Here is a 55475-nt window from a genome sequence, read left to right as displayed (position 1 = left end):
CGCGGTCGCGGGCGGCGCCGGCGCCGCGGCGATGACCGCGCTGAAGACCAAGGTGATCAGCGGCGATTCTCCGTCGGCCGCGCAGATCAAGGGCCCGCTGATCCAGGACTGGGCCGACCAGGGCGTGCTCGTCAACATCGATTCGGCCGCCGGCGACTGGAAACAGAACCTGCCGCCGGAAATCGACAAGATCATCAAGTACAAGGGCCATACCGTCGCCGCGCCGTTCTCGGTGCACCGCGTCAACTGGCTGTACATCAACAAGGCCGCGCTCGACAAGGTCGGCGCGAAGGTGCCGACCACCTGGCCTGAATTCTTCGCGGTGGCCGACAAGCTGAAGGCCGCAGGCATCCAGCCGGTCGCGATGGGCGGCCAGCCGTGGCAGGACCTGACGCTGTGGGAAGACGTCGTGCTGTCGCAGGGCCCGGCGTTCTACAAGAAGGCGCTGGTCGACCTCGACCAGGCGACGCTGACGTCGCCGCAGATGCTGTCGGTGTTCGACACGGTGCGCAAGATCCAGGGCTACTTCGACAACGGCCGTAACGGCCGCGACTGGAACCTGGCGACCGCGATGGTCATCAACGGCAAGGCCGGCATGCAGTTCATGGGCGACTGGGCGAAGGGCGAGTTCGAGAACGCCGGCAAGAAGGCGGGCAAGGACTACGTCTGCGCGCCGGTGCCGGGCACCGCGAATTCGTACACGTTCAACGTCGACTCGTTCGTGTTCTTCCAGCAGAAGGGCGAGAAGAACGCGACGCCGGGCCAGCTCGCGCTCGCGAAGACGATCATGACGCCGGACTTCCAGGAGCAGTTCAGCCTGCTGAAGGGCTCGGTGCCCGTGCGTCTCGGCGTGAAGATGGACAAGTTCGACGATTGCGCGAAGAAGTCGTATGCCGACGAGCAGACCGCGATCAAGTCGGGCGGCTTCGTGCCGTCGCTCGCGCACGGCATGGCGCAAGGCGACGCGACCGCCGGCGCGATCACGGACGTCGTGACGAAGTTCATGAACTCGCAGCAGGATTCGAAGAGCGCGGTCGCCGCGCTCGCGAAGGCCGCGAAGGTCAAGTAACGCGCGCCAGGCGCCCGGCCGGACACGCTTCATCGGCCGGGCGTTTTTGCATGTGCAGCAAACGGGCTCGCCCGCGGGCCCGTGCCGTACCCGGCGCCGGCCCGGCCTGCGTCGCCCTCGTTCCAGGAGTCGAATCAAGTGGCTGCCCCTCTTAGCGGAAACGGATCCGGCGCTGCCGCCGCACGGCGTACGTCGCCGATGTCGGCCTTCGCCGATCGCTGGATCCCGAAGCTCGTGCTCGCGCCGAGCGTCGCGATCGCCGTGGTGTTCATCTACGGCTTCATCCTGATTACCGGCTATCTGTCGCTGACCCGCTCGCGGCTGTTGCCCAACTACGAATTCGACGGCTTCGGCCGTTACACGGACCTGTTCCAGAACGACGTGTGGTGGACCTCCGCCGCGAACCTCGGCTGGTTCGGGATCCCGTTCATCGCGATCTGCGTCGGGCTCGGCCTGTTCCTCGCGATCCTGCTCGACCAGCGGATCCGCAACGAAGGCGCGCTGCGCGCGATCTTCCTGTACCCGATGGCGCTGTCGTTCATCGTGACCGGCACCGCATGGCAGTGGATCCTGAACCCGGGCCTCGGCCTCGAGAAGGTGATGCACGACTGGGGCTGGACCAGCTTCTCGTTCGGCTGGCTCGACGATCCGGACAAGGCGATCTTCTGCGTGGTGATCGCGGCCGTGTGGCAGTCGACCGGCTTCGTGATGGCGCTGTTCCTCGCGGGGCTGCGCGGCGTCGACGGCGAGATCTTCAAGGCCGCGCAGGTCGACGGCGCGACGCTGCCGACCATCTACCGCAAGATCGTGATCCCGAGCATGCGCCCGGTGTTCTTCTCGGTGCTGCTGATCCTCTGCCACATCACGATCAAGACCTTCGACCTCGTCGTCGCGCTGACGGCGGGCGGCCCGGGCACGTCGTCGTCGCTGCCGGCCATGTTCATGTACACGTTTTCGTTCAACCGCGGCCAGCTCGGGCTCGGCGCGGCGTCCTCGGTGATGATGCTCGCGACCGTCGTCGCGGTGCTGGTGCCGCTGATGTATATGGAATCGAGGAGCACCCGCAATGCAGCCTAAGATGACGATCAGCCGGGCAGTGATCTATGCGGCACTGATCCTGTTCGCGCTGTATTTCCTGTTCCCGATCTACGTGATGCTGTCGACGTCGTTCAAGGACCTCGACCAGCTGCGCACCGGCAACCTGCTGACGCCGCCCACCACGTGGACCGTCGACCCGTGGGTGAAGGCATGGAGCGGCGCCTGTACCGGCGTGCGCTGCGACGGCATGAAGCCATTCTTCCTGAACTCGCTGCAGATGGTGATTCCTGCCGTGCTGATCTCTTCGCTGATCGGCGCGTTCAACGGCTACGTGCTCACGCACTGGCGCTTTCGCGGCGCCGACGCGCTGTTCACGATGATGCTGGTCGGCTGCTTCATCCCGTTCCAGGTGATCCTGCTGCCGATGGCGCGCCTGCAGGGGATGCTCGGCCTCGCGAACACGATTCCGGGCCTCGTGTTCGTGCACGTCGTGTACGGGATCGCGTTCACGACGATGTTCTTCCGCAACTTCTACGTGAGCGTGCCGGCCGAACTCGTGAAGGCTGCCCGCATCGACGGCGCCGGCTTCTTCACGATCTTCACGAAGATCCTGCTGCCGGTGTCGCTGCCGATCTTCATGGTGTGCCTGATCTGGCAATTCACGCAGATCTGGAACGACTTCCTGTTCGGGATCGTGTTCTCCGGCGTCGATTCGATGCCGATCACGGTCGCGCTGAACAACCTCGTCAACACGTCGACGGGCGTGAAGGAATACAACGTCGACATGGCCGGCGCGATCATCGCCGCGCTGCCGACGCTGCTCGTCTACATCGTCGCCGGCCGCTACTTCGTGCGCGGGCTGACGGCGGGCGCGGTGAAGGGGTAGGCGCGGCGTTATCCGATACGACGAACCGGCCGCGCACCACGCGCGGCGCATCGAAACGAACCCGACGCGGCGCCCGAGTGCGCCGCGCGAGACGAGACAGAGGATTCACAGCATGGCAAGCCTTTCCATCCGTGACGTGTACAAGACCTACCCGAACGGGGTGCCGGTCCTGAAGGGTGTCGACATCGAGATCGAGGACGGACAGTTCCTGATCCTGGTCGGCGGCTCGGGCTGCGGGAAATCGACGCTGCTCAACATGATCGCCGGGCTCGAGACCGTCACGAGCGGCGAGATCTGCATCGACGGCAAGGTCGTCAACGACCTGTCGCCGAAGGATCGCGACATCGCGATGGTGTTCCAGTCGTACGCGCTGTATCCGTCGATGACGGTGCGCGAGAACATCTCGTTCGGCCTGAACATCCGCAAGGTGCCGAAGAACGAGCAGCAGCAGATCGTCGACCGCGTGTCGGCGATGCTGCAGATCCAGCACCTGCTCGACCGCAAGCCGGGCCAACTGTCGGGCGGCCAGCGCCAGCGCGTCGCGATGGGCCGCGCGCTCGCGCGCGATCCGTCGCTGTTCCTGTTCGACGAACCGCTGTCGAACCTCGACGCGAAGCTGCGCATCGAGATGCGCGCGGAAATCAAGCTGCTGCACCAGCGTCTCGGCACGACGATCGTCTACGTGACGCACGACCAGATCGAGGCGATGACGCTCGGCGACCGGATCGCGGTGATGAAGGACGGCGTGGTCCAGCAGTTCGGTGCGCCGCAGGAGATCTACGATTCGCCGTCGAACCTGTTCGTTGCGGGGTTCATCGGCGCGCCGCCGATGAACTTCATCAACGGCAAGCTGGTCGAGCAGGGCAGCGGGATCGCGCTCGAGATCGACACGGGCCTCGCGCGCAGCGCGCTGATCCTGCCGTTCGACGCGGCGAAACTGAAGTCGCACGTCGGCCGCGAGGTGATCCTCGGCCTGCGTCCGGAGCGCATCACCGACGCGCGCAACGCACATCACGGCGAGACGTCGAAGCTGCAGCCGATCGACGTGCGCGTCGACGTGACGGAGCCGACCGGCCCGGACACGCACGTGTTCGCGCAGGTGAACGGCAAGCGGATCGTGAGCCGCGTGCATCCGGCCGCGAACCCGCAGCCGGGGCAGACGCAGTCGCTGCTGTTCGACGTGTCGAAGGCCGTGCTGTTCGATCCGGCGTCGGAAGAGCGGATCGCGTGACGCGACGCTTGCGCTGAACGAAAGGCAAAGGGGCCGTTTCGATGAACGGCCCCTTTTTCGTTTCCGCGATGCGGATGATTCGTCCGCGGATGCGTCGGTCAGGTCAATGCGGCAACCGCACGTCGAACTTGAACGTCGCGAGCCGCGCGACGAGGATGAAGCCGGTCGCGAGCAGCACGCTGTACACCGAGTCGACCTGCAGCCACACGAGCAGCAGGTAGAACCAGCAGCCGACGAACGCGCAGGTCGCGTACGGCCGCGAATCGCGCAGGATCAGCGGGATATCGTTGCACAGCACGTCGCGGACGATCCCGCCGACCACGCCGGTGATCACGCCCATCATCACCGCGATGAAGCGCGGCATCTCGGCGTCGAGCGCGATCGACGTGCCCGAGATGCTGAAGATGCCGAGCCCGATCGCGTCGGCGATCAGCAGCAGCCGTTCGGCCGACAGCCGCGACAGCATGCGCATCACGAACGGCGCGAACAGCGCGAGCACGAAGATCGCGATCACGTAGTCGTCGTGCACGACCCAGTAGAACGGCCGGCGCTCGAGCAGGATGTCGCGCAGCGTGCCGCCGCCGAAGGCGGTCGCGAGCGCGACGACGAACGTGCCGACCGAGTCGAGGCGGTTCTTGCGCGCCTCGATGAACCCCGAAATCGCGAAAGCCAGCGTAGCGATCGCCTCCAGTATCGCGATCGCGAGCGTCAGCCTAGGATGCGGCACGCGGCCCCCGGTCGGCCGGCGCCGCGTGCGGCTGCAGCAGCACCAGCACCGCGCCCGCGCCGCCGTCGTGGCCGCGCGCCTCGCAGAATGCGATCACTTCTTCCTTCTGCACGAGCCACGCGCGCACCTTGCCTTTCAGCACCGGCTCCTTGCCGATCGAGCCGAGCCCCTTGCCGTGGATCACGCGCAGGCAGCGCAGCCCTTTCTTGCCGGCTTCGCGGATGAATTCGGCGAGCGCATCGCGCGCTTCGTCGCGCCGCATCCCGTGCAGATCGATCTGCGCCTGCACGATCCATGCGCCGCTTCTCAGCTTGCGCACGACGTCGCGGCTGATGCCGGGGCGGTGGTAATACAGCGAGTCGTCGCTGTCGAGCAGCGTCTCGGGATCGAATTCGTCGGACAGCGTTGCGTTCAGCACGGCTTCCTCGTCGCGCTGCGTCTGTTTCGGCACCGGGTCGGGCGGCATGCGGCCCGACGACGCGCGCGGCGGCGCGTTCAGCGGCCGGATCGTGCCGATTTCGTTGCGGAACAGGTTCGCGTCGGCTTCCGCCTTGCGCTCGGCCTGCACGGTTTCGATGCGCGCGCGCTCGCGCCGATCGGCTTCGCCTTGCAGCGACTTGCGCAATGCGCCGAGGCCCGCGAGGCCCTGGCCGCGCAACGCGGCCGCATCGGGCGCGGGCGGCGGCGCGGCGGGCGCCGCGGTCACGGGACGGGCAGCGATCTTCCGCTTCGCGGGATCGCTCGGATGGGGCTGGTTCTTCGCCATGATTCGGTAACGGGGCAGGCGCGTTCGGGCGCGCGGGCAGAAAAAAGCCGCTGCGCGGCGGCAGCGGCTTTCCGGTCGAGCCCGCTTCGCGGCAGCGGACGCCATTGTAGCGCCCGCCGCGGCAAGGCTCCCGGCTTACTTCTTGTCGTGCAGGCTTTCGAGGTAGCGCTGCGCGTCGAGCGCGGCCATGCAGCCCGTGCCCGCACTGGTGATCGCCTGGCGGTACACGTTGTCCTGCACGTCGCCCGCGGCGAACACGCCCGGCACGCTCGTCGACGTCGCGTTGCCTTGCAGGCCGCTCTTCGTCAGGATGTAGCCGTCCTTCATCTCCAGCTGGCCCTGGAACAGGTCGGTGTTCGGCTTGTGGCCGATCGCGACGAACACGCCCTGCACGTGCAGGTCTTCCGTCGCGCCGGTCTTCACGTTCTTGATACGCAGGCCCGTGACGCCCGATTCCTCGCCCGTCACTTCGTCGAGCACGTGATCCCACTTGATGTCGACGACGCCTTCCTTTTGCTTCTCCAGCAGGCGGTCGATCAGGATCGGCTCCGCGCGGAACTTGTCGCGGCGGTGGATCACCGTGACCTTCTTCGCGATGCCGGTCAGGTAGAGCGCTTCCTCGACGGCCGTGTTGCCGCCGCCGATCACCGCGACTTCCTGGTTGCGATAGAAGAAGCCGTCGCAGGTCGCGCAGGCCGACACGCCCTTGCCCATGAACGCTTCCTCGGAGGCCAGGCCGAGATACTGCGCGGACGCGCCGGTCGCGATGATCAGCGAATCGCACGTGTATTCGCCCGAGTCGCCGATCAGCCGGATCGGCTTTTCGTGCAGCTTCGCGGTGTGGATGTGGTCGAAGACGATTTCGGTGTTGAAGCGCTCCGCGTGCTCCTGGAAGCGCGCCATCAGTTCCGGGCCTTGCACGCCCTTCGCGTCCGCCGGCCAGTTTTCGACATCGGTCGTGGTCATCAGCTGGCCGCCCTGCGCGATGCCGGTGATCAGCACCGGGGACAGGTTGGCGCGTGCCGCGTAGACGGCAGCCGTGTAGCCGGCGGGGCCGGAACCGAGAATCAGGACTTTGGCGTGTTTGGGCGTGGACATGTGCGAATCCGTAAAAGGCGGCTGCGGCGGGCGGGATAAGGCTCGCCGGACGGTCCGGGTTGACCGGGATGCCGTCATAGATGGGTATCAGACGCGCATTATAAAGGCCCCGTTGCTGCGCTGCCGAACGAGAGTTTCAATCGTGGCGATAGCGTTTCGCGGCGTGCCGTCCGTACCGGGGCAACGGGCCGGGCGGCAGCCTGCCATGCGGCGGCGCGTTGTCGCAAGGGCGGGCATCCGGCCCGGTGACGGCCGGCCGCGCCGGTTCGGCATGCCGTCCCCGTTATGTAACCGTCATTTACACTTGGCGGCCCAGTGCAGCGTTTACAATAAGCGCGATCGAACGACAGGCGGGCGCACGGCCCGTCCTCTTTATACGGATTCATGGCAAAAGCTCCTTATTCCGCCCAGGCACAGGCGTTGCCGCACCGGATGTCGAAGCTCCTCACGGAGATCCGCTGGATTCTCCAGGTCGCGCTCTGCGCCTTTCTGGTGATGGCCCTGCTGAGCTACAGCCGGCGCGATCCGAGCTGGACGCACGCCGCCCAGGTCGATCACATCTCGAACTGGACCGGCCGCGTCGGCGCATGGACGGCCGACATCATCCTGCTGCTGTTCGGCCTGTCGGCCTACTGGCTGATCGTGCCGCTCGGGCGGCGCATCGCCGTCAACTACCGCCGCATCACGCGCCACGACGCGATTCCCGACGAACCGGAGCGGCCGATCGGCTGGCTCACCGAGATCTTCGCGTTCGTGCTGGTCGTGCTCGCGTGCGACGGCATCGAGGCGCTGCGCATGTGGTCGCTGAAGGTGCAGTTGCCGCGCGCGCCGGGCGGCGTCGTCGGCGAGGCCGTCGCGGGCGCGATGTCGCATGCGTTCGGCTTCACGGGCGGCACGCTGCTGCTGCTGATCGCGCTCGCGATCGGCCTGTCGCTGTATTTCCGCTTCTCGTGGCTGTCGGTCGCCGAGCGCGTCGGCGGCGCGATCCTGTCCGCCGTCAACGTCGCGAAGCTGCGCCGCGAGGCCGAGCGCGACCGCAAGCTCGGCGAGGCCGCGGCGGTGCGCCGCGAAGGCAAGGTCGAAGAGGAGCGCGTGCGCATCGAGGATCACGAGCCGGTGACGATCGTGCCGCCGGTCGTCACGCCGGCGAAGTCCGAGCGCGTCGAGCGCGAGCGCCAGGTGCCGCTCTTTACCGACCTGCCGGGCGATTCGACGCTGCCGCCGGTGTCGCTGCTCGACCCGGCGCCGAAGACGCAGGAAGCGATTTCCGCCGATACGCTCGAATTCACGTCGCGCCTGATCGAGAAGAAGCTCAAGGACTTCGGCGTCGAGGCGAGCGTCGTCGCCGCGTATCCGGGCCCGGTCGTCACGCGCTACGAGATCGAGCCGGCCACCGGCGTGAAGGGCAGCCAGATCGTCAACCTCGCGAAGGATCTCGCGCGTTCGCTGTCGCTCGTGTCGATCCGCGTGGTCGAGACGATTCCCGGCAAGAACTACATGGCGCTCGAACTGCCGAACCAGCGCCGGCAGACGGTGCACCTGTCCGAGATCATCGGCTCCGAGGTGTATGCGGCCGCGTCGTCGGCGCTGACGCTGAGCCTCGGCAAGGACATCGGCGGCAAGCCGGTGTGCGCGGATCTCGCGAAGATGCCGCACCTGCTGGTGGCCGGTACGACCGGTTCGGGCAAGTCGGTCGGGATCAACGCGATGATCCTGTCGCTGCTGTACAAGGCCACCGCCGACCAGGTGCGCCTGATCCTGATCGATCCGAAGATGCTCGAAATGAGCGTCTACGAAGGCATTCCGCACCTGCTGTGCCCGGTCGTCACCGACATGCGCCAGGCCGGCCATGCGCTGAACTGGACGGTCGCGGAGATGGAGCGCCGCTACAAGCTGATGAGCAAGCTCGGCGTGCGCAACCTCGCCGGCTACAACAACAAGATCGACGAGGCGGCGAAGCGCGAGGAGAAGATCCCGAACCCGTTCAGCCTGACGCCGGAAGATCCCGAGCCGCTCGGCCGCCTGCCGAACATCGTCGTCGTGATCGACGAGCTGGCCGACCTGATGATGGTCGTCGGCAAGAAGGTCGAGGAACTGATCGCGCGGATCGCGCAGAAGGCGCGGGCGGCCGGCATCCACCTGATCCTCGCGACGCAGCGGCCGTCCGTCGACGTGATCACCGGCCTGATCAAGGCGAACGTGCCGACGCGGATCGCGTTCCAGGTCTCGTCGAAGATCGACTCGCGCACGATTCTCGACCAGATGGGCGCCGAATCGCTGCTCGGGATGGGCGACATGCTGTACCTGCCGCCCGGCTCGGGGCTGCCCGTGCGCGTGCACGGCGCGTTCGTTGCCGACGACGAAGTGCACCGCGTCGTCGAGAAGCTCAAGGAGCAGGGCGAGCCGAACTACGTCGAGGGTCTGCTCGAAGGCGGCACCGCCGACGGCGACGAGGGCTCGGCCGGCGCGGGAACCGGCGAAGGCGGCGGCGAGTCTGATCCGCTGTACGACCAGGCGGTCGAGATCGTCATCAAGAACCGCCGCGCGTCGATCTCGCTCGTGCAGCGCCATCTGCGAATCGGCTACAACCGCGCGGCGCGGCTGCTCGAGCAGATGGAGCAGTCGGGGCTCGTGTCGGCGATGTCGTCGAGCGGCAACCGCGAAATTCTTGTGCCGGCGCGCGACGCGGAATGAGTCCGCGGCGCCCGCAGCGCCGGCCACCCACGGAGAAAACCGCAATATGCAGCAACATTCGTTCGCAATGTCCCTTCGTTCGACGCGGCGCTGGCTCGGCGCGGCGCTCGCCGGCGCATCGCTGATGCTCGCGGCGACGCACGCGTTCGCGGGTGGCACCGAGCAACTGAAGGCCTTCGTGTCCCAGGTGCGTTCGGCGAAGGGCGATTTCACGCAGCAGATCGTCAAGGCGCCGGCCAAGGGCGCGAGCGCCGTGCAGGCCGCACCGAAGCCCACCGACAATTCGAGCGGCACGTTCGTGTTCGCGCGGCCGGGCAAGTTCATCTGGACGTACCAGAAGCCGTACCAGCAGGTGCTGCAAGCCGACGGCGACAAGCTCTACGTGTACGACCGCGACCTGAACCAGGTTACCGAGCGCAAGCTGAACGGCGCGCTGGGCGCGAGCCCCGCGGCGATCCTGTTCGGCAGCAACGATCTCGACAAGAACTACACGCTGCGCGATGCCGGCGAGAAGGGCGGCATCGAATGGCTCGAGATGCTGCCGAAGGCGCAGGACACGCAGTTCCAGCGGATCGGCATCGGTTTCCGCAACGGCACGCTTGCTGCGATGGAGCTGCACGACGTGTTCGGCAACGTGACGCTGCTGACCTTCACGAACATCCAGACGAACCCGTCGCTGAAGGGCGATACGTTCAAGTTCGTCGTGCCGAAGGGCGCGGACGTGATCAACGGCTGACCTTCGCTGCGCCGTTTTCCCGACACGGGCCTGCCGGCGACGGCAGGCCCGTGTTGTTTGGGGACGCGTGTAACGGACGCGTGTAACGGACGCGTGTAACGGACGCGTGTAACGGACGCGGGTACCAGGCCCGGCGGCGCGCTCGCGCGGCTGTCATAATGTCAGGTCCGGCGGCCGGTTCGGCCGCGACCGTTTGATGTGGAGCGAGGGTTCATGTCCGACCTGTTTCAAGTCGAGCCGCGCCGCCCGCTCGCCGAGGCGCTGAGGCCGAAGACGCTCGCCGAGGTGATCGGCCAGACGCATTTGCTGGGCGAAGGCAAGCCGCTGCGGCTCGCGTTCGAATCGGGCAAGCCGCATTCGATGATCCTGTGGGGGCCGCCCGGCGTTGGCAAGACGACGCTCGCGCGGCTCACCGCGCTCGCGTTCGACTGCGAGTTCATCGCGCTGTCCGCCGTGCTCGGCGGCGTGAAGGACATCCGCGAGTCGATGGAGCAGGCGAAGGACACGCTGAACCGTACCGGCCGCCACACGATCCTGTTCGTCGACGAGATCCACCGTTTCAACAAGGGGCAGCAGGATGCGCTGCTGCCGTTCGTCGAATCGGGCCTCGTGACCTTCATCGGCGCGACGACCGAAAACCCGAGTTTCGAGGTCAATTCGGCATTGCTGTCGCGGGCGCAGGTGTACGTGCTGAAGTCGCTGAACGATGACGAGATGCGCCAGTTGCTGAAGCGTGCGCAGGAAATCGCGCTCGACGGCCTCGCGTTCGACGACAAGGCGATCGATACGCTGGTCGGCTACGCGGACGGCGACGCGCGCCGCTTCCTGAACCTGCTCGAACAGGCGCAGACGGCGGCGACGTCGGCCGGGGTCGCGACGATCGATGCCGATTTCGTCAGCAACGCGATGACGCTGAACGCGCGGCGCTTCGACAAGGGCGGCGACAATTTCTACGACCAGATTTCGGCGCTGCACAAGTCGGTGCGCGGGTCGAGCCCGGACGGCGCGCTGTACTGGTTCTGCCGGATGATCGACGGCGGCGCGGATCCGAAGTATCTCGCGCGGCGCATCGTGCGGATGGCGTGGGAAGACATCGGCCTGGCCGACCCGCGCGCGTTGCAGGTGGCGAACGACGCGGCCGAAACCTACGAGCGGCTCGGCTCGCCGGAAGGCGAACTCGCGCTCGGGCAGGCGGTGATCTATCTCGCGTGCGCGGCGAAGAGCAACGCCGGCTACAACGCGTTCAACCAGGCGATGGCGTTCGTGAAGCAGGACAAGTCGCGCGAGGTGCCCGTGCACCTGCGCAACGCGCCGACCAGGCTGATGAAGGAGCTCGGCTACGGCCACGCTTATCGTTACGCGCACGACGAGCCGAACGCGTACGCGGCCGGCGAGACGTACCTGCCGGACGGGATGCGCGAGCCGCGCTGGTATCAGCCGGTGCCGCGCGGGCTCGAGTCGAAGATCGCCGAGAAGCTCGCCTGGCTGCGCGAGCTTGATCGCGAGGCCGGCAAGAAGGATTGACGGCGCCGCGCGCGCCGGTTCGATCCGCGCCGCCGCGCAGGCGTCAGCGCTTGCGGGCCGGCTGCTGTTTCTTCCAGTATTCGAACGGCTCTTCGTGGCATTCGATGTCGAGTTCGGCGACCCGCGCATGCAGGCGTTCCTGCGCGTCGGCGATCGCGAGGTTGTAGATCGCCGGTGCGACTTCCTGAATGAAGAAATGCAGCAGCGCGCCGGCCTGGATGTTGCCGATCGGCTCGTCCATGTTTTCTGTGAAATAACGTTGCAGCGACGCGATCGCGCGGTCGCGGACATCCTTGTCGAGTTCGATGGTCATCGGATTCCTTGGGAGCTGTGACGCGGAGCCGGCGCTCCGCCCGATTCGGTTGCCGCCGGCCGGCGCGGGCGTGGTGCGATCCGTCATGGCCACGCGCGCGGCAATTCGCCGGCCGCCGAGGCGGCGGGCCGCGAATGCGATACTGCCATGGCTGCCCATTTGCGGCATTGTCCATCCGGCCGACGCCGTGGCGGCCGCGCGGTGCGTTAGAATTCCCGTCTTACACAACGATTTTCCAAGTCCTCCCATGCTCGACATCCAGTTGCTGCGCAAAGACCTCGACGGCGTCGCCAAGCGCCTCGCCGATCGCGGCTACACCCTCGACGTCGCCGCGTTCTCCGCACTCGAAGCGGAACGCCGCGCGATCCAGACCCACACCGAAGAGCTCCAGGCGCGCCGCAACAGCCTGTCGAAGCAGATCGGCGCGATGAAGGGCAAGGGCGAGGACACGTCGGCCGTGATGGCCGAGGTCAGCGGGATCGGCGACGACATGAAGGCGTCGGAAGCCAAGCTCGGCGAGATCCAGGCGCGCCTGTCCGACCTGATGCTGGGCATGCCGAACGTCGCGCACGACAGCGTGCCGGTCGGCAAGGACGAAGCCGACAACGTCGAGGCGCGCCGCTGGGGCACGCCGCGGCAGTTCGACTTCGCGGTGAAGGATCACGTCGACGTCGGCACCCCGCTCGGCCTCGATTTCGAGACGGGCGCGAAGCTCGCCGGGGCGCGCTTCACGATGCTGCGCGGCCCGATCGCGCGCCTGCACCGCGCGCTCGCGCAGTTCATGATCGACACGCACACGCAGCAGCACGGCTATACCGAAACGTATACGCCGTACATCGTGAACCCGGAGATCCTGTACGGCACGGGCCAGTTGCCGAAATTCGCGGACGACATGTTCCGCGTCGAGAAGGGCGGTGCGGAAAACACGGTCACGCAATACCTGATCTCCACGTCCGAGATTTCGCTGACGAACACCGTGCGCGAGTCGATCGTCGACGCGTCGGCGCTGCCGATCAAGCTCACCGCGCATTCGCCGTGCTTCCGCTCGGAAGCCGGTTCGTACGGCCGCGACACGCGCGGGATGATCCGTCAGCACCAGTTCGACAAGGTCGAGATGGTGCAGGTCGTCGCGCCGGAAACGTCGTACGCGGCGCTCGACGAGATGGTCGGCCACGCGGAAGCGATCCTGCAGAAGCTCGGCCTGCCGTACCGCGTGATCACGCTGTGCACGGGTGACATGGGCTTCTCGGCCGCGAAGACGTTCGACCTCGAGGTATGGCTGCCCGCGCAGAACACCTATCGCGAGATCTCGAGCTGCTCGAACACCGAGGCGTTCCAGGCGCGCCGGATGCAGGCGCGGTTCCGCAACGCGCAGGGCAAGCCGGAGCTCGTGCATACGCTGAACGGTTCGGGCCTGGCGGTCGGCCGCACGCTCGTCGCGGTGCTGGAGAACTACCAGAACGCGGACGGCTCGGTCACGGTGCCGGAAGTGCTGCGTCCGTACATGGGCGGCATGGAGCGGATCGACGCGCCGGTGCAGGCGTCGTAACGCCGGTCTTTCGCGCCCTCGCAAAAAATTTGCAGAAAGGGCTTGTCAGCCGCGAATCGATCGTCTTATAATCTTTTTCTCGCGGAAACGACCAGCCGCGAAATGCAGTAAGGAAGGAGAGGTGGCAGAGTGGTCGAATGTACCTGACTCGAAATCAGGCGTACGGTTTCCCCGTACCGTGGGTTCGAATCCCACCCTCTCCGCCAAAATACGAAGCCCCTTGATCCGAAAGGATCAAGGGGTTTTTCGTTTTGGGTCGTCGGTGCAGTGCGTCGATTGCGGATGCGGTGACGACAGGCGGCTACGGGCGCATCGCGTCGTGCCGGACGATAGCGGCGCGATCGTGCCGCCTCTTCAATGCGGGCTCGCTGCATGACGAATACGGCCGCCCCGTGCCGCACTGACTGTCGGAAGTCCTGAAGGTTGTGCATGGCCGATTGCCGTCGTCACCGGGCCATGTTCGCGTTGCCGGAAATCGGGTGACGGCGTCGCTGCCGCACCGTGCGCCTGCGAAACCGGATGCCGGCGCGCCGACCGTCTCAAGCAGCGCTCGCCGGCTTCTACACAGTGCTGCCGACCCATCAGCCCGCCGCCGGATACTGCGCCAGCACCCTGTCGCGGATCGCCGGCTTGATATTCGATTGCGCCATGTCGCCGCGATAGTGCGCGACGACCCGCGGGTTCATCACGCGATACCAGAGCGGCGGCACGTACGCGAACAGGATCATCGTCGCGTAGCCGGCCGGCAATTGCGGCGCATCGTCGAAGTGGCGCAGCGCCTGGTACGAGCGCGTCGGATTCGCGTGATGGTCGGCGTGCCGCTGCAACTGGTACAGGAACAGATTCGTGACGACGTGATTGCTGTTCCACGAATGCTGCGGCGTGCAGCGTTCGTAGCGCCCGTTCGGCAGCTTGCGGCGGCCGAGCCCGTAGTGCTCGACGTAGTTCACCACTTCGAGCAGCGACGCGCCGTAGACGGCCTGGATCACGAGGAACGGGATCACGACCTTGCCGGCCATCGCGATCGCGATGCCCCACACGACGGCGGTCATCGCCCATGCATGCAGTACTTCGTTGCGCCAGGTCCACGGCGAATGCCCGAGCCGTTCGAGGCGAGCCTGTTCGAGCCGCCACGCCGAGCGGATGCTGCCGGTCACCGTACGCGGCAGGAACGCCCAGAACGACTCGCCGTAGCGCGCGCTCGCCGGATCCTCGGCCGTCGCGACGCGCACGTGATGGCCGCGATTGTGCTCGACGTAGAAGTGGCCGTACGCGACCGGCGCGAGCGTGATCTTCGCGAGCCAGCGTTCGAAGCGGTCGGTCTTGTGCCCGAGCTCGTGCGCGGTGTTGATCGAGATGCCCGTTGCGGCGCCGAGCGACAGCGCGAAGCCGACGTAGTCGTACCACGCGAGCGCGTGCGTGCCGACGATCCACACGCACATGAAGAACGCAACGTATTCGACGAACGTCGCGAGATAGACGATGTATCGGTAATAGCGCTCGCGTTCGAGGTGCGGCACGACCGCTTCGGGCGGATTGTCGCGATCGTCGCCGATCAGCGTGTCGAGGATCGGGATCACGCCGAACGCGAACAGCGGGCCGAACCACCAGAACACGTGAAGGCCCGTCGCCAGCGCGAGCTGCGCGGCGAGGATCGGCAGCGTGATCGTCAGCGCGCCGAGCAGCCACAGGTAACGCTTGCCATCCGACCAGCCCGAGGCCGATCCGTCGGTCATTGTCATTGTCTCCCTCCAGTCGGCCGGCCCGCAGGCGACCGCATGCAAGATTGTTCGAATCCTCGTGGTCCGCGACGCGCGCGGCAGCGCCGGATCGTTGCCCGGTTCTGCCTGTTATACGACTGGTGCGCGCACTTGCCAAACCCCCGCGCTAGGCGTGGCGCTCCAAACGACGAGGTGCGCGGGCCGGAGGGCGGGAGGGGCCGCTACGCGCCGATTGAAACGTGCTGACGACGGCGCCTCGATCCGCGCGGCGGCGCCTTCGTCAGACGATTGGCTCGGCGTGCGGCGCGCACAGGCCGGTGTGACGGGGCTGCAACGAATGTTGCATCGCAATAACGAGGCCGCCGAAGCAGGGGCGCCGCGCGCTTTTCTTTGGCTTATATTACGTAGCATTACGACCATGGCGACACGTTCCAACACAGTGCCAAACCGGTCGGCCGCGCATCGCAAGGAGAACGACGCAAAGCGCCGGATCACGCGATCGCGCCCACCGTCCCGTCGTCGCGCGCGTCGATGCCCCGATGCTGCACCTGCACACCGGGCGCCGCGAGTCGTCGCTGATGACATCTGCCGCCTTTCGATCCGCGCTGCCATTTGAAAATTACGATTTGACTCATGCCCCGCTTTCGGTTGAAGCTACTAGCTTGCTGTCCGAAGGGGGCTGTGCCTGCATGAGTTCGATCTTGACCGTTCGTCGTATCGCTGCCGATCAGGGCGGCGTGTATCGCGAACTCCGCGCCGCATCGCTGCGTGAGCCCTATGCGCCCGGCGAAGCGCCGGAGGCCGAATTGCTGACCGTCGAAACGGACGCGGCGTCGGCGATCGCCGCGCAGCGCGCCGTGTCCGACGAGTCGACGACTTTCCTGCTGTACACCGAAGGCCACCCGGCGGGCATGATCGGCGCGTATTTCGACAACACGCCCGATCGGCGCGCGTTCGTCAGCGAACTGTGGGTCGCGCATGCGGTGCGTCATCTGCGCGGCGGCGTGCTGCTGCTGGAGACGGCCACCGCATGGCTCGCCGAGCGCGGCGCCACCGACGTCTACGCGTGGATCGCCGATGCGAACCGCAACGCGATCCGCTTCTACGAGCGTGCCGGTTTCGGCAACACCGGTGAACATGCGCCGATCGCGCGGATGCCCGGCGCGATGAAATCGCTGTTCGTGTCGCAGGTGAAGCACTGACCCGACCTCGAAATAGCCCGCCGCGCGGCGCGACGAAAGCCCGATCGCCCGCTGGCCTGCCCGCCTGCCGATTGCGCGTCCGCCCGGGCCGCCGCAATCCCGAGTCCCAAAAATAATGGCCGCTCGCGTGGACGCCTGTAAAATACGCAAAAAATTTTTGCAGAGTGTCCATGTCGCTTAAAAAATCGCCATTCTTCGAGCTGCGCAGCGGATCGGTCGATACGTTGCTGTTCACCGTGAAGACGACCGATCTCGACGCGTTGCGTACCGAACTGGTCAAGCGCTTCGAAGCGACTCCCGAGTTTTTCGCCGACGATGTCGTCGCGATCGACGTCCGCCGCCTGGCTGACGGCGAGCGCGTCGCGCTCGCGGACATCCGCCAGATGCTGAACGACGTGCGGATGCGTCCGGTGGGCGTCGTCGCACTGGCAACGCAGGGCTGGGCGGGGGAAGCCGGCCTGCCGTTGCTGGAGGCGCGCGATCGCCGCGCGCCGGCCGCGAAACCGGCCGACGAAGCGGAACCGGCGGCCGTGCCAGCCGTCGAGCCCGCCGCCGCTGCGGCAGCCGCAGCGGCGCCCGAACAGCCGTCGGAACCCGCGCCGACACTCGTGCAGGCCGGCGGCCAGACGCTGGTGATCGACCGGCCGTTGCGTTCGGGGCAGCAGATTTACGCGAAAGGAGACCTCGTGGTGCTCGCGCCGGTCAGTCACGGCGCGGAAATCATCGCGGAAGGCAATATCCACATCTACGCGCCGTTGCGCGGCCGCGCGCTCGCGGGCGTGCACGGCAATCACGACGCGCGCATTTTCTGCACGTGTCTCGAACCGGAACTGATTTCGATCGCGGGTATCTATCGAACGACCGAGAACCCGCTGCCCGCCGACGTACTGGGCAAATCGGTACAGATCCGGCTCGAAGAGGAAAAACTGATGATCGAACCGCTGCGCCTGACGTGATTCACGCGGTGCGCTCCGGATCGATCGGCTCTCATTGACGAACACAGGGTATTGGGTAAATGGCAAAAATCATCGTGGTGACCTCGGGCAAGGGCGGCGTGGGCAAGACGACGACGAGCGCGAGCTTCGCGTCGGGTCTCGCGCTGCGCGGCCACAAGACGGCCGTGATCGACTTCGACGTCGGCCTGCGCAACCTCGATCTCATCATGGGCTGCGAGCGTCGCGTCGTGTATGACCTCGTGAACGTGATCCAGGGCGAAGCGAACCTGAACCAGGCGCTGATCAAGGACAAGAAGTGCGAGAACCTGTTCATCCTGCCGGCGTCGCAGACGCGCGACAAGGATGCGCTGACGCGCGACGGCGTCGAGAAGGTGCTGAACGACCTCGTCGCGATGGACTTCGAATACATCGTCTGCGATTCGCCGGCCGGTATCGAGGCCGGTGCGCTGCACGCGATGTACTTCGCGGATGAAGCGCTGATCGTCACGAACCCGGAAGTGTCGTCGGTGCGCGACTCGGACCGCATTCTCGGCATTCTGTCGTCGAAGACGAAGCGCGCGACCGAAGGCAAGGAGCCGATCAAGGAACACCTGCTGATCACGCGTTACAGCCCGAAGCGCGTGAGCGAAGGCGAGATGCTGTCGCTCGAGGACATCAGCGAGATCCTGCGCATCAAGCTGATCGGCGTGGTGCCCGAATCGGAAGCCGTGCTGCATGCGTCGAACCAGGGTCTGCCGGCCGTGCATATCGACGGCACCGACGTCGCGGAAGCGTACAAGGACGTCGTCGCCCGCTTTCTCGGCGAGGACAAGCCGCTGCGCTTCACCGATTACCAGAAGCCGGGCCTGCTGCAGCGCCTCTTCGGCAGCAAGTAACGGAGGCCGCCCATGTCCATCCTTTCGTTTCTCCTCGGCGAGAAGAAGAAGTCCGCATCGGTCGCGAAGGAGCGCCTGCAGCTCATCATCGCGCACGAGCGGGTCGGCGGCCGGCCGCCGGCCGATTACCTGCCGGCGCTGCAGAAAGAGCTCGTCGCGGTCATCTCGAAGTACGTCCATATTTCGGACGATGACATCCGCGTGAGCCTCGAGCGCCAGGACGACCTCGAAGTCCTCGAAGTGAAGATCGAGATCCCGCAAGCCTGACGCTCAGCGTGTGTCCTTCCGCACGGCGGCGCCCGCCGCCGTGCGCGTCTTACGCCCTGTTGCACTTTCGGGCACGCCGTAACACGACGCCTGTCGGCCGTCATCGCCCCTCCCGCATTGAACGAATACGCTCACGTGTGTTGTTCAACCAGGAGGTTGTGATGGCTGTCTCTACCGTTTCACGTCGTATCGTTTCGCTCGCGCTGTTCGCCGCGGGCCTGTCAGCCGTCGTCGCACCGTTCGCCGTGCACGCGGACGAGATTCTCGTCGGCACGCCCGTGATCGCGCCGCAGGGGCGCATGGTCATCGCGGAGCCGGTCGCCGTGCGCACTGAGGAAATCGTCGTCGTCGCGCCGAATGCGCCGCCGCCCGTGCGCTACGAGGTCGTACCGGCCACGCGCGTCGGCTACGTGTGGGACCGCGGGCACTGGCACTGGGACCATGGCCGCTACGTGTGGATCGGCGGCCACTGGGAGGCCGAGCGCGTCGGCATGCAGTGGGTGCCCGGGCATTGGGACCAGCGCGGTCCGAACTGGTTCTGGACGCGCGGCCACTGGGCTTGAGGCAGGCGCGATGAAAAGAACCGCAATCGCCATCGCGCTCGTCGCGATCACGCTGGCCGGGTGCATCGTCGTGCCGGCGCGGCCGGTCTACTACCGGCCGGCGCCCGTCGTGATCTACTGAGCGTCGCGCGGGCCGTGCTGTTGCGTCGGGCCGTTTGCATCGGTTACAGCCGGCCCGGCATCGTGCGGCGCCGCCGTGTCCGCGGCGCTGTCGCCCGGCGCCGCAGCGGCCGGCTCGTCGCCGCCTTCGTCGCGCAGCGTGTCGAGCGGATCGGCGGGGGCCGCGGTTGCATCCCGCGGTTCGGTCACGTCGGTCATGTTGCCGGCCGCGGCCGCAGTGGTTGCCGCGGCCGGCGCGGCGGCCGCGACGGGCGGCGCGAGATAGCGCTGCGCGAGCGTTTCGTACAGCGGCGGCGCAAAAAAGCGCGATACCCGGCTCGATACCAGTGCAGTCGCCATCAGTGAAATCACGAGCGCATGACCGTTGATCATTTCCATCACGATCACGAACGACGTGATCGGCGACTGCGTGACGGCGGCCAGGTAGCCGACCATTGCGAGCGCGATCAGCATCGGCAGGCTCATGTTGCTGAACACGGCATGCAGCACGTTGCCGAAGCCGGCGCCGATCGACAGCGACGGCGCGAAGATCCCGCCCGGGATGCCCGGCAGGTACGACGCGACCATCGACACCATCTTCAGGAGCGGATAGAACACCGACAGCTGCTGACTGCCATCGAGCAGGCCGCGCGCCTCCGCATAGCCGCTGCCGAACGTCGTGCCGCCGGACACGAGCCCGACGACGGCGATCGTGAAGCCGCACAGCGCGGCGAACGCGACCGGCCGCTCGCGATACAGGCCCAGCAGTCGCGCGGGCAGCCAGCGCCCCGTGTTCAGCAGCAACCAGCAGAACAGGCCGCCCGCGATGCCCGTCACGATCGCGGTGACCAGCACCGCGACCGCCAGCAGCTTCGGGAAATGGAGCCCGGCGTTGATCGTGCCGAAATACGTGTAGTTGCCGTTCAGCCCGAGCGCGACGACGCCGGCGAGGATGATCGCGGTAATCAGTACGCCGCTGGCGCGCGCGGAGAAGCTGCGGGTCAGTTCCTCGATCGCGAACACGATGCCCGCGAGCGGCGTATTGAATGCGGCCGACAGCCCGGCCGCCGCGCCGGCCAGCACGAGCTGGCGTTCGATCTGCGCGTTCGAGCGCGGGTAGAAGCGCCGCAGGTTGAACATCAGCGCCGCACCGACTTGCACGGTCGGCCCTTCGCGGCCGATCGTGAAGCCGCCGAGGATGCCGAGGAACGAGATCAGCACCTTGCCGAACAGGATGCGCAGCGTCAGCAGCCGGGCGCCGAATGCGCTCGGGCGCGCATGCAGCGTCGCGATCACCTGCGGGATGCCGCTGCCCTCGGCGCCGCGGAAAAAGCGGCGCGTGATCCATGCCGACAACGCGGCGATCGCCGGCGTCAGCAGCAGCGGCAGCCAGACGGCGTGATCGCGCATCGCGCGGAAAGTCTCGTAGCCCCAGTCGATCAATCGGGCATACAGGACGGCCGCGAGGCCGACGACGATCGCGCCGAGCCAGAAAACACCATACTGGCGCCAGATTCGCAGCGAGCGGCGGGTAAGGGCGGGAAACAGCGCGGGAAGGGCGGGGCGCGGCATGGGCTCGGCCGGAGGGCAAAGAGAGGATTATAAAAAGGAACCGATGCCAGCGGGGACGACGACGCGCCGCGCAGGACGACAAAAATTCACAAAAGAGATGCAATTTGTTGCAAATGTAATGTTCGCGTAATGTCTGGACATAGCAACCGTCGTTAGCATGCCAAGATGGCCAGTCGAGAATTCCCGCAAATCGTGAAACGTATCCTTATCGTGAAAGTGACGTCGCTCGGCGACGTCGTCCAGACGCTGCCTGTCGTCGCCGACCTGCATCGCGCGTTCCCCGGCGTGACGGTCGACTGGGCCGTCGACGAATCGTGCGCGGAGGTCGTACGCTGGCATCCGGGCGTGAGCGCCGTTCTGTGCGCGCCGCTGCGCCGCTTCAAAAAAATGCGCAATGCAGGCGACCTGAAGGCGATCTCGGCATCGATCGGCGCGCTGCGTGCGCACCGCTACGACGCGATCATCGATCTGCACGGCGTGTACAAGAGCGCGATCATTTCGTCGCTGGCGCGTGGCGCGCGTCGCTTCGGCTACCAGACGCAGGATCTCGGCGAAACGGGCGCGCGCTTCGCGTATTCGCACCGTTTCGGTCCGCGGCCGGACTGCGACGCATGGCACGGGATGCGGGTGAGTGCCGGCGAAGCGCTGGGCTACGTGCCGGAAGGGCCTGCCACGCACGGCATCGTCGCGCCGCAGGATGCGAGCCTGCCCGCCGCCGTGACCGACGGCGGGCCGTTCATGCTGCTGTTCCATGCGACGTCCAATCCCGACAAGAAGTGGCCGCCCGGACACTGGGCCGCCCTTGCGACGCAGATGATGGCGCGCGGCTTGCGCGTGCTGGTGCCGTGGGGATCGGCGGCCGAGCACGACGATGCACGGGATATCGCCGCGCGGGCGCCGGGCGCGATCGTGTTACCGGCGATGACGGTGCGTGAGCTCGGCGCGGCGCTGGGTCGGGCCGCGCTCGTGGTGGGCGTCGATACCGGGTTCGTGCACATGGCGCACGCACTGCAGCGGCCCACCGTGATGATTTTCGTCGCGACGTCGCGCCACCATTGCGGGATCGGCGGCGTGCCGAATGCGCTGTCGATCGGCGAGCCGGGCGCGATGCCGACCGTCGACGAGGCGCTGGAGGCGATCGATACGGTCTGCCCCGCCTACGGCACGGTGCGCGCGCGGCTGTCCGCCTGACGCGGCGCGGCGGCCGCGGTCAGGCGAGCAGCGCTTCGACCGTGACGACGGCGGCGATGGCCGCCAGATTCGCCAGCAGCGCCTCGAACACGAGGCCGCGCCAGGTTTTCGGCCGAAACCGCAGCGCGAGCAGCAGCGCGCCACCGAGCGCGAGCGCAAGGATCAGCACGAGATCGGCATTGGCAAGGCGGATATTCATGGCGGCGGCTCCTGTCGGGGCGGGATCTCCGGGCGCGCAACGACGCGCCCAGGATCGAGTATAGGCAGCGCCCGCCGTCGTACAACCCGGGTCGCCCCGAAGGCTCAGACGAGCGACGCGTCGCGCGTCTCGCGCATCAGCAGCACGCCGATCAGGCTGATCGCCGCCGCCACCGACACATAGCCGCCGACCCACGATAGCCCGCCGCGCGCAACCAGCAGTTGCGCGATATACGGCGCGATCGACGCGCCGAGGATTCCGCCGAGGTTGTACGCGACGCCCGCGCCCGTGTAGCGGACGTTGGTCGGGAACAATTCGGGCAGCAGCGCGCCCATCGGTGCGAACGTCACGCCCATCAGGAACAGCTCGATCGTCAGGAACAGCGCGACGAGCGGCATCGAGCCGCTGCCGAGCAGCGGTTCCATCGCGAACCCCGACAGCAGCGCGGCGATCGCGCCGACGACCAGCACCGGCTTGCGGCCGAAGCGGTCCGACGCCCATGCGGACAGCGGCGTCGCGAGGCCCATGAAGACCACCGCGAAACACAGCAGGCCGAGGAAGCTCTGGCGCGGAATATGCAGCGCCGACACGCCGTACGACAGCGAGAACACCGTCGAGATGTAGAACAGCGTGTAGCAGACGACCATCGCGAGCGCGCCGAGCAGCGTCGGCCGGCAGTGCTGCGTGACGAGCGTCGCGACCGGCACGCGCACGCGCTCGTTGCGGTCGAGCGCTGCCTGGAACGCGGGCGTTTCGGTGATCTTGAGCCGCACGTACAGGCCGAGCGCGACGAGCACCGCGCTGACGAGGAACGGGATGCGCCAGCCCCAACTGCGGAACTGCGCGTCGGACAGCGACAGCGCGAGCGCGAAGAACAGCCCGTTCGACATCAGGAAGCCGACCGACGGTCCCAGTTGCGGGAACATCCCGAACCAGCCGCGCTTGCCTTGCGGCGCGTGCTCGGTCGCGAGCAGCGCAGCGCCGCCCCATTCGCCGCCGAGGCCGATTCCCTGGCCGAAGCGCAGCACGCACAGCAGCACCGGCGCGAGCGCGCCGATCGCGTCGTAGCCGGGCACGAAGCCGATCGCGGTAGTGGACACGCCCATCACGAGCAGCGATGCGACGAGTGTCGACTTGCGGCCGATGCGGTCGCCGAAGTGCCCGAACAGGAACGAGCCGATCGGACGCGCGATGAACGCGATCCCGAACGTGACGAACGCGGACAGCGCTTGCGCCGTCGCGGAGCCGTGCGGGAAGAATACGGGGCCGATGACGAGCGCGGCGGCCGTCGCGTACACGTAGAAATCGTAGAACTCGATCGCGGTGCCGATGAAGCTCGCGAACACGATGCGCCGGTGGCTGACGGCGCCGGCCGAACCGGTTGCGTGTGCAACGGTTGCGGGGGATGCGGACATGGATGTCTCCGTTTTGTCGTTGGGGCAGCCGGCTGGGCGTGCGCTGGGGAGGCGACTGCCTGCCGGGCGCGCCGGGCAAATGATTGATGCGGATGACGCGGTGGCGGCGTGGACGCGCGCCGTGGCGCGGACGTCACCCGCCGGTCGACGATGGAGACGGATACGTCGCCGCCGCCCGGTGCCGGCGTGGTCGGCTCGCTTGCCGGGTGGGGCGCGCGAACGCGCGCGCGGCGTGATGGCCGCGCGAGTGCGGAAAATTATAGCCAGCGCTGCCGCCCCCCGGCAATCGGGCCGCGGCGGCGCGTCAGTCGATCGATTGCGCCTGCGCGGACGCGGTGCTTTGCAGCTGGAAGTGGCCGTCGTCGTTGAAGAGCCAGCCTTCCATCAGTTCGAGCCGACCGTTGCCGTCGAGCAGCCGCGACGGCGGCGCCGGCAGCGGCGCCGAGCGGCGCAGCGACGCGAGCGCGAGCGCTTCCGCCTCGCTGTCGCCGTTGCTGCGATAGACGGATGCGTTGATCACGCGGCCGTTGCCATCGACGGTGAAGGCCACGACGACGAGCGAACGCAGCATGGCCTGCGGTGTGCCGTGCAGCATGCCGGACGGATTGCGTTCGGCGACGCGGTGCGCGACCTCGACGCGATACTGGTCGAGATTGCCGCTGCGTATGACCGACGGAATCGTCACGACCGAGCGTAACGACGAAGGCGGCGTGATCGTGCACGCGGCGAGCAGGGCGACGACGGCCAGCGCGGCAACACGCAGCCGGGCGACGCACGGACGGGGAAGGGGGCGCATGACGTGATGGCCTGGAGGGACGATAAAAAAATGATAGGCGTACCGACGCGAGGCGATATGGGGGGAAACGCATAGCGCGCGGGACCGGTCGTTGCGCTCGCAGATGATGCCGGCCGGACGCCGCGTCGAGCCACGCGCGTCGTGCACCGCGATGTGACGCGACATGTGGCGGCGTCCGCAGCGGACGCGTGCTGGAAGGTTGAAAGCCGCGGCACGCTGCGATCGTCCGGCCGCGCGGCGCGGTCAGCCGATGCGGCCACCTCGGCAGCCTTCCGGGGAATCGTCGGCGATGCGTTCCGGCCGCGTCAGAAGCCGTGCGTCACGAGCGACAGGACCGACAGGTCGGGGTGCGTGCCGTCGATGATGCTCTTGCCGATGTGCACGGCTTCGTGGGTCGCCTCGTCGACGCTCGCGAAGCTTTCTTCGCCATCCGCGTGGAACGGCACCGCGTGGCCGGGCAGCGCGGGATTCACGCCCGGATGGCACACGTAGCCGGTGTAGGTATAGCGCGTGTCGCTGCCGGGCATCGCGGCCGGCACGACATGGATCTCGAAGCCTTCGTAATCGACGTGGTCCGTCGCGGTCGACAGGTCGGTCATGGCGATCTCCGTGTGCCGCGCGCAGGGGTGGCGCGTGCGGCATCGAATACGCGGCGGCGTTCGTGTCGCCGTGTTGAACGAATTCTAGGCGATGACGGGGCGGGCCGGGAGGCGTCAGGCGGTGTGCGGCGGCAGGCGTCCGGGACGCTCGCACCCTGTCGCTTCGACGCGTCGACGATCCGGCGCCGATTCCATCAGCGGGCGACGGAAACGGGGATCATCGTATTTTTCGCATCATTGCTTGCAGCGCGCGTCCTTGCGCTGCACGACGACGATCACCGGATACTTCTGGCCATGATCGAGTTCCACACGCGCGACGACGGTCAGCGTCGCCGGGTCGGAATCGTCGTACACGCTGACCTGTTCGTTGCGCAGGTAGGTCACGCCGGTGCAGTTCGACGTGCGTCCGTCGTCGCCCACCTTGCACTGAAGCTCGTTGTCCTTCAGGTAGTTGTATGGCGACGGGCTCGCGAGATACTCGCTCAGGCCGCGCGGCGAACCGCCGACGCCGGTCACGTACGCGATCGCGCACGACGCCTGTGCGTCGCTGCCGGAGGCGGTGTCGGCCGCCGCATGCGCGCTGACGGCGGCCAGCACGGCGACGAGCGACGAGACGAGGAAGGGCTTCATGACGTGGATTTCCCGTTTCGCGAATCGGAGCGCGGGATTGTAACGGCATCCGGCGCGATGCGTCGGAACGTGCGGGGCGCACGCGTGCGGACAAACAAAAACCCCGTCATTCTGCGAATGGACGGGGTTCGGCGAACTTCCTGGCGGAAGCGGTGAGATTCGAACTCACGGACAGTTTCCCGTCGCTGGTTTTCAAGACCAGTGCCTTAAACCGCTCGGCCACGCTTCCACACGAGGCGGCATTGTAACCGAAATGCCGCCGCGTTCATCCGTTCAGTCGTCGCGCAGGAACAATTCCTGCAGGTCGTTGAGAAAACGCTGGCCGAGCGGCGTCGGCGCGATTTGCGTGAAATCGCGCGTGATCAGCCCACGCCGTTCCGCTTCCTTCAACGCCGGCTCGATCGTGCTCATCGGCAGGCCCGTCCGTTCGACGAAGCTGTGCACGGGAAAGCCCTCGACGAGCCGCAGCATATTCAGCATGAATTCGAACGGCAGGTCGCGCGCGCCGACTTCACGCTCTTCCTGCACGGCCGTGCCGGCCTTCGCCTGTTCGATGAAGGTTGCCGGATGCTTGTAGCGCGCTTGCCGCAGGACCCGGTTCGGGAACGACAGCTTCGTGTGCGCGCCCGCGCCGATCCCGAGATAGTCGCCGAAGCGCCAGTAGTTCAGGTTGTGCTTGCACTGATGATTCGGCTTCGCGTACGCGGATACTTCGTAGCGCCCGTAGCCGGCGTCGGCCGTGCGCGCGTGGATCCATTCCTGCATGTCGGCCGACGCGTCGTCGTCGGGGACGACCGGCGGAAACTTCGCGAACAGCGTATTCGGCTCGAGCGTCAGGTGATACAGCGACAGGTGCGGCGGCGCGAACGACAGCGCGGTCTCGATGTCGGTGCGGCATTCGTCGAGCGTCTGGTTCGGCAGCGCGAACATCAGGTCGAGGTTGAAGTTGTCGAAGTTCTTCGCGGCGATCTCGACGGCCGCGCGGGCCTGCGCGGTGTCGTGAATCCGGCCGAGCGCCTTCAGGTGCGCTTCGTTGAAGCTCTGGATGCCGACCGACAGGCGGTTCACGCCGCTTGCGCGGAACTGCGCGAACTTCGCGGCTTCGAAGGTCCCCGGGTTCGCCTCGAGCGTGATCTCGGCATCGGCGTCGAGCGGCAGCAGCGCGCGCACGTCGGACAGCATCCGGTCGAGGCCGGCCGCCGACAGCAGGCTCGGCGTGCCGCCGCCGATGAACACGGTATGCACCTGCCGACCCCACACGAGCGGCAGCGCCTGCTCGAGGTCGGCGCGCAACGCGTCGAGATAGTCGGCTTCCGGAAACCGTTCGCCTTTCCATTCATGCGAGTTGAAATCGCAGTACGGGCACTTGCGCACGCACCACGGGAAATGCACGTACAGCGCGAGCGGCGGCAGCGACGTGAGGCGCACCTGGCCGGGCGACGTGAAGGTCGCGACGACGCGCGCACCGGTGTCCGAAGCCTGGCTCATGCTTCCTCCGCGAGCCGCGCGAGCAACGCCTTCAGCGCCAGCGCGCGATGGCTGTGCGTGTTCTTCACTGCAGGCTCGAGTTCGGCGGCCGTCGCGCCGAGCGACGGCAGGTAGAAATACGGGTCGTAGCCGAATCCGTGTTCGCCGCGCGGCGTATCGACGATCTCGCCGGCCCAGCGCCCTTCGGCGAATAGCGGTTCCGGATCGTCCGCATGGCGAACGAGCGCGAGCACGCAGCAGTAGTACGCACGCCGGTCGGCGACGCCGCGCAGCTGCTCGACGAGATACCCGTTGTTCGCCGCGTCGCCCTTGTCGCGGCCCGCGCGCTGCGCATAGCGCGCCGAATAGACGCCCGGCGCGCCGCGCAACACGCGCACGCACAGGCCGGAATCGTCGGCGATCGCCGGCAGTCCGGTGAGCCGCGACGCATGGCGCGCCTTGGTCAGCGCGTTCTCGATGAACGTACCGAACGGCTCTTCCGCCTCCGGCACCGCGAGGTCGCCCTGCGGGACGATCTCGATGCCGACCGTCGAGAACAGCGCGGTGAATTCGCGCAGCTTGCCCGCGTTGTTCGACGCGAGAACGATGCGCGACAGCGGCGCGACGGTGCGGTCGTCAGGCATGGCTCGCACCCAGGACCTCTTTCTGCAACCGCACGAGCTCGGCGATCCCGCCCTGCGCGAGGTCGAGCAGCGCGTTCATCTCGGCGCGCGAGAACGGCACGCCTTCGGCCGTGCCCTGGACTTCGACGAAGCCGCCCGCGCCGGTCATCACGACGTTCATGTCGGTGTCGCAGCGCGAATCTTCCGCGTAGTCGAGGTCGAGCACGGGGGCGCCTTCGTACACGCCGACCGAGATCGCGGCGACGTGGTCGGTGATCGGCGAGCGCGTGAGCTTGCCGGCCGCGATCAGCTTCGACACGGCGTCGTGCGCGGCGACGAACGCGCCGGTGATGCTGGCCGTGCGCGTGCCGCCGTCGGCCTGGATCACGTCGCAGTCGATGTGGATCGTGCGCGGGCCGAGCGCCTCGAGATCGAACACCGCGCGCAGCGCGCGGCCGATCAGGCGCTGAATTTCCTGCGTGCGGCCCGTCTGCTTGCCGCGCGCCGCTTCACGGTCGCTGCGCGTGTGGGTCGCGCGCGGCAGCATCCCGTATTCGGCGGTCAGCCAGCCTTGCCCGCGCTCGCGCAGGAACTCGGGCACGCGCTCGGCGACGCTGGCGGTGCACAGCACCTTGGTGTCGCCGAATTCGACCAGCACGGAGCCTTCGGCGTGTTTCGTGTAGTGGCGCGTGAGGGCGACCTTGCGCAGTTCGTCGGCGCGGCGGCCGCTCGGGCGGGAAACGGAAGACGTCATGGGGAAATCGCGGAAGGAGAGGAAACCCCGATTCTAGCGCCGAACGGCGGGCGTCCCCGGCGGGGTGGTCCGCAAAAATGGGATAATGCGCGCTTCCCGCCCCGCGCTTTCCGATGCGCCGGGCGCCTCGATGTATTCCCGCCCGCGAGGGCACCAGACGGCGAGACGAACCATGATCTACAGCATGACGGGCTACGCGAGCGCGACGCGCGAACTCACGACGGCCGCCGGCAACGGCGGCACCAGCGTGTCGGTCGAACTGCGCACCGTGAACTCGCGCTTCCTCGATCTCAATTTCCGGATGCCGGACGACGTGCGCGCGTGCGAACCCGCGCTGCGCGAAATGCTGATGAACAAACTGTCGCGCGGCAAGGTCGACGTGCGCATCAACCTGCAGCGCGGCGAGCAAAGCATCGGCGCGGGCGCGCTGAACCAGTCGGTGCTCGGCCAGCTTGCCGATCTCGAACGCGCGGTGCTCGATTCGTTCCCGGGCGTCGGCCGTCTGCGCGCGGGTGAAATCCTGCGCTGGCCCGGCGTGCTCGCCGAGGCCGGCGTGTCGGCCGACGCGATCCGCGACGCCGTGCTCGCCTGCGGCAAGGAAGCGATCGGCGAGCTCGTCGTCGTGCGTTCGCGCGAAGGCGCGCAACTGGCGACGATGCTGCTGTCGAACGTCACCGAGATGGAGGCGATCGTCGCGCGCATCACGCCGCTCGTACCGGAGCTGATCGCGAAGCACCAGCAGAAGATCGTCGAGCGGCTGCAGGAAGCGCTCGGCCTCGCGGCGCCCGAAGGCGGCTCGACGGTCGTCACGCGCGAGGAAGCCGCGGAGCGCATCCGTCAGGAAGTGACGATGTACGGGATCCGGATCGACATCGCGGAAGAACTGTCGCGGCTCACCGCGCACCTGAACGAAACGCGTCACGTGATCGAGAAGGGCGGCCGCGTCGGCAAGCGTCTCGATTTCATGATGCAGGAACTGAATCGCGAAGCGAACACGCTCGGCTCGAAGGCGGCGGCGAAGGAATTGGCCGACGCGTCGATGGCGCTGAAGCTGCTGATCGAGCAGATGCGCGAGCAAGTGCAAAACCTGGAGTAAAGAGATGAAACGACCCCCACGCTCACTACGTTCGCTTGGGGGGGCGCAGCCCCCCCATCCTTCGAAAGCCGATTCATGCGGATGTGGCCAGGCCCGGCGGAGGCTGTCATGACCGAATCCACCCGCGACGGCCACGCGTCGCATTCGCTGCACGGCGGCGTCTATCCCGGTAACCTGTTCATGGTCGTCGCGCCGTCGGGCGCCGGCAAGTCGACGCTCGTGAATGCGCTGCTGTCGAAGGACAGCGACATCTGCCTGTCGATCTCGTACACGACGCGCAAGCCGCGCCCGGGCGAGCAGGACGGCCAGCACTACCACTTCACGACCGTCGACGATTTCCGCGCGCGTCACGCGGCGCACGAATTTCTCGAGAGCGCGGAAGTGCACGGCAACTACTACGGCACGTCGCGCGTCTGGATCGAAGAGCAGATGAAGAACGGCCACGACGTGCTGCTCGAAATCGACTGGCAGGGTGCGTTGCAGGTGAAGAAGCAGTTCCGTAACGCGGTCGGCATCTTCATCCTGCCGCCGTCGCTCGACGCGCTCGAGGAACGCCTGAAGAAGCGCGGCCAGGACGAGCCGAACGTGATCACGCGACGCCTGCTGGCCGCCGGCAGCGAGATCGCACACGCGTCGGAAGCGGAATACGTGGTGATCAACGAGAATTTCGAACGCGCGCTCGCGGAACTCGAATGCATCGTCGCGGCGACGCGCCTGCGTTTTGCTTCGCAGTACGCGCGACACGCGGAGCTGTTCATCGAGCTCGGCATCCATCTGCCCCACGCGGAATGACGCGGGGCACGAGGGACATAAGGTAGAATAAGGACTATATTCAGAAGGAATTACCAACATGGCTCGCATTACCGTCGAAGACTGCCTGAAGCAAATCCCGAATCGCTTCGAACTGGCGCTCGCCGCCACCTATCGCGCGCGGCAGCTCGCGCAAGGCCATACGCCGAAGATCGAAAGCCGCGACAAGCCGACCGTCGTCGCGCTGCGCGAAATCGCCGCCGGCCAGGTCGGCGTCGAGATGCTGAAGAAGGTGCCGGTGTAACGCGCATCCGGCCCGTTCCAGCCATGTAGTCCACGCGCGCAACGACTCGACCTGGAGGCGAATATGAGCACCACCCCATCGTCCGCCTCCGCGGATTCGACCACCGAAGCCACGGCCCAGTCGCCTGCGCGCCAGTACATCGACGCGGTCCTCGAACAGTCCTTCCGGCATCTGTTCGGGCCGACCGCCACGCCGGAGCAACCGCGCAAGCACGGCGTCGTTTCGATCGCGAAACTGACGGCCGCGCTTGCCGAGTATCTCGCTCCGGACGAAATCAAAGAGGTCAAGGCGGCGTTCCACTTCAGCGACGAAGCCCACCTCGGTCAATATCGCCAGAGCGGCGAACCCTACATCACCCATCCCGTCGCCGTCGCGGAAATCTGCGCCGGCTGGAAGCTCGACGCGCAGGCCGTGATGGCCGCGTTGCTGCACGACGTGATGGAAGACCAGGGCGTGACCAAGAACGAGCTGGCCGAGCGGTTCGGCCCGAAGGTCGCCGAACTGGTCGACGGCCTGTCGAAGCTCGACAAGATGGAATTCCGCAGCCGCGAGGAAGCGCAGGCGGAAAACTTCCGCAAGATGCTGCTCGCGATGGCGCGCGACGTGCGCGTGATTCTCGTCAAGCTCGCCGACCGCCTGCACAACATGCGCACGCTCGGCGCGGTGCCGATGGAAAAGCGCCGCCGCGTCGCGCGCGAAACGCTCGACATCTACGCGCCGATCGCGCACCGGCTCGGGTTGAACAACACGTATCGCGAGCTGCAGGACATGAGCTTCGCGAACTTCAACCCGCATCGCTACGCGACGCTCGAGAAGGCCGTGAAGGCCGCGCGCGGCAACCGCCGCGAAGTGATCAGCAAGATCCTCGAGGCCGCGCAGCGCGCGATGGCCGACGCGAAGATCGACGCCGAGATCACCGGCCGCGAGAAGACCATCTACAGCGTCTACCGCAAGATGCGCGACAAGCAACTGTCGTTCTCGCAGGTGCTCGACGTGTACGGTTTTCGGGTCGTCGTCGACGGCCCGCTCGACTGCTACACGTGCATCGGCGCGCTGCACGCGCTGTACAAGCCCGTACCCGGCAAGTTCAAGGATTACATCGCGATCCCGAAGATCAACGGCTATCAGTCGCTGCACACGACGCTCGTCGGCCCGTTCGGCGCGCCGATCGAGTTCCAGGTACGCACGCGCAAGATGCACGAGATCGCCGAGGCAGGGGTCGCCGCGCACTGGCTGTACAAGAACGGCAGCGCCGATCTCAGCGACGTGCAGAAGCGCGCGCACCAGTGGCTGAAGTCGCTGCTCGACATCCAGAGCGAAGCGGGCGATTCGAGCGAATTCCTCGAGCACGTGAAAATCGACCTGTTCCCGGATGCGGTCTACGTGTTCACGCCGAAGTCGAAGATCATGGCGCTGCCGCGCGGCGCGACGGCGCTCGATTTCGCGTATTCGATCCACAGCGATCTCGGCAACCAGTGCGTGGCCGTGAAGATCAACAACGAGCTGCTGCCGCTGCGCACCGAGCTGAAAAGCGGCGACATCGTCGAGGTGATCACCGCGCCGTATTCGAAGCCGAACCCCGCATGGCTCGGCTTCGTGCGTACCGGCAAGGCGCGCTCGGCGATCCGCCACTACCTGAAGACGATGCGCCTGAACGAGTCCGTGCAACTGGGCGAGCGGCTCGTCGACCAGAGCCTGAAGGGCTACGGTCTCGCGCTGGCCGACGTCGAGCCGGAGGTGTGGGAGAAGCTCGTGCAGTGGACGGGCAACAAGAGTCGTCAGGAAATTTTCGCGGATATCGGCCTCGGTCGTCGCGTCGCCGCGGTGATGGCGAAGCGCATCGAAGTGTTGATGAGCGGCCGCGACGCGGACGACGATCTGCCGAAGTCCGAGCGGCATCCCGCGCATCATGCGCCGCCGGTCGTGATTACCGGCACCGAAGGGATGTCCGTGCAGTTGTCCGCATGCTGCCGCCCGATCCCGGGCGATGCGATCATGGGTTACATCGGCATCGGTCTGGGCATGGCGATTCATACGACGGATTGCCGTGTCGCGCAGCGCATCCATCGCCGCGATCCGGGCCGCTGGATCGACGTCGAATGGGCGCCGCAGCCGGGCCGCCTGTTCGATGTCGCGGTGAAGGCGCTCGTGAAGAACACGAAGGGCATCTTCGCGCGCGTCGCGGCGGACATCACGTCGGCCGACGCGAACATCGTTCATATCGCGATGGACGAGGATCTGACGCACGAGTCGACGGTGCTGCGCTTCGTGATCCAGGTCAGCGACCGCGTGCATCTCGCGAACGTGATGCGGCGCGTGAGAACCAATCCGGACGTGATGCGGATCATGCGCGAGCGTTCGACCGACGACGGCGCGCATGCACGCCATGACGGCGGCATGCGTATCGAGCGCGAGCGGCAGGATTACTGACGTTGACGCGCGCGGCGGTGGGCGCGGGCGGATTCGATGATCGACGGACGGCGGCTTATGGCCGCCGTTTTCATTGGGGCTGTCGAAAGCGCGTGCGATGATGCCGGCGCTTTGCCGAGCGTGTGCGGGGTGAGGGTGCGAACGAGGGAGGCGGGCGCAAAAAGAAAAAGGGCTTTCCCGGAGGAAAGCCCTTTTAAGGTGGCGCGGCTGGCAGGATTCGAACCCACGACCCCTTGGTTCGTAGCCAAGTACTCTATCCAACTGAGCTACAGCCGCACGCAAAACGGTACTGCTTCAACTGTCGGAACCTTCTGCGATGGGAAGGCCCCCAAAAAAGTGGCGCGGCTGGCAGGATTCGAACCCACGACCCCTTGGTTCGTAGCCAAGTACTCTATCCAACTGAGCTACAGCCGCACGCAACAACAAACTTCTACTGCTTCGAACTGAAAGGGCCTTCGGTTCGGAAGGCCCTCGAAAAAGTGGCGCGGCTGGCAGGATTCGAACCCACGACCCCTTGGTTCGTAGCCAAGTACTCTATCCAACTGAGCTACAGCCGCACGCAGAAGCGGAAGTATAGCAGAGTCGTATAAAAAGGGAAGCCTTATTCGCGAATTTGGTGCCATGGCCGTGGCCGGCCGCCCATCGTGTACCCTTGAGGGATCAGTCATCCACGTTGAATCTGCATCATGAACAAGGCGTTTGTCAAAGAGTCGGACGGTGACGACGACGATCTCGACCAGGCTCAACCCGCGATTCCGGCGGGCGCGAAGAACTACATCACGCCGGCCGGCCACAAGCGGCTGAGGGACGAGTTGCTGAACCTGATCGACGTCGAACGTCCCGAGGTCGTGCGGCTCGTGTCGTGGGCGGCCTCGAACGGCGACCGGTCGGAAAACGGCGACTATATCTACGGCAAGCGGCGGCTTCGCGAGATCGATCGCCGCATCCGCTTCCTGACGAAGCGGCTCGACCTTGCGGAAGTCGTCGACGCGAGCCGGCAGGAGAACGTCGACCAGGTGTTCTTCGGCGCGACGGTCGATTACGAGACGCCGGACGGCGAGGATCACACGGTGACGATCGTCGGGATCGACGAGGTCGATCTCGACCGCGGCTGCGTCAGCTGGATCTCGCCGGTCGCGCGTGCGCTGATCAAGGCGAAGATCGGCGACACCGTCACGCTGATGACGCCGGCCGGCCCGCAGCCGATCGACATACTCGACGTCCGGTATCCGGCGCGGGGCGACGCCTGACTGGCGGCCCGCGCCGCGAGAAAGAAAAAGCGCCCCGATGGGGCGCTTCGTCTTTCGGCGTATGGCGAACGGGCCGGTCGCTCAGAAGCGGTGACGCAGGCCGGCCGTGACCGCGATCTGCTTGTTGGTCGATGACGCGGCGCCCAGCCCGTTGATGTTGGCGCCGAGGTCCAGTCCGTCGCTGTTGACCTTCTGGAACTCGCCCTGCAGGTACACGTCGGTGCGCTTCGACAGCGCGTAGTCGGCTTGCAGGTTGAACTGGTGCCAGGTCGGCTTGTCGCCGGACAGGCGGCCCTGGGTGTACGTGTAGGAGCCGGCGAACGACAGGGCCGGCGTCAGCGCGTAGCGGCCGTTGACCTCATAGTTGCTGAAGCGCCCGGTATCGCCGAGGCCCGTGATGCCGCCCGCCACGCCCGATTGGCCGGCGCTGATCGCGCGAAGGCCGGTCAGGCGCGTCTGGGTGAACACGAAGCCGACCGTGGCGGGGCCGAACCCGTAATTGAGGCCGGCGCCCCAGGTGCGCTGCACGCGCGACGCGAAGGTCCAGTCGCCGGTGACCGCGCCCGGATCGGACGCGGCCTGCGCGAGCGCGTTCACGTCGCTGTTCAACTGCAAGTAGGCCGCGGCAAGGTTGAAGCCGAGGTAGCTGTACGACACGCCGCCGCTGTACGCGCGGTTGTTCGCGAACGCCGACGAGTTGGAGAACCCGTACAACGCACCGAACTTGAGGCCGCCGTAGTTCGCGCTCTGATACTTGACCGAGTTGTTGATCCGGAACGAGTTGTTGAGGTTGTCGTTGTCGAACGGGTGGGCAAACTGGGTGCCGCCATACTGGGTACCGGTCAGCGACAGCGGCCCGAGATAGTCGACGACGCTGTCGTACTGCCGGCCCAGCGTCAGCGAACCGTAGGTGGTGTGCGCAATCCCGACGAACGCTTGCCGGCCGAATTCGCGACCGTTCTGCTTCAGCGCGCCGTTGTTGATGCCGAAACCGTTTTCCAGCGTGAAGATGGCTTTCAGGCCGTCGCCGAGATCTTCGGTGCCGCGCAAGCCCCAGCGGCTGCCGTTGATCGAACCGCTCGTTTCCTGCCAGGCGCTGTGGCCGCCCTGATTGTTCGTGTAAGTGATGCCTGCGTCGATCAGGCCGTACAGCGTCACGCTGCTTTGTGCATGGGCGGCACTAACGAATACACCCGACAACGCGGCGACGATCAGGGTCTTGTTCATGGATCTGTCTCCAAACACGATGATGTCGATCGAACCTGGGGCGGACGGCCGTGCTTTGTTTGATGCTGTCGCCGGCGCCGCAGAACGGCGGTGCGCGTATCAGAAATCCATTTGCAGTGTACGAAGTGTGCGGAGCGAGGGCGGTTCACGCTTTAAGAAACAGTGTGTTTTGAAATCCGCAAAAATCGGGAAAGTCGCGCAACCGATTGCCACGCAAGGGTTCGCTGCGGCGCAGCAAATGGAAATAACGATCAGGACTGCGTAGAGGGCGTTGCGCGTTTGCGACGGACGGTCAGCGGCCGGCGGGAGCGGCTATAGCCCGATTATTGACACATCGGCAATAGAGGTTTGTGTGGAGCATGGATAATGAAAGGTGGTTCTCTCGCTATACTGCGATCTCTGCTTTCCGAAGCAGACTTTTTCGTTGACGGAAAAGATCTCCAAACCTTTGTCGGCGCGACTTCCCAGTCGCGCTTTTTTTTGCCCGGCCGCTCAGCGCGCTACGACGTGTACGAGCGGCGCTTGCGCTGGCGCTTGCCCGCAGGCGCGGCATCCTCTGCTTCGATCGGCGGCGGCGTGTTGGTCCAGTCTTCCATCACGTAGTGACGGGCATCCAGAGGCGATGCGAGCAGGTTCTGCCAGTGATCGCCGTGCCATGTCATATCGAACTCGGTATCGCACGGCGCTTCGCGCGCGGACTCGGCCAGGGCGCGGGACTTGCGACGTACGCGTCCGAGCCGGCTCGCGAAGCGCTTGATTCCGTCCAGCCACATGACCCTCTCCTTCCTTTCAGCATTGATTCAGGATCGCAACGTCGCCCGATTTCTGCAACCCGAAAAAACCCGAGGATTTTACCGGGTCGATTTGTCCCCGGTAGAAATTTCGCTTCCGGCGATTATTAGCGATCCGATCCCGGTAATGTTGACAGGTTTTTGATGCGAATCAATTAATCATCGGTGACGGTGTACCGATTCCAGTGGTATTAGCGTCTTTTCAAGAAAGCAGTGGCTAAAAATTTTCTTGACGCACCCGGATTGTCCAATTTATAAAGTGAGCACTCCGTCCTCGGGCGGCGTGCTGGTGTGGGTGCTGGCGCAATGTTTCGGGATTTCGGGAAACGGCTATAAAAATAGCTTTTTTGATCTTATCGAGTGGGGAAAGAAGACATGGATACCGGTATCGTGAAATGGTTTAACGATGCTAAAGGTTTTGGCTTTATTACGTCGGACAATGGCGGTGAAGATTTGTTTGCGCACTTTTCCGAAATCCGGATGGACGGCTTCAAGACGTTGAAAGAAAACCAGCGTGTTTCGTTCGAGGTCAAAGTCGGACCGAAAGGCAAGCAGGCAGCGAATATCCAGGCGGTCTGACGCGCCACGCATTGCCGATCACGTCCGGCCCCCGCATCGCGGGGGCTTTTTGTTTTCGGGGGGACGGAGCGAGCCGGTCCGGGCTGGCCCGAGTACGCATGCCGGTGCATACTCACGGAAGCATCGTTTCCCTGTCTTTTCATGTCCGATTCCGTTCCGTCCGATCCCGCCAGCGAGCAGCCGCTCGTCTTCGTCGACCTTGAAACCACCGGCGGCTCGTCCGCCGACCACCGCATTACCGAAATCGGCGTGGTCGAAATCGGACCGCTCGGCGTGTCGACGTGGACGAGCCTCGTCAATCCGGGGCAGGCGATTCCGCCGTTCATCCAGCAACTGACGGGCATCTCGGACGCGATGGTGCGCGATGCGCCGACGTTCGCATCGCTCGCGCCGGCGCTGTTCGAGCGGCTCGACGGGAAGCTGTTCGTCGCGCACAACGCGAGCTTCGACCGCGGCTTCCTGCGCGCCGAATTCGAGCGCGCCGGCCTGGCGTTCAATCCCGACGTGCTCTGTACGGTGCGGCTGTCGCGCGCGTTGTTTCCGCGCGAATCGCGGCACGGGCTCGATGCGTTGATCGAACGGCATGGGCTCGTTCCGGCCGCGCGTCACCGGGCGCTGGCCGATGCCGACCTGATCTGGCAGTTCTGGCGCCAGTTGCACGACATCGTGCCGCTCGAGCGGCTGCGCGACCAGATCGCGCGCACGACGCGCCACTTCCGTCTGGGCGGCGATCTGACCGAGGCCTGGCTGGATACCGCGCCGGCAGGGTGCGGCGCGTATGCGCTGTTCGGGGAGCGTGACGAAGCGCTGTATGTGGGTCGTAGCGTGCGCGTGCGGCAGCGGCTGCGCGCGCTGCTGACCGGCGAGCGCCGCTCGTCGAAGGAAATGCGGCTCGCGCAGCAGGTGCGGCGCGTCGAATGGCGCGAGACCGGCAACGAGCTGGGGGCGATGTTGGCCGAAGCGCAATGGATCGCCCGGTTGCGCCCGTCGTACAATCGGCGCCCCACGGCCGACGCCGTCCGCGCGGGCAGTGCGCCCTGGCCGTTCGAAGGCGCGGTCGCCTTCGAGGCGGACGGCGAGCGCCGCCTGTTTCATGTGATCGATGGCTGGTGCTATCTCGGTTCGGCGGACTCGCTCGATGCGGCTGCGCGGCTCGCGGCCGACGCGGCGGGCGGCGTGTTCGAACCCTTCACCCATCGCCTGCTGCAGACGCATCTCGCGCGCGGCCTGCAGGTGATTCCGCTCGCGGCGCTGACCGCCGCGGACTGAGCGCCGCCGGGCGATCCGTGCCCGCCGCGTCAGCCGATCGCGCTGGCCCCGCCGGCGGAGCAGACATGCGACAGCGCGGTATCGAGTGCCCGCGTCTGCGTGGAATCGTAGCGCGTGAGCGTCTTCCAGTTCGCGATGCTGCGCGCGAGCCGCGCCTGGCAATCGGGCGCGTCGCGCAGCGGGGCGACCTGTGCGAGACCGGCGAGCATTTTCTGCGTCAGCCGATCGAGTGCCGGCCGCGTGCTGGTCGCGAGATCGGGCGGCGTGCCTTCCGGCGGCCGCGTCGCGCGCCAGGTCGCGAACAGTGCGTTCTGCACGTCCTTGCTTGCGGTGATCTGATCCTCGAAGAATGTGCGGGCGAAGGCGGGATCGACGCCGGCCTCGGTCGCGCGCTTTTCGACGGCAGTGAGCAGGGCCGCTTCGCGCGGCTGGTCTTCGATGGCCTTGTGATTCGCCCATTTCCATCGCGCGACCGGTTCGGCGAGCGCGAGGCGCTGCGACGCGAGCGCAACGACGTTGGTGAGGGCGGTGTCGTCGCCGTCTGCGCGGACGGCAGGCGACGAAAGGAGGGCGACGCCGAGTGCGGCGACAGCGACGCTGGCACGAATGGCTTGCTTCATCGGAACGATCAGGAGAGCCGGGCGGGCCGGACGTGGAAAACCAGAAGGATAGACGAAGACAGTCGCGCGGCGTAGCGTCGCGACAGGAGAATCAGCAGGCGAGCTGACCCGGCACCGTCAGGCTGTTGCAGCCCGGGTGCGAAGCGAATTGCGCGCGAAGCGCTAGGATGAACCGCACGATAGCGAGGGTCGACACGTGGCGGTTACAGAACCGGACCGGCGTTCACTTCGGCGAGTACAGCTTGTGCTGCTCGTCGAAGAATGCCCGAACGTGCTCGGGCAATTCGGCGAGGAATTCCACGCCGACGGGTTCCGGATCCGGGCTCATCACTTGCTCGGGCGGTGGCATGCGAGTCGGTCTTTCGTCCATGATCGTTTCTCCAGCAGGTTCAATGATTATCAACCTCGCGCTCGGATTTGTGCCAGCGGCGAATCGTTAGATTTTGTCTCTGTTGTATTAACGGCACATGCGCTCCGGCGCGAAGTGTGATGCCCGCTATCGCGCGCCGCGCGACGGCGACAATCGGGCCGCTTGCTATACTTGCGCGCACTTTTTCCTGGACCGCGATGAGACGAACGACGCGATGGATCGGCCTCGTATGGCTGGCGCTGGTACTGAACGTACTGTCGCCCGTCGTCGGCTACGCGCGTGTTGCGTCGAGCGGTTCCGGCGCGCTCACGCTCGAGTTGTGCAGTGCAGCGGGCGCGCGTCGGGTCGTGCTCGCGCAAGCGGGCGACGACCGCGACAGGTCGTCGTTCGACCACGCCGGCGTCCCGCATTGCGTGTACTGTCCCGGCTTCGCCGCGAACGTCGCGCTGGGCACGAGCCTGCCTGCGATGCCGGGCTTCGTACGCACGTTCGCGTATCGGATGGTCGCCCCGATCGTTCCCGATGTGCCCCGCAGGGGCATCCGTCTTGCGCAGCCGTGCGCCCCGCCTGAAAACGTTCCGGTCTGATTGATGTCCTTCGCGCGCCCCGGTGGCGCGTGAGCCGCCTGCGGCCTCGGCCCGCGCGTCGCGCCGTGCGTGCGTGCGCGGCTCGCGCTCGCATGCGCGGCCGCTTTCGCATGGCCGGCCGCCCACGCGGCTTCGACCGACGATGCCCGCGCCGACGCGGCCCATGGCGGTGGCATCGATCGTCCCGCCGCCGCCGCGGCGCCGGCGGCCGTCGGTGTCGCTGCAGCGGCCGTGGCGGTCGGCGATACGTTGACCGCCGTCAGCGTGACTGCGCAGCGGCAACCGGTCGACCCGGATACGCCGGCCGTCGTCGCGTCGATCACGCGCGAGCAGATCGATGCGCACACCAACGTCACCACGGAGGACGCGCTGAAGTACGCGCCGAACCTGATGGTCCGCAAGCGCTACATCGGCGACCGCAACAGCGTATTCGCGGGCCGCGACTTCAACGAACTACAGAGCGCGCGCGGGCTCGTCTATGCCGACGGCGTGCTGCTGTCGAACCTGCTCGGGTCGAGTTATGCGTACCCGCCGCGCTGGTCGCTGATTCCGCCCGACGACATCGCGCGCGTCGACGTGCTCTATGGCCCCTTTTCCGCACTGTATCCGGGCAATTCGATCGGCTCGACCGTGCTGCTCACCACGCGGCGCCCCGAACAGCTCGAGGCGTCGCTGTCGACGCAGTTCTTCACGCAGCGCTACCGCGACGGCTACGGGTTCGCGGACAGCTTCGGCGGCAATCACCAGACCGCGCGGATCGCGAACCGCGTCGGCCGGTTCTGGCTCGCGCTGTCGCTCGACCGGCTGGAGAACGACGGCCAGCCGATGCAGTACGCGAGCCCCAATTCGGCCTACAACCCGAAACTGGGCGCCGCCGTTCCCGTGACGGGCGCAGCGACCGACATCGGACCCAACGGCAAGCCGCGGACGATCGTCGGCGCACAGACGATCGAGCGGACCGAGCAGCTCAACGAGACGGTCCGGATCGGCTATGCGTTCACGGATCGTGTCGATGCGACGCTGACGCTCGGGCATTGGGAGAACCATTACCGGCAGCACGGCGAGACCTTCCTGCGCGATGCGACGGGCAATCCGGCGGCCGGCGCTCCGGTCTACGGCGGCAACGTGTCGATCGGCGGCCAGAACATGACGGTCGCGCCGAGCGCATTCGCGCCGCAGCGCGGCGACCAGGAGAACTGGCTGTATGCGCTCGGACTGAACGGCCGGCTCGAATCCGGCTGGCGGCTGTCGGGCGTGGTGTCCGCGTACGACGTGTCGCGCGACGTGCTGCGCGCGGCCTCGACCGTGCAGGGCGGGGCGGGCACGCTGTTCCAGGGCGACGGCACCGGCTGGCGCACGCTCGACCTGAAGGCCGAGGCGCCGGCAGTGAAGGGCCATACGTTCACGTTCGGCTATCACTACGACAACTACTTCCTGCGCAACGTCACGTACAACACGGCCGACTGGCTGGCCGGGCCGACCACTTCGCTCGCGAGCGTCTATCGCGGCGACACGCGCACGCAGGCGCTGTTCGGGCAGGATGCGTGGCGCTTCGCGCCGGGCTGGCTTGCGACGCTCGGGCTGCGCTACGAGCGCTGGGACGCGTACGGCGGCGCGCTCGGCAATGCGAACGGCACGCTCGGCTACGCGGACCGCGGCGCGAATGCGCTGTCGCCGAAAGTCGCGCTGCAGTGGGATGCGACGCAGGTCTGGCGCTTCCGGCTGTCGTTCGCGACCGGCACGCGGTTCCCGACGGTCGGCGAACTGTTCCAGGGCACGATCTCGAACAACGCGATCGTCAACAACAACGCGAACCTGCGCCCGGAAAAGGCGATCGACTGGGACTTCACGGCCGAACGCGACGTGGGCGTCGGTGTCATGCGCGCGAGCGTGTTCCAGAGCGACCTGCGCGATTCGATCTACAGCCAGACGACGGTGTCGGGCGCGACCACCGTCACCAACATCTCGAACGTCGATCGCGTGCGGGTGCGCGGCGTCGAACTGGCGTTCAGCGGCGAAAACGTCGGGCTGCGCGGGCTCAACGTCGACGCGAACGTATCGGCGAGCAACGCGCAGATCCTCGCCGATGCCGCGAATCCGGCCTATGTCGGTTCGCGTTTCCCGCGCATTGCGCGCATGCGCGCGAACCTGCTCGCGTCATATCGCTTCGACGAGCACTGGCTCGCGAGCGTCGGCGTGCGCTACTCGGGCCGCCAGTTCAACACGCTCGACAACAGCGACGTGAATCCGGACGTCTACGGCGGCACGAGTTCGTTCACGGTCGTCGATCTGAAGGCGCGCTACCGCTTCGATCGTCACTGGACCGCGTCGGCCGGCATCGACAACCTGACGGACCGCCGCTATTACGTGTTCCACCCGTATCCGGGGCGTACTTTCTATGGAGAACTGAAATGGTCGCTGTGAAATCGCACGCGGCAGGCTACGCGCGGTGGCTTGCGGCGCCGTCGGCGGCCGGCGGGCACGAGGCGTCCGGCGTGCCGAACGGCACGGGCCGTGCGGATCGGGCGAAATGGAGTGCGTGAAGCGCGCAGTGGATTGCTGACGGCCGACGTGCTCGACGGCGGGTTGCGGCACGCGAAGGGTTGACGGGATCGGCCGCGCGCGGCGAACGAGCCGCGCGCCGGCCCGATGCTAAAACGCGCCCGAAGGCGCGTGGAGAGAAACGTCAGGCCGCGCGTCTGAACAGCCGGATCACGAACAACAGGATCACCGCGCCGATGACCGCGACGATCACCGAGCCGATGAAGCCGCTGCCGATGCTGATGCCGAGCAGCCCGGCAAGCCAGCCGCCGATCACCGCGCCGACGATCCCGACGATGATGTCGACGATCAGCCCGAAGCCGCCGCCCTTCACGAGCAAGCCGGCGAGCCAGCCGGCGATCGCGCCGATGATGAGCCACATAATCAAGCCATGAGTCATGGTGGTCCTCTCCTTGGGTTGAGTCGAAATGACCGGGCACCGGCCGTTGCACGCCGCAAGCTGGTGGGTAGCGACATGCGGCCGTCGCGCCGCCCACGCAATGTAACGCGATAGACGGGTCAGGATCGTTAAGTAATGTTATGCACCCTTAAGCAGATTTTCCAGGGGATTCGTCTGCTCAGCGCATGTTCCGTGCGCGCTGGACGCATGGCGAAATGAGTCTGTAAGGATTGGCTATCGCTGAAGTCGTCCGCCGGGCACGTCATCGCTCAAGCGTTGTCGCTGGCAACGTGGCCTCGGGGCAGGCCGTCTACTGCATCGGCGATCAGGCGTTCAGATGGTCACGGCATCGCGAATCGCGTCGATCGACAGCCGTACGAACCGGCGGGAAGCGCGGCGCATCGCGTCGCTGATGCGGGGCATCGTATGGCACCGATTGGGGTAGCGCGTGACGTATCCGACGTCCACCCTCATTCGGTATCCTGATGGATTGGCTTCGGACGATGCGTGTGGATGGAGCGGGAGATCGAGCGTGGCATCCATGTCGTCGGCGCGCGCGTCGTGCCGGCGGCTGGGCACGTGCCGGTCGGGACGCACGACAAAGGCGGTGCCGTTGCGTGGGCTGTCGAGGTCGGGCAAGTCGGTCGTCGTCGTCATGGCCGCCGCAGGCCGTGCGGCTACGCACGGCAAGGGATGGTCGATACGATCGGCCGGCGGCCGTTGAGTGCGTGGAAATGTCGAGCGGATGTTGCGCAGATAACCGCCGCCGCGATGATTGGCGCCGGACAGCTTGCGCGGGCGATTGCCGAATCCGTACGCGAAGATCGTACACGGCGTGATCGGTCGTGCGCGCCGGCGAACGACTTCAGGATTTCGACGCCGGAAAAGAGAAAAGGTCTGACAAGCGATGCTTGTCAGACCTTTATGTCTTGGTGCCGGAGATAGGAGTCGAACCTACGACCTTCGCATTACGAATGCGCTGCTCTACCAACTGAGCTACACCGGCAGCAGAGAAATGAAATTATATGGTGAAATCCGCGATCTTGGCAATAGGTTTTGCGAAATTTTTTTCAGCTTGCTGCGGCTGCTTCGCGAAACCCGCGATCCGGCGGACTTTCCGCTTTCACTTCACCGCGACGCGACCCGTTGGGGCCATATCGCGAAGGCGCGATTGTACTGAGGTCTCGCACCTCCGTCCAGTGCTGCAGTGCAATTATTTTGCTTCGTCGTGATAGCCGGTCACGCGCTCGACTTCGTTCTTCGAACCGAGGAACACGGGCACGCGCTGGTGCAGGCCGGTCGGCTGCACTTCCATGATCCGCTGCGTGCCGGTCGTGGCGGCGCCGCCTGCCTGTTCGACGATGAACGACATCGGGTTCGCTTCGTACATCAGGCGCAGCTTGCCCGGACGATCGGGCGTGCGCTTGTCGGCCGGGTACATGAAGATGCCGCCGCGGTTCAGGATCCGGTGCACGTCGGCGACCATCGACGCGATCCAGCGCATGTTGAAGTTGTCGCCGCGCGGGCCGTCCTTGCCGGCGTTCAGCTCATCGACGTAGCGCTTGACCGGGTCGTACCAGTGGCGTGCGTTCGATGCGTTGATCGCGTATTCGCGCGTGTCGGCCGGGATCTCCATGTTGCTCTGCGTGAGCACCCACGAGCCGACTTCGCGGTCGAGCGTGAAGCAGTTCACGCCGTTGCCGGTCGTCAGCACGAACACCGTCTGCGGGCCGTACACCGCATAGCCGGCCGCGACCTGCTCGGTGCCGGGCTGCAGGAACGATTCCTCGGTCGCCTGCTTGCCGTCCGGGCAGCGCAGCACCGAGAAGATCGTGCCGATCGACACGTTGACGTCGATGTTCGACGAGCCGTCGAGCGGATCGAACACGAGCAGGTATTCGCCGCGCGGGTAGTTCGCCGGGATCGGGAAGAACGTCTCCATTTCTTCCGACGCCATCGCGGCGAGGTTGCCGCCCCATTCGTTCGCGTCGAGCAGGATTTCGTTCGACAGGATGTCGAGCTTCTTCTGCACTTCACCCTGGACGTTCTCGCTGCCGGCGGTGCCGAGCGCTTCGCCGAGCGCGCCCTTCGACACGTTGTAGCTGATCGCCTTGCACGCGCGAGCGACGACTTCGATCAACAGGCGCAGGTCGGCGGGGAGGTTGTTGGTCTCACGTTGCTGTTCGATCAGGAACTTCGACAGCGTGGTGCGGCGGGCAATGGACATGACAGACTCCGAAAGGCCAAAGAATCCTTGAATGGCCGCAATTTTACCCGTCGCGCCTCCGCTGCCGCCGGCTTTTTTCGTCCGGTTACATGGGCGGGGCGCCGAATCGGCCCGGTATCGGGCGGCGATGACGGGGCGGGGCATGCATCACCGCGGAGACAGGCCGAGCGGTCCGACCCCGTGCGCGCGGTTTCGGCCGCGCGCGTGCAATAAAAAAGCCGGCGCCGCGTGAGGCGGCGCCGGCTCGATCGCGCGGACGCGACGGGACGATCGCGCGACTTACGCGAGCGCCTTCTCGACGATCTCGCGCACGTCGCGCGATTTCGCGCCGGCGGCGACCTGTTCGAGCGCTTCGCGCATCCGGTCGCGCAGCGCCGGCGTGAAGCGGCGCCACAGTTCGAGCGAGCGCGCGAGGCGCGCCGCGACCTGCGGGTTGATCGTGTCGAGCGCGAGCACCTGTTCGGCCCAGAACGCGTAGCCCGAACCGTCTGCCGCGTGGAATTGCGCGGGGTTCGCCGCGCAGAAGCTGAAGATCAGCGAGCGCGCGCGGTTCGGGTTCTTCAGGTTGAACGCGGGGTGCGCGAGCAGCTTGCGCACCTTCGCGAGCGTCGGCTGCGCGGGCGTACCGCGTTGCGCAGCCTGCATCGCGAACCACTTGTCGATCACGAGCGCTTCCTTCTCGAAGCGACGGTAGAAGTCGTCGAGCGCATGCTCGGCCGGCCCGTTCGCGCCTGCGGCGGCCGCGGACAGCAGCGCGCCGAGCGCCGCCGCGCGATCGGTCATGTTGTTCGCCGCGTCGTACTGGGCCGTGGCGATGCGTACGGCATCGGCCGGATCGTCGAGTTCGGCGAGATACGCGAGCGCGAGGTTCTTCAGCGCGCGGCGGCCCGACGCTTCCGGCGTCGGCTCGTAGGCGCCGGGCGTCTGGTGCTGCTCGTACGCGGCGAGCCACTCGGCGCGCAGCGCGGTCGCGAGCTGGCGGCGCACGAACTGGCGCGCGCGATGCACGGCGGCCGGGTCGGCCTCGGCCATCTGATCGGCGAGGTAGGTTTCCGACGGCAGCGTCAGCGCGAGTTCGCGGAACGCCGGCGACAGGTTTTCGTCGGTCAGCACGCGGCGGAACGCGGCGACGAAGTTCTCGCCGAGCGCGAGCGGCGCGTCGGCGGCGGCACGGGCGGCGAGCGTCAGCAGCGCGCGCGTCGCGAGGCGCTGGCCGGCTTCCCAGCGGTTGAACGGATCGCTGTCGTGCGCGAGCAGGAACGCGAGATCGTCGTCGCTGTAGTCGTACTCGACGATCACCGGCGACGAGAAGTTGCGCAGCAGCGACGGCAGCGGCGCTTCCGGCACGTCGACGAACGTGAAGGTCTGCTCGGTGTCGGTGAACACGAGCACGCGCGTCGTGCCCGATGCGGCGGCTTCGCCGTCCAGACGCAGCGGCAGGTCGCGGCCGTCGCGGCCGATCAGGCCGATCGCGAACGGGATCAGCAGCGGCCCTTGCTGCGTTTCGCGCGCGGCCGGCGACGCGTCGCCGTAGCCTTGCGCGAGGGTGACCGTATAGCGGCGCGCGGCTGCGTCGTACGCGGTGCGCACCGACACGCGCGGCGTACCGGCCTGGCTGTACCAGCGCTCGAACTGCGCGAGGTCGCGCCCGTTAGCGTCGGCCATCGCGTGACGGAAGTCGTCGCAGGTCACCGCGTGGCCGTCGTGGCGCTTGAAGTAGAGGTCCATCCCCTTGCGGAAGCCGTCGCGGCCGAACAGCGTCTGGTACATCCGCACGACTTCCGAGCCTTTCTCGTAGACGGTCATCGTGTAGAAGTTGTTGATCTCGACGTAGCTTTCCGGGCGTACCGGGTGCGCCATCGGGCCGGCGTCCTCGGCGAACTGCAACTGGCGCAGCACGCGCACGTCCTCGATGCGCTTGACCGCGCGGGCCGCCGATTCGACGTCGTTGCCTGCGGCCATGTCGGCCGAGAATTCCTGGTCGCGGAATACCGTCAGCCCTTCCTTCAGGCTCAGCTGGAACCAGTCGCGGCAGGTCACGCGGTTGCCGGTCCAGTTGTGGAAGTACTCGTGGCCGACCACCGACTCGATGTTCGCGAAATCGGTGTCGGTCGCGGTCTCGGGGTTCGCCAGCACGTACTTCGTGTTGAAGATGTTGAGTCCCTTGTTCTCCATCGCGCCCATATTGAAGTCGCCGACCGCGACGATCATGAAGCGGTCGAGATCGAGCTCGAGGCCGAAGCGTTTTTCGTCCCAGCGGATCGAATGGATCAGCGAATCCATCGCGTGACGCGTCTTGTCGAGATCGGCCGGTTCGACCCATACCTGCAGCAGCTTTTCCTTGCCGGAGCCGGTCGTGATCGTTTCCTCGATCGCGACGAGCTTGCCCGCGACCAGCGCGAACAGGTAGCTCGGCTTGCGGAACGGGTCTTCCCACTTCGCGAAGTGGCGGCCGTCGGGCAGGTCGCCCGAATCGACGAGGTTGCCGTTCGACAGCAGCACCGGGTACGCGGCCTTGTCGGCGCGCAGCGTGACCGTGTACGACGCCATTACGTCGGGGCGGTCGAGGAAGTAGGTGATGCGGCGAAAGCCCTCGGCCTCGCACTGCGTGAAGAAGTTGCCGCTCGACACGTAGAGGCCCGACAGCGTCGTATTCTGGTCGGGCGCGCACGCGCTTTCGAGCGTCAGCTCGAACGCGTCGGGCACGTTCTCGACCGTCAGGCCGTGTTCGTGCGCGCGCACCGCGCCGTGCGGCGCGCCATCCAGCCGCGCGCCGAGGAAGTCGAGCGCCTCGCCCATCAGCTCCAGGTGCGGGGTGGGCGCGGCATCCGGATTGCGGCGCACGCGCATCGTGTTCCTGACGATCGTGCGGGCCGGCGCGAGATCGAATTCGAGTGCGACGGAGTCGATGAGGAAGGCCGGCGGCGTGTAGTCGGCGCGGCGGATCACGGTGGAGGAGGCGTTGTCGGACATGGTCGTCGAGATCGGGTGGAGTGGGGGACGGGCCCGTCGCGCGGGCCAGGCGAACCGGGCCATTGTACAAAGGCTTGCGGCGGTGTGCCGGGCGAACTTTTTACCGCTTCCGGGAGTCCGCGTATTATCGGCATCCCGTTGTGCTTCGCGCGGTGCGACGAACGGGTGACGGATCGACGAGGATCAACATGAAACGCGAATGGATTTTTCGCGGTGCGGGCTGGGCGGCGGCGCTGTGCGTCGCGCTGCTGACGGGCTGCACCAGCTACGTGACCACCCGGGTCACGGCCTTCTCCGACTGGAGCGGCAGCGACGCGACCCGCACCTATGCGTTCACGCGCACGGACGCGCAGAAGAACAGCATCGAGCAGTCGACCTACGAGCCGATCGTCGCGAACGAGCTGTCCGCGTATGCGTTCCGGCAGGTGCCGCAGTCGCAGGCCCGCTATCTGGTCGGGCTGACCTATTCGGTCGGCAGCGATCTCGTGACGGTGCCGCAACCGGTCTACTATGATCCGTGGTTCATGGGGCCGGGGCCGTACTGGCGAGGCGGGCCGTGGAGTCCCTGGGGCCCGTGGGGTCCCTGGGGGCCGATGCCGGCCGGCTATGTCGCGCAGACGTACCAGATGTTCGACTACATGCTCGGCATCCGCATCACCGAGCGCGCGACGGGCAAGGAGGTCTACAACGTGTCCGCGCGCACGACCGGCGACAACGGTACGCTGCTGTACGCGATGCCGTTCCTCGCGCGCAGCGCGCTCGCCGATTTCCCGTTGTCGAACGGGGCGGTCCGCACGGTCCGGCTGCCGGTCGACAAGCGCGGCGGGCCGGCGGCGCCGGCCGCCAACGAGCGCGCGGTGCCGGCGGCGCCCGCGTCGGGCGCTGCCGTCGCGAAGTAACGCGGCATTCCACCCTGGCGCGGCCGCCCGGCCGCGCCGTCAGTTTCCTTTCCGTCAGACTCCGACACCCAGCAGCGCCAGCGCGCCGAGCACGACGAACAGCACGGCCGCGATCCCGTGCACGAGCTTCGTCGGCAGACGGTGTGCGAAGCGGTCGCCGAGCAAGATCGCCGGCACGTTCGCGAGCATCATCCCGAACGTCGTGCCGGCCACGACGCCGATGTAATCCTGGAAGCGGGCGGCCAGCGCGACGGTCGCGATTTGCGTCTTGTCGCCCATCTCCGCGAGGAAGAACGCGACGAGCGTCGTGCCGAACACGCCGAGCCGCGAGCGCGTCGTATTGGCTTCGTTCTCGTCGAGCTTGTCCGGCACCAGAATCCACAGCCCCATCGCGATGAACGAGAACGCGAGCGCCCAGCGCATGATCGACGGCGTGACGAGCACGCCCAGCCATTCGCCGAGCGCGCCGGCAAAACCGTGGTTGACGAGCGTCGCGACGAGCACGCCGAGAATGATCGGCACCGGCTTGCGATAGCGCGCGGCCAGAACGAGGGAAAGCAGTTGGGTCTTGTCGCCGATTTCAGCGAGGGCGACGGCGCCGGTGGAGATCAGGAAGGCTTGAGACACGAATGGGGTTCCACGGGCCATTGTTGTGCGTGCGAGCGACGATCCACCGCGCGCCGGGCCCTGATGCAGCGCGCAATGAACCATCGGTCTCGCCAGGCCAACGTGGCTGCGTCCGCCATGGCCGAACGGCCAAGTCTGTTGACGGACGCCTCCGTCACGATGCGCGCCGGGAGCGCGGGACATCGAGCGGAGCGGCTACTCCCCAATGAGCGGCGAATTCTAGCACGGTGCATCGCGCGCGGGAAAGCGGCCGGGGCCGCCGTGCGGCGCGCTGGAGCGGCTTCGATGTCCGGCGCATGCACGACGGCGAAGCTGCCGCGCATGCCGGAACGGGGCCTCGCGGGGCGTTACGCGGCGGCCGGGGGGCGCGCGGCGCCGCGTTGGTGCACGAGTGCGCCGGCCGCATAGGTACGGTACACCGCGCGGTCGTCGCCGAGCAGCGCGAACGCGAACAGCAGTTCCTCGAGCGAATCCGCGTGCTGCGTGCGGCGCGCGAGCAGCGGCGTCGCCCGCGGATCGAGCACGACGAAGTCGGCCTCGGTGCGCGGCTTGAGCGTGCCGACCGTGTCGGCGAGGTCGAGCGCCTGCGCGGCGCCGGCCGTCGCGAGCCAGAACATCCGCGTGGCGGTCAGGTGATGGCCCGACAGCCGCGCGACCTTGTGCGCCTCATTCATCGTCTGCAGCATCGAGAACGACGTGCCGCCGCCGACGTCGGTCGCGAGCGTGACCGGCACGTCGTATTCGCCGGCCTTGTCGAAATCGAACAGCCCGCTGCCGAGGAAGAAGTTCGACGTCGGGCAGTGCGCGACGACGGTGCGCGTCTCGGCCATCCGGCGGCGATCCTCGTCGTCGAGATGAATGCAGTGGCCGTACACCGCGCGCGGCCGCAGCAGCCCGTAGCGGTCGTAGATGTCGAGATAGCTGCGGTGGCCCGGGAACAGCTCCGCCACCCATTTCACCTCGTCGACGTTTTCCGCGACGTGGCTTTGCACGAACACGTCCGGATGGCGGCGCGCGAGTTCGCCGCATGCCTCGAGCTGCGCCTCGGTCGACGTCGGCGCGAAGCGCGGCGTGAGCGCGTACATCTGGCGGCCGTTGCCGTGCCAGCGGCCGATCAGCTCGGCGCTGTCGTCATAGCCCGACTGCGCGGTGTCGCGCAGGAATTCGGGGCAGTTGCGGTCCATCAGCACCTTGCCCGCGATCATCCGCAGGTCGCGCGCGTCGCTCGCCGCGAACAGCGCATCGGCCGATTGCTTGTGCACCGTGCAGTAGACGAGCGCGCTCGTCGTGCCGCACGCGAGCAGTTCGTCGACGAAGAAGTCGGCGACTTCGCGCGCATGCTCGGGGTCGCCGAACTGGCGCTCGGTCGGGAACGTGTACTTGTCCAGCCACGGCAGCAGGCCGGGCGCCGGCGACGCGATCATGTCCGTCTGCGGATAGTGGATGTGCGTGTCGATGAAGCCGGGCACGATCAGCTTGTCGCGCAGATCGTGGACCACTGCATCGCGCGCGAGCGTCGCGGCGAGCGACGCATACGGGCCGGCCGTGACGACCTTGCCGTCGTCGACGATCAGGAGCCCGTCGGTCTCGTAGTTCGCGGCCTGGCTCGATTGCGCGGGGTCGCCGTTGAAGGTCAGCAGTTGGGAACGGAAAGCGGTTTGCGTCATGACGAAGGGTCCTGCATCAAGGTAAGGCGAACAGAAGAAAACGATCGGCGCCGCACGGGGCGGCACGGTGCTTCGCGAGCGGCGGCCGCCCGTGATGTGCGGCACGGCCGCACGCGATGGCGCGGGCGAACGTGGCGGCCGAAGCCGCCCGCGAGTGGTTGCGGGCGCACCTCGCGGCCGTTGCGCGCACATCCGTTACGCCCGCATCCGTTACGACGGCGACCGGCACGGCAAGCCGCGACGGCCGGTGCGGCCGGGCGGCGATGCACCGCGCCGTCGCCCGGCTTGCACGCACGCCACCAGCCCGGCGCAAGGCCGAACAGGGAATCGCGAAGCGGATGCCGTTGCCGTGTTTCATCTGTCTAGCGTGCCTCGATGCGGGCCGTCACGCGGCCTGCCAGTGCGCGTCGAGGCGCGCGTACAGTGCGTCGCGCTGCGCCGGTTCGATGAACGACGCCTCGAAGCCGTTGCGGATCACCGCATGGACTTCGGCATCCGTGAGTTGCAGCCCTTCGGCCGTCGCGAAGTAGTTTTCGTTGACGTAGCCGCCGAAATAGGCCGGATCGTCGGAGTTGATCGTCACCGCCACGCCGCGGTCGAGCAGCGCCTTCAGCGTGTGCTTCGCCATGTCGTCGAACACGCACAGCTTCAGGTTCGACAGCGGGCACACGGTGAGCGCCGTGCGCGTTTTCGCGAGCCGCTCGACGAGCGCCGCATCCTCGATGCTGCGCACGCCGTGGTCGATCCGGTCGACCTTCAGCACGTCGAGCGCTTCGTAGATGTAGGCGGGCGGGCCTTCCTCGCCCGCGTGCGCGACGAGCTTCAGCCCGAGCGCGCGTGCCTTCTCGAACACCCGGGCGAACTTCGTCGGCGGATGGCCGAGCTCGGACGAATCGAGGCCCACGCCGATCAGCCGGTGGCGATAGCGCTCGAACAGCGGCAACGCGGATTCGAACGTCGCGAGCGCGTCCTCTTCGGACAGATGGCGCAGGAAGCACAGGATCAATTTGCTCGACAGCCCGCGGGGCTCGGCATCGGCGAGCGCGCGCTCGATGCCCGCGACGACCGTCTCGATCGGCACGCCGCGCTCGGTGTGCGTCTGCGGGTCGAAGAACAGTTCGGTGTGGACGACGTTGTCGGCGAGCGCGCGCTCGCAGTACGCGGCCGTCATGTCGTAGAAATCCTGCTCGGTGAGCAGCACGCTCGCGCCGGCGTAGTAGATGTCGAGGAACGACTGCAGGTCGGTGAACGCGTACGCGGCGCGCAGCGCGTCGATCGAGTCGTACGCGAGCTTCACGCCGTTGCGCTGCGCGAGCGCGAAAATCAGTTCGGGCTCGAGCGAGCCTTCGATATGAATGTGCAGCTCCGCTTTCGGCGCGCGGGCGATCTTGTTCTTGAATGTCGGGGTCATGGCGTCGTTTTTGGTCGGTCAGTAGGTAGGGGAAGCCTGTGCGGACGCATTCGCCTCGACGGCCTGCAGCAACTGCGCGGCCACCGAGATCGCGATTACTTCGGGCGCCTTGTCGATGATGCCTTCGACGCCGATCGGGCAGCGCATCCGCGCGACCTGGGCCGGGTCGATGCCGATCGCGGCGAGGCGGTGATCGAACTGCGCGCGTTTCGTATGCGAGCCGGTCATCCCGAAGTACGCATAGTCGCCGCGTCGCAGGATGCGCTCGGCCAGCACGAAATCGAGTGCGTGGTCATGCGTCATCACGACGAAGTAGGACTGCGGCGGCGCCGCGTCGACCGCGTCCGCCGGGGAAGCGGCCGCGTCGATCGCGAGATTGCCGATGCCGGCGAGCGCGTCGGCCGGCGGGAACGCCGCGTCGGGCCGGTCGATCCAGCGCACGTGGCACGGCAGCGTCGCCAGCACCTTCACGAGCGCGGTGCCGATGTGCCCCGCGCCGAACAGCATGACGGGGAACGCATACGGCGCGATCGTTTCGGTCATCAGCGATACGCCGCCGGTTTCCCACAGCAGGCAGTCGGCGCGCGCGGCTTCCGATTCGGGCTCGCTCAACAGCGGCGCGCCCGGCGAGGGGCCGAATGATACGCTACGCACGGTCGCGGCGCCGGCCGCGACGCGCTTCGCGAGCGACATGATCCAGCCGAGGTCGCCGACGTCGAGCCGCTCGAACGCGAGCACCACGGCGCCGCCGCAGCACTGGCCGAGGCTCGGGCCGAGCGCGAGCCGCTCGAGCCGGCGCGCGTGCGGCACGTGCGCGCCGTCCTTCAGCAGGTGCCGCGCGATCTCGATCGCCTTCCATTCCAGATGACCGCCGCCGATCGTATGGCGGGCCGTGTCGCGCGTGACGAGCATCTTGGTGCCGGCCTCGCGCGGCGCGGAGCCGTCGGTATGCGCGACCGTCACGAGCACGGCCGCTTCGCCGTGCGCGAGCAGTTGCTGCAGATCGCCGAGCCAGGCTTCCATCAGCACGCTCCGTTCGGGACGACGCCGCACGACGCGCGGCGCGCTCTGGCGGGCGCGGCGGCAACGAGGGCGGACAGGAGCGGGGCTGGCCGGCTGCACGGCCGATGCCGTGCGGCGGCCGCGGACCGACGGCGTGCGCGACCGGCGCCGCCGGACGCGCGGACGCCATGAGGGTGACGGATGCGGATGGTTTGCGTTGTCATGATGAATCCAGTCGACATTGCGGATCGGGCGCGCGTTACGCAGGCAGCGGTGAGACCGCCTGGCCTCGCGCACGTAGATCGCCATCCAGCCCCGAAGATAGCACCGCCACGCGGCGGGAACATGGCCGGGCGGTGATCCGGGCTATCAGGCGGCGATCATGTCGATCATAGGCCCGCCGCGCGGAATCGGGGGACCGATGCATGTACATCGGGCCGAAACGCATGTGGGGCGGGGCGGGGGCGCGGCGATCGCGCGACGCGCGCCAGCCCGGAACGCCGGGCGGCGGCGGGATAGGTGTTTATACGCGGCGACCGGGCAAGGCCGGCGCAGGCCGCAGCCGGGTGACGACTCGCCGGCGGCGCGCGGCCCATTCGGTCGGGCCGCGCATGCGATGGGCCGGCACCGCGGCCGGTGGGTCAACCCGCGAGCTTGCGGCGATGGCGCCAGAGGCTCGCGACGACCGCAATCAGGATCGCGGCGAAGCCGATCAGCGCCCAGCCGGGCAGCAGGATGCCCAGGATCGGCGGGTAGACGGTCTCGCACAGCCCGGCGACCTTGAACATGCCGGGGAACCACTGCGCGGGCGGCAGGCTGTCGACGATCGGCTGCAGCGTGTCGAAGCCGCAGCTGAAGCCCGGATTCATCTGGATCGACAGGTGCCGCGCGGCCGTGCCGACACCGCCGGCCGCGGCGATCGCGATCAGCAGTTCGAGCACCCAGACGCCGCGCCAGTTGCGGATCCCGGCAGCCAGGAACGCGAAGATCCCGATCGCGCAGAAGAAGTAGCGCTGGATGATGCACAGCGGGCACGGGTCTTCGTTCTTCACGTACTGCAGGTACAGCGCGCCGGCCAGCAGGGCGATGCACACCCATCCGAGCAGCATCAGCAGGCGGCGTTCGCGGCGGAGGGCAAGCGTGTAGTCGTTCATGTCGGCGGGATTCCTCGTCGGTCGGTCCGGAAAACAATCGCGCGATTTTAGCGCGAATGATCTGGCACGAAACTGACAGCGCGCGTGCGGCAACCTGCCGCACCGCGCGCGGGCCGCCGGCGATCGGCTCGCCATCGGCTTGCGATCGGCCGGCGCGGTCAGCGGATCGTGTTCAGTACGGCCTCGACCGATTGACCGATCGCAAGCAGCGCGTCGTCGCGATGCGGCGCCGCCGCGAGCATCAGACCGACCGGCGCCGCGTCGCGCGGATGGCACGGCAGCGACAGCCCGCACGCGTCGAGGAAGTTGAACGCGCTCGGGTTGCGCAGGATCAGCGCGTTGGTGCGCGTGAACGTGTCGTCGTCGGTTTCGAGTTCGGCGATGCGCGGCGGCACGACCGGCACCGTCGGCGCGACGAGCGCATCGAAGCGCGACCAGACCGTGTGCGCGGCTTCGTCGAGCATCGCGGCGCGCGCGGCCAGCAGGTCGAGATAGTCGGCCGCGCTCGCGGGTTCGCCCTTCAGGATCCGCGTCAGCACGCGCGGGTCGTACTGGTCGCGATGCTTCGCGAGCAGCGGACGGTGCCACGCGTACGCCTCGATCGGCGAGAAGCCGAAACGGTTGATCTCCGGCAGCCGGTCGAGCGCGGGGAAGCGCACGTCGGTGACGATCGCTCCGGCCGCTTCGAGATGCTTGAGCGCGGTGTCGAGCGCGGCCGCGACGTCGGCATCGACGCCGTCC

General features: G+C 66.8%; 54 protein-coding genes, 6 tRNA genes, 1 pseudogene and 1 riboswitch (2 of these 62 only partly in view). Of the genes and pseudogenes, 27 read left to right on the top strand and 34 right to left on the bottom strand.

The features are described 5' to 3' along the window. The 4 genes from HWX76_RS31140 to ugpC all read left to right on the top strand — a co-directional run. On the top strand, positions 1–1069 hold the 3' portion of the coding sequence (locus HWX76_RS31140) for an ABC transporter substrate-binding protein (RefSeq protein WP_089488244.1). Its footprint begins 179 nt before the window's first position; 1069 of the gene's 1248 nt are visible here — the last part of the coding sequence; its start codon lies off the left edge, out of view; the stop codon is at positions 1067–1069. A gap of 138 nt (positions 1070–1207) precedes the next feature. Further along, positions 1208–2146, top strand: a complete 939-nt coding sequence (locus HWX76_RS31135) for a sugar ABC transporter permease (protein ID WP_011544827.1) — start codon at positions 1208–1210, stop codon at positions 2144–2146. Beyond that, positions 2136–2993, top strand: coding sequence for a carbohydrate ABC transporter permease (locus tag HWX76_RS31130; RefSeq protein ID WP_011544828.1), 858 nt, complete (start codon positions 2136–2138; stop codon positions 2991–2993). The genes HWX76_RS31135 and HWX76_RS31130 overlap by 11 nt, the downstream gene beginning before the upstream one ends. Before the next feature lie 112 nt (positions 2994–3105). Then, positions 3106–4224, top strand: a complete 1119-nt coding sequence (gene ugpC / locus HWX76_RS31125; RefSeq protein ID WP_050011602.1) for a sn-glycerol-3-phosphate ABC transporter ATP-binding protein UgpC — start codon at positions 3106–3108, stop codon at positions 4222–4224. 103 nt (positions 4225–4327) lie between these two features. Here ugpC and HWX76_RS31120 read toward each other — a convergent pair whose 3' ends face one another. From HWX76_RS31120 to trxB, 3 genes are all read right to left on the bottom strand, one after another. After that, entirely contained in the window at positions 4328–4951 is a 624-nt protein-coding gene (locus tag HWX76_RS31120; RefSeq protein ID WP_176016851.1) for a trimeric intracellular cation channel family protein, read from the bottom strand. Continuing rightward, positions 4938–5717, bottom strand: coding sequence for a Smr/MutS family protein (locus HWX76_RS31115; protein WP_050011601.1), 780 nt, complete (start codon positions 5715–5717; stop codon positions 4938–4940). The genes HWX76_RS31120 and HWX76_RS31115 overlap by 14 nt, the downstream gene beginning before the upstream one ends. A 135-nt stretch (positions 5718–5852) precedes the next feature. Beyond that, complete coding sequence (trxB, locus tag HWX76_RS31110; RefSeq protein ID WP_050011600.1) at positions 5853–6815, bottom strand: thioredoxin-disulfide reductase; 963 nt, start codon at positions 6813–6815, stop codon at positions 5853–5855. Between the two features lie 384 nt (positions 6816–7199). On the opposite strand from trxB, the gene HWX76_RS31105 reads away from it, so the two are divergent. The 3 genes from HWX76_RS31105 (at position 7200) to HWX76_RS31095 (ending at position 11769) form a co-directional block, all read left to right on the top strand. Next, complete coding sequence (locus HWX76_RS31105) at positions 7200–9509, top strand: DNA translocase FtsK (protein ID WP_176016850.1); 2310 nt, start codon at positions 7200–7202, stop codon at positions 9507–9509. A gap of 46 nt (positions 9510–9555) precedes the next feature. Beyond that, positions 9556–10245, top strand: coding sequence for an outer membrane lipoprotein chaperone LolA (gene lolA, locus HWX76_RS31100; protein WP_050011598.1), 690 nt, complete (start codon positions 9556–9558; stop codon positions 10243–10245). A gap of 213 nt (positions 10246–10458) precedes the next feature. Then, on the top strand, positions 10459–11769 hold the full coding sequence (locus HWX76_RS31095; protein WP_011544833.1) for a replication-associated recombination protein A: 1311 nt from the start codon (positions 10459–10461) through the stop codon (positions 11767–11769). Positions 11770–11812: 43 nt separating this feature from the next. Here the strand turns inward: HWX76_RS31095 and HWX76_RS31090 are convergent, their stop codons facing one another. Further along, positions 11813–12082 carry a DUF2164 domain-containing protein gene (locus HWX76_RS31090; protein WP_050011597.1) on the bottom strand — a complete coding sequence of 90 codons (270 nt, stop codon included), beginning with the start codon at positions 12080–12082 and terminating at the stop codon, positions 11813–11815. A 247-nt stretch (positions 12083–12329) separates the two neighbouring features. On the opposite strand from HWX76_RS31090, the gene serS reads away from it, so the two are divergent. Next, complete coding sequence (gene serS, locus HWX76_RS31085; RefSeq protein ID WP_050011596.1) at positions 12330–13631, top strand: serine--tRNA ligase; 1302 nt, start codon at positions 12330–12332, stop codon at positions 13629–13631. A 115-nt stretch (positions 13632–13746) separates the two neighbouring features. After that, positions 13747–13837 (top strand) — tRNA-Ser (locus HWX76_RS31080). Between the two features lie 375 nt (positions 13838–14212). On the opposite strand, the gene HWX76_RS31075 is transcribed toward HWX76_RS31080, so the two are convergent. Next, positions 14213–15373, bottom strand: coding sequence for an alkane 1-monooxygenase (locus tag HWX76_RS31075; protein WP_050011595.1), 1161 nt, complete (start codon positions 15371–15373; stop codon positions 14213–14215). Positions 15374–15930: 557 nt separating this feature from the next. On the opposite strand from HWX76_RS31075, the gene HWX76_RS31070 reads away from it, so the two are divergent. From HWX76_RS31070 to HWX76_RS31050, 5 genes are all read left to right on the top strand, one after another. Next, positions 15931–16554, top strand: a complete 624-nt coding sequence (locus HWX76_RS31070) for a GNAT family N-acetyltransferase (protein WP_235356145.1) — start codon at positions 15931–15933, stop codon at positions 16552–16554. 170 nt (positions 16555–16724) lie between these two features. Continuing rightward, positions 16725–17510, top strand: coding sequence for a septum site-determining protein MinC (gene minC / locus HWX76_RS31065; protein WP_046545139.1), 786 nt, complete (start codon positions 16725–16727; stop codon positions 17508–17510). 59 nt (positions 17511–17569) lie between these two features. Further along, on the top strand, positions 17570–18385 hold the full coding sequence (gene minD / locus HWX76_RS31060) for a septum site-determining protein MinD (protein ID WP_006476635.1): 816 nt from the start codon (positions 17570–17572) through the stop codon (positions 18383–18385). Between the two features lie 12 nt (positions 18386–18397). After that, positions 18398–18652, top strand: coding sequence for a cell division topological specificity factor MinE (gene minE, locus HWX76_RS31055; protein ID WP_006476634.1), 255 nt, complete (start codon positions 18398–18400; stop codon positions 18650–18652). Between the two features lie 161 nt (positions 18653–18813). Further along, a complete protein-coding gene (locus HWX76_RS31050; protein WP_124556061.1) occupies positions 18814–19215 on the top strand; it encodes a YXWGXW repeat-containing protein in 402 nt (133 codons plus the stop codon). A 114-nt stretch (positions 19216–19329) separates the two neighbouring features. Here HWX76_RS31050 and HWX76_RS31045 read toward each other — a convergent pair whose 3' ends face one another. Then, positions 19330–20886, bottom strand: coding sequence for a chloride channel protein (locus HWX76_RS31045; RefSeq protein WP_176016849.1), 1557 nt, complete (start codon positions 20884–20886; stop codon positions 19330–19332). A gap of 192 nt (positions 20887–21078) precedes the next feature. On the opposite strand from HWX76_RS31045, the gene waaC reads away from it, so the two are divergent. Continuing rightward, the gene (waaC, locus tag HWX76_RS31040; protein WP_050011591.1) at positions 21079–22077 is read left to right on the top strand and encodes a lipopolysaccharide heptosyltransferase I; all 999 of its coding nucleotides are present in this window, start codon (positions 21079–21081) and stop codon (positions 22075–22077) included. 19 nt (positions 22078–22096) lie between these two features. Here the strand turns inward: waaC and HWX76_RS31035 are convergent, their stop codons facing one another. From HWX76_RS31035 to rph, 9 genes are all read right to left on the bottom strand, one after another. Further along, positions 22097–22276 (bottom strand): hypothetical protein, encoded by a 180-nt coding sequence (locus HWX76_RS31035; protein ID WP_006486620.1) that lies wholly within the window; start codon positions 22274–22276, stop codon positions 22097–22099. A gap of 104 nt (positions 22277–22380) precedes the next feature. After that, positions 22381–23691 (bottom strand): MFS transporter, encoded by a 1311-nt coding sequence (locus HWX76_RS31030; protein ID WP_176016848.1) that lies wholly within the window; start codon positions 23689–23691, stop codon positions 22381–22383. Positions 23692–23995: 304 nt separating this feature from the next. Further along, positions 23996–24487: an energy transducer TonB gene (locus HWX76_RS31025; protein ID WP_050011589.1), complete on the bottom strand. Its 492-nt coding sequence runs from the start codon at positions 24485–24487 to the stop codon at positions 23996–23998. A gap of 305 nt (positions 24488–24792) precedes the next feature. Beyond that, positions 24793–25086 carry a hypothetical protein gene (locus HWX76_RS31020; RefSeq protein ID WP_050011588.1) on the bottom strand — a complete coding sequence of 98 codons (294 nt, stop codon included), beginning with the start codon at positions 25084–25086 and terminating at the stop codon, positions 24793–24795. A 234-nt stretch (positions 25087–25320) separates the two neighbouring features. Then, positions 25321–25716 (bottom strand): hypothetical protein, encoded by a 396-nt coding sequence (locus HWX76_RS31015; RefSeq protein WP_050011587.1) that lies wholly within the window; start codon positions 25714–25716, stop codon positions 25321–25323. A gap of 141 nt (positions 25717–25857) precedes the next feature. Beyond that, positions 25858–25945 (bottom strand) — tRNA-Ser (locus tag HWX76_RS31010). Between the two features lie 44 nt (positions 25946–25989). Continuing rightward, positions 25990–27204, bottom strand: coding sequence for a radical SAM family heme chaperone HemW (hemW, locus tag HWX76_RS31005; RefSeq protein WP_176016847.1), 1215 nt, complete (start codon positions 27202–27204; stop codon positions 25990–25992). Then, positions 27201–27827 carry an RdgB/HAM1 family non-canonical purine NTP pyrophosphatase gene (rdgB, locus tag HWX76_RS31000; RefSeq protein ID WP_050011585.1) on the bottom strand — a complete coding sequence of 209 codons (627 nt, stop codon included), beginning with the start codon at positions 27825–27827 and terminating at the stop codon, positions 27201–27203. Before rdgB ends, hemW begins: the two co-directional genes overlap by 4 nt. Further along, entirely contained in the window at positions 27820–28560 is a 741-nt protein-coding gene (gene rph, locus HWX76_RS30995) for a ribonuclease PH (RefSeq protein ID WP_050011584.1), read from the bottom strand. The genes rdgB and rph overlap by 8 nt, the downstream gene beginning before the upstream one ends. Before the next feature lie 172 nt (positions 28561–28732). On the opposite strand from rph, the gene HWX76_RS30990 reads away from it, so the two are divergent. The 4 genes from HWX76_RS30990 to HWX76_RS30975 all read left to right on the top strand — a co-directional run bounded on the left by HWX76_RS30990 (position 28733) and on the right by HWX76_RS30975 (position 33140). Next, positions 28733–29656 carry a YicC/YloC family endoribonuclease gene (locus HWX76_RS30990; protein WP_176016846.1) on the top strand — a complete coding sequence of 308 codons (924 nt, stop codon included), beginning with the start codon at positions 28733–28735 and terminating at the stop codon, positions 29654–29656. A gap of 108 nt (positions 29657–29764) precedes the next feature. Then, positions 29765–30448: a guanylate kinase gene (gene gmk, locus HWX76_RS30985; protein WP_050011582.1), complete on the top strand. Its 684-nt coding sequence runs from the start codon at positions 29765–29767 to the stop codon at positions 30446–30448. A gap of 58 nt (positions 30449–30506) precedes the next feature. After that, positions 30507–30710 carry a DNA-directed RNA polymerase subunit omega gene (gene rpoZ / locus HWX76_RS30980; protein ID WP_006025620.1) on the top strand — a complete coding sequence of 68 codons (204 nt, stop codon included), beginning with the start codon at positions 30507–30509 and terminating at the stop codon, positions 30708–30710. A gap of 63 nt (positions 30711–30773) precedes the next feature. Beyond that, a complete protein-coding gene (locus HWX76_RS30975) occupies positions 30774–33140 on the top strand; it encodes a bifunctional (p)ppGpp synthetase/guanosine-3',5'-bis(diphosphate) 3'-pyrophosphohydrolase (protein WP_050011581.1) in 2367 nt (788 codons plus the stop codon). 199 nt (positions 33141–33339) lie between these two features. Here HWX76_RS30975 and HWX76_RS30970 read toward each other — a convergent pair. From HWX76_RS30970 to HWX76_RS30960, 3 genes are all read right to left on the bottom strand, one after another. Continuing rightward, positions 33340–33416 (bottom strand) — tRNA-Arg (locus HWX76_RS30970). A gap of 61 nt (positions 33417–33477) precedes the next feature. Next, positions 33478–33554 (bottom strand) — tRNA-Arg (locus HWX76_RS30965). Between the two features lie 66 nt (positions 33555–33620). Beyond that, positions 33621–33697: transfer RNA gene (locus tag HWX76_RS30960), tRNA-Arg, on the bottom strand. Between the two features lie 129 nt (positions 33698–33826). Between HWX76_RS30960 and greB the strand changes: the two genes are divergently transcribed. Further along, positions 33827–34390 (top strand): transcription elongation factor GreB, encoded by a 564-nt coding sequence (gene greB / locus HWX76_RS30955; RefSeq protein ID WP_006476618.1) that lies wholly within the window; start codon positions 33827–33829, stop codon positions 34388–34390. Between the two features lie 81 nt (positions 34391–34471). On the opposite strand, the gene HWX76_RS30950 is transcribed toward greB, so the two are convergent. Continuing rightward, positions 34472–35617 (bottom strand): porin, encoded by a 1146-nt coding sequence (locus HWX76_RS30950; protein ID WP_176016845.1) that lies wholly within the window; start codon positions 35615–35617, stop codon positions 34472–34474. A 500-nt stretch (positions 35618–36117) separates the two neighbouring features. Continuing rightward, the gene (locus tag HWX76_RS30945) at positions 36118–36390 is read right to left on the bottom strand and encodes a hypothetical protein (RefSeq protein WP_050011579.1); all 273 of its coding nucleotides are present in this window, start codon (positions 36388–36390) and stop codon (positions 36118–36120) included. On the opposite strand from HWX76_RS30945, the gene HWX76_RS30940 reads away from it, so the two are divergent. The 3 genes from HWX76_RS30940 to HWX76_RS30930 all read left to right on the top strand — a co-directional run bounded on the left by HWX76_RS30940 (position 36389) and on the right by HWX76_RS30930 (position 38256). Further along, on the top strand, positions 36389–36553 hold the full coding sequence (locus HWX76_RS30940; RefSeq protein WP_160300489.1) for a hypothetical protein: 165 nt from the start codon (positions 36389–36391) through the stop codon (positions 36551–36553). The genes HWX76_RS30945 and HWX76_RS30940 overlap by 2 nt on opposite strands. Positions 36554–36783: 230 nt before the next feature. Beyond that, positions 36784–36987, top strand: coding sequence for a cold-shock protein (locus HWX76_RS30935; RefSeq protein ID WP_027783827.1), 204 nt, complete (start codon positions 36784–36786; stop codon positions 36985–36987). A 141-nt stretch (positions 36988–37128) separates the two neighbouring features. Further along, positions 37129–38256 (top strand): exonuclease domain-containing protein, encoded by a 1128-nt coding sequence (locus tag HWX76_RS30930; protein WP_050011578.1) that lies wholly within the window; start codon positions 37129–37131, stop codon positions 38254–38256. 29 nt (positions 38257–38285) lie between these two features. Here HWX76_RS30930 and HWX76_RS30925 read toward each other — a convergent pair whose 3' ends face one another. Together HWX76_RS30925 and HWX76_RS30920 are read right to left on the bottom strand one after the other, a co-directional pair. Continuing rightward, complete coding sequence (locus HWX76_RS30925; RefSeq protein WP_050011577.1) at positions 38286–38876, bottom strand: chorismate mutase; 591 nt, start codon at positions 38874–38876, stop codon at positions 38286–38288. 223 nt (positions 38877–39099) lie between these two features. Further along, complete coding sequence (locus HWX76_RS30920; protein ID WP_009690993.1) at positions 39100–39246, bottom strand: hypothetical protein; 147 nt, start codon at positions 39244–39246, stop codon at positions 39100–39102. Between the two features lie 197 nt (positions 39247–39443). Between HWX76_RS30920 and HWX76_RS30915 the strand changes: the two genes are divergently transcribed. From HWX76_RS30915 to HWX76_RS36845, 3 genes and pseudogenes are all read left to right on the top strand, one after another. Continuing rightward, positions 39444–39833: a DUF2946 domain-containing protein gene (locus HWX76_RS30915; protein ID WP_176016844.1), complete on the top strand. Its 390-nt coding sequence runs from the start codon at positions 39444–39446 to the stop codon at positions 39831–39833. 69 nt (positions 39834–39902) lie between these two features. Then, on the top strand, positions 39903–42257 hold the full coding sequence (locus HWX76_RS30910; protein ID WP_176016843.1) for a TonB-dependent receptor: 2355 nt from the start codon (positions 39903–39905) through the stop codon (positions 42255–42257). 84 nt (positions 42258–42341) lie between these two features. Then, positions 42342–42440, top strand: a pseudogene (locus HWX76_RS36845) (TlpA family protein disulfide reductase); the annotation flags it as partial. 79 nt (positions 42441–42519) lie between these two features. Here the strand turns inward: HWX76_RS36845 and HWX76_RS30905 are convergent. From HWX76_RS30905 to pepN, 5 genes are all read right to left on the bottom strand, one after another. Beyond that, positions 42520–42774 (bottom strand): GlsB/YeaQ/YmgE family stress response membrane protein, encoded by a 255-nt coding sequence (locus tag HWX76_RS30905; protein WP_006476609.1) that lies wholly within the window; start codon positions 42772–42774, stop codon positions 42520–42522. A 333-nt stretch (positions 42775–43107) separates the two neighbouring features. Then, complete coding sequence (locus HWX76_RS30900; RefSeq protein WP_176016842.1) at positions 43108–43431, bottom strand: hypothetical protein; 324 nt, start codon at positions 43429–43431, stop codon at positions 43108–43110. Positions 43432–43704: 273 nt separating this feature from the next. Next, positions 43705–43780, bottom strand: a tRNA-Thr gene (locus HWX76_RS30895). Between the two features lie 207 nt (positions 43781–43987). Further along, the gene (locus HWX76_RS30890; protein WP_176016841.1) at positions 43988–45001 is read right to left on the bottom strand and encodes a class 1 fructose-bisphosphatase; all 1014 of its coding nucleotides are present in this window, start codon (positions 44999–45001) and stop codon (positions 43988–43990) included. A 279-nt stretch (positions 45002–45280) separates the two neighbouring features. After that, entirely contained in the window at positions 45281–47974 is a 2694-nt protein-coding gene (gene pepN / locus HWX76_RS30885; RefSeq protein ID WP_050011573.1) for an aminopeptidase N, read from the bottom strand. Positions 47975–48162: 188 nt separating this feature from the next. On the opposite strand from pepN, the gene HWX76_RS30880 reads away from it, so the two are divergent. Next, the gene (locus tag HWX76_RS30880; protein ID WP_089488250.1) at positions 48163–48873 is read left to right on the top strand and encodes a DUF4136 domain-containing protein; all 711 of its coding nucleotides are present in this window, start codon (positions 48163–48165) and stop codon (positions 48871–48873) included. 54 nt (positions 48874–48927) lie between these two features. On the opposite strand, the gene HWX76_RS30875 is transcribed toward HWX76_RS30880, so the two are convergent. The 7 genes from HWX76_RS30875 to HWX76_RS30845 form a co-directional block, all read right to left on the bottom strand. Beyond that, entirely contained in the window at positions 48928–49500 is a 573-nt protein-coding gene (locus HWX76_RS30875; protein ID WP_089488251.1) for a TMEM165/GDT1 family protein, read from the bottom strand. A 78-nt stretch (positions 49501–49578) separates the two neighbouring features. Continuing rightward, positions 49579–49716, bottom strand: a riboswitch (yybP-ykoY riboswitch). 131 nt (positions 49717–49847) lie between these two features. After that, positions 49848–51167: a guanine deaminase gene (guaD, locus tag HWX76_RS30870; protein WP_176016840.1), complete on the bottom strand. Its 1320-nt coding sequence runs from the start codon at positions 51165–51167 to the stop codon at positions 49848–49850. A gap of 16 nt (positions 51168–51183) precedes the next feature. Next, complete coding sequence (locus HWX76_RS30865; protein ID WP_235356138.1) at positions 51184–51525, bottom strand: hypothetical protein; 342 nt, start codon at positions 51523–51525, stop codon at positions 51184–51186. Positions 51526–51552: 27 nt separating this feature from the next. Next, positions 51553–52578: an adenosine deaminase gene (locus HWX76_RS30860; protein ID WP_050011568.1), complete on the bottom strand. Its 1026-nt coding sequence runs from the start codon at positions 52576–52578 to the stop codon at positions 51553–51555. Positions 52579–52596: 18 nt separating this feature from the next. Beyond that, positions 52597–53601 (bottom strand): xanthine dehydrogenase accessory protein XdhC, encoded by a 1005-nt coding sequence (xdhC, locus tag HWX76_RS30855; protein WP_124556046.1) that lies wholly within the window; start codon positions 53599–53601, stop codon positions 52597–52599. Between the two features lie 620 nt (positions 53602–54221). Beyond that, complete coding sequence (locus HWX76_RS30850) at positions 54222–54734, bottom strand: disulfide bond formation protein B (RefSeq protein ID WP_050011565.1); 513 nt, start codon at positions 54732–54734, stop codon at positions 54222–54224. 158 nt (positions 54735–54892) lie between these two features. Next, a protein-coding gene (locus HWX76_RS30845; RefSeq protein WP_124629886.1) for an amidase crosses the window boundary here: on the bottom strand, positions 54893–55475 show its 3' portion. 794 nt of this gene lie beyond the right edge of the window; 583 of the gene's 1377 nt are visible here — the last part of the coding sequence; its start codon lies beyond the right edge, outside the window; its stop codon occupies positions 54893–54895.

The organism is Burkholderia sp. BCC0398, from assembly GCF_902833245.1.
Lineage (GTDB): Bacteria > Pseudomonadota > Gammaproteobacteria > Burkholderiales > Burkholderiaceae > Burkholderia > Burkholderia sola.
Note: the sequence above shows the minus strand (reverse complement) of the source record. Positions and strands in the feature narration are given on the sequence as shown.

Bases quoted from the DNA above. Each gene is read 5' to 3' on its own strand.
- xdhC (WP_124556046.1), bottom strand. From the start codon at position 53,601: ATGGAAGCCTGGCTCGGCGATCTGCAGCAACTGCTCGCGCACGGCGAA.
- serS (WP_050011596.1), top strand. From the start codon at position 12,330: ATGCTCGACATCCAGTTGCTGCGCAAAGACCTCGACGGCGTCGCCAAG.
- hemW (WP_176016847.1), bottom strand. From the start codon at position 27,204: ATGAGCCAGGCTTCGGACACCGGTGCGCGCGTCGTCGCGACCTTCACG.
- HWX76_RS30905 (WP_006476609.1), bottom strand. From the start codon at position 42,774: ATGACTCATGGCTTGATTATGTGGCTCATCATCGGCGCGATCGCCGGC.
- HWX76_RS31115 (WP_050011601.1), bottom strand. From the start codon at position 5,717: ATGGCGAAGAACCAGCCCCATCCGAGCGATCCCGCGAAGCGGAAGATC.
- guaD (WP_176016840.1), bottom strand. From the start codon at position 51,167: ATGACGCAAACCGCTTTCCGTTCCCAACTGCTGACCTTCAACGGCGAC.
- rdgB (WP_050011585.1), bottom strand. From the start codon at position 27,827: ATGCCTGACGACCGCACCGTCGCGCCGCTGTCGCGCATCGTTCTCGCG.
- HWX76_RS31050 (WP_124556061.1), top strand. From the start codon at position 18,814: ATGGCTGTCTCTACCGTTTCACGTCGTATCGTTTCGCTCGCGCTGTTC.
- HWX76_RS31105 (WP_176016850.1), top strand. From the start codon at position 7,200: ATGGCAAAAGCTCCTTATTCCGCCCAGGCACAGGCGTTGCCGCACCGG.
- HWX76_RS30920 (WP_009690993.1), bottom strand. From the start codon at position 39,246: ATGGACGAAAGACCGACTCGCATGCCACCGCCCGAGCAAGTGATGAGC.
- HWX76_RS30900 (WP_176016842.1), bottom strand. From the start codon at position 43,431: ATGACGACGACGACCGACTTGCCCGACCTCGACAGCCCACGCAACGGC.
- HWX76_RS31075 (WP_050011595.1), bottom strand. From the start codon at position 15,373: ATGACAATGACCGACGGATCGGCCTCGGGCTGGTCGGATGGCAAGCGT.
- HWX76_RS30880 (WP_089488250.1), top strand. From the start codon at position 48,163: ATGAAACGCGAATGGATTTTTCGCGGTGCGGGCTGGGCGGCGGCGCTG.
- minD (WP_006476635.1), top strand. From the start codon at position 17,570: ATGGCAAAAATCATCGTGGTGACCTCGGGCAAGGGCGGCGTGGGCAAG.
- HWX76_RS30990 (WP_176016846.1), top strand. From the start codon at position 28,733: ATGATCTACAGCATGACGGGCTACGCGAGCGCGACGCGCGAACTCACG.
- HWX76_RS31025 (WP_050011589.1), bottom strand. From the start codon at position 24,487: ATGCGCCCCCTTCCCCGTCCGTGCGTCGCCCGGCTGCGTGTTGCCGCG.
- pepN (WP_050011573.1), bottom strand. From the start codon at position 47,974: ATGTCCGACAACGCCTCCTCCACCGTGATCCGCCGCGCCGACTACACG.
- HWX76_RS30865 (WP_235356138.1), bottom strand. From the start codon at position 51,525: ATGAAACACGGCAACGGCATCCGCTTCGCGATTCCCTGTTCGGCCTTG.
- HWX76_RS30925 (WP_050011577.1), bottom strand. From the start codon at position 38,876: ATGAAGCAAGCCATTCGTGCCAGCGTCGCTGTCGCCGCACTCGGCGTC.
- HWX76_RS31090 (WP_050011597.1), bottom strand. From the start codon at position 12,082: ATGACCATCGAACTCGACAAGGATGTCCGCGACCGCGCGATCGCGTCG.
- HWX76_RS30930 (WP_050011578.1), top strand. From the start codon at position 37,129: ATGTCCGATTCCGTTCCGTCCGATCCCGCCAGCGAGCAGCCGCTCGTC.
- HWX76_RS31095 (WP_011544833.1), top strand. From the start codon at position 10,459: ATGTCCGACCTGTTTCAAGTCGAGCCGCGCCGCCCGCTCGCCGAGGCG.
- HWX76_RS30935 (WP_027783827.1), top strand. From the start codon at position 36,784: ATGGATACCGGTATCGTGAAATGGTTTAACGATGCTAAAGGTTTTGGC.
- HWX76_RS30915 (WP_176016844.1), top strand. From the start codon at position 39,444: ATGAGACGAACGACGCGATGGATCGGCCTCGTATGGCTGGCGCTGGTA.
- HWX76_RS31015 (WP_050011587.1), bottom strand. From the start codon at position 25,716: ATGAAGCCCTTCCTCGTCTCGTCGCTCGTCGCCGTGCTGGCCGCCGTC.
- HWX76_RS30890 (WP_176016841.1), bottom strand. From the start codon at position 45,001: ATGTCCATTGCCCGCCGCACCACGCTGTCGAAGTTCCTGATCGAACAG.
- HWX76_RS30975 (WP_050011581.1), top strand. From the start codon at position 30,774: ATGAGCACCACCCCATCGTCCGCCTCCGCGGATTCGACCACCGAAGCC.
- HWX76_RS31045 (WP_176016849.1), bottom strand. From the start codon at position 20,886: ATGCCGCGCCCCGCCCTTCCCGCGCTGTTTCCCGCCCTTACCCGCCGC.
- trxB (WP_050011600.1), bottom strand. From the start codon at position 6,815: ATGTCCACGCCCAAACACGCCAAAGTCCTGATTCTCGGTTCCGGCCCC.
- HWX76_RS31070 (WP_235356145.1), top strand. From the start codon at position 15,931: ATGACATCTGCCGCCTTTCGATCCGCGCTGCCATTTGAAAATTACGAT.
- HWX76_RS30940 (WP_160300489.1), top strand. From the start codon at position 36,389: ATGACCCTCTCCTTCCTTTCAGCATTGATTCAGGATCGCAACGTCGCC.
- ugpC (WP_050011602.1), top strand. From the start codon at position 3,106: ATGGCAAGCCTTTCCATCCGTGACGTGTACAAGACCTACCCGAACGGG.
- lolA (WP_050011598.1), top strand. From the start codon at position 9,556: ATGCAGCAACATTCGTTCGCAATGTCCCTTCGTTCGACGCGGCGCTGG.
- HWX76_RS31035 (WP_006486620.1), bottom strand. From the start codon at position 22,276: ATGAATATCCGCCTTGCCAATGCCGATCTCGTGCTGATCCTTGCGCTC.
- greB (WP_006476618.1), top strand. From the start codon at position 33,827: ATGAACAAGGCGTTTGTCAAAGAGTCGGACGGTGACGACGACGATCTC.
- HWX76_RS30950 (WP_176016845.1), bottom strand. From the start codon at position 35,617: ATGAACAAGACCCTGATCGTCGCCGCGTTGTCGGGTGTATTCGTTAGT.
- HWX76_RS30850 (WP_050011565.1), bottom strand. From the start codon at position 54,734: ATGAACGACTACACGCTTGCCCTCCGCCGCGAACGCCGCCTGCTGATG.
- rpoZ (WP_006025620.1), top strand. From the start codon at position 30,507: ATGGCTCGCATTACCGTCGAAGACTGCCTGAAGCAAATCCCGAATCGC.
- minC (WP_046545139.1), top strand. From the start codon at position 16,725: ATGTCGCTTAAAAAATCGCCATTCTTCGAGCTGCGCAGCGGATCGGTC.
- HWX76_RS30945 (WP_050011579.1), bottom strand. From the start codon at position 36,390: ATGTGGCTGGACGGAATCAAGCGCTTCGCGAGCCGGCTCGGACGCGTA.
- minE (WP_006476634.1), top strand. From the start codon at position 18,398: ATGTCCATCCTTTCGTTTCTCCTCGGCGAGAAGAAGAAGTCCGCATCG.
- HWX76_RS31030 (WP_176016848.1), bottom strand. From the start codon at position 23,691: ATGTCCGCATCCCCCGCAACCGTTGCACACGCAACCGGTTCGGCCGGC.
- HWX76_RS30860 (WP_050011568.1), bottom strand. From the start codon at position 52,578: ATGACCCCGACATTCAAGAACAAGATCGCCCGCGCGCCGAAAGCGGAG.
- HWX76_RS31130 (WP_011544828.1), top strand. From the start codon at position 2,136: ATGCAGCCTAAGATGACGATCAGCCGGGCAGTGATCTATGCGGCACTG.
- gmk (WP_050011582.1), top strand. From the start codon at position 29,765: ATGACCGAATCCACCCGCGACGGCCACGCGTCGCATTCGCTGCACGGC.
- HWX76_RS31020 (WP_050011588.1), bottom strand. From the start codon at position 25,086: ATGACCGACCTGTCGACCGCGACGGACCACGTCGATTACGAAGGCTTC.
- rph (WP_050011584.1), bottom strand. From the start codon at position 28,560: ATGACGTCTTCCGTTTCCCGCCCGAGCGGCCGCCGCGCCGACGAACTG.